Genomic DNA, 57,671 nt, shown 5'->3' with positions numbered 1-57,671 from the left:
TTTGGTGGTGTGTCTGTTAACACTCAGATGTTAGCATTGCGCGGTGGTGCTGATGTCGTGGTCGCAACACCAGGTCGTCTGCTCGATTTAGTTTCGTCTAACGCATTAAAGCTATCTCAAGTGTCAACTTTAGTGCTTGACGAAGCTGACCGTATGTTAAGCCTAGGTTTTACTGAAGAGCTTACTCAGGTGCTTGACTTACTTCCTAAGAAAAAACAGACGCTATTGTTTTCTGCCACTTTCCCTGATGAAGTTCGCCAACTAACGCAAGCGCTGCTAGTCAATCCGCTTGAGATACAATTACAAAGTGCTGAAGCAAGCACCTTAGTTCAGCGTGTCATGACGGTTAATCGTGAAAAAAAGACTGCCTTACTGGCTCATCTGCTTCAACAACATCAATGGCGTCAAGTGCTCATTTTTGTCGGCGCTAAAAATAGTTGTAATCATTTAGCTCAAAAATTAGCTAAACGTGGTATCACTGCTGAAGTCTTTCACGGAGATAAAGCGCAAGGTGCGCGAAGTCGAGTATTGGAAGGTTTTAAAGCCGGCGAGATTCAAGTGCTCATTGCAACAGACATTGCTGCCCGTGGTCTTGATATTGAAAAATTACCAGTGGTAATTAATTTTGACTTACCGCGCAGTCCAGCAGATTATATGCATCGAATTGGTCGAAGTGGACGTGCAGGAGAGGTCGGTTTAGCGTTGACCTTGCTGTCCCATGATGAGTATCATCACTTCAGTGTTATCGAGAAGAAGAATCAGATCCGCCTTGAGCGTGAACAAGTTGTTGGATTTGAGGCTGATGATGTAGTGCCCGAAAACGTGCTGGAACAACCTAAGCCAATGGCTAAGCCTGAAGGCAGTGGTAAAAAGAAACGTAAAAAGTTGTCCTCAGTTAATGTTGATATTTGGGCTAAAAAACCAGATTAGTAGTAGGTAATATGAAACATATTTTTTGGTTAGTTGATGGACAAGTTGCAGGTCGTAGTGGTCCAAACAAAGATGCATGGAACTTAGCTGAGTTACAGCAAGCGGGTTTCGGTGCAATTGCATCATTAAACAATGGTGAAGGTTGCGACACTAAGGCCATGGCAGAGTTAGGTATTCGTCATAAAGTATTTAATTTACCTGACAATATTCCACCTGAGCCTGAGGATTTAGCCATTTGTGCTGAAATACTACCTCAGGTACTCGCATTTATTCGTGAGTGTGAAGCTGATAATTTACCTGTGTTACTTCATTGTCGTTCAGGCATTAATCGTACTGAAGTGGTAATGGCTTATTACATGATGGAAAATGGTGCTGCGCCCTTACATGCCGTTAGTCAAGTGCGTAATGCCAGTGGTTTAGCGTTTGATGCTGATGGTTGGGATCAGTTTGTGTATGACGTGCTCTACGAGCTCCAATCTGCTTCAAACTAATTGAGTTAAATTTAAATATTGCATCAGGGAGACAATAGATGAGATCAATCATTGATTTCATCTATGTCTCCCTTCGTTGTTTTAAAGGGCTTAGATCAGCGTAAATATTTATGCTCATGAGTCATTTGATATATATTTTAGGCAGTTATGTCAGGTAATGCCTATAATGTGAATTGTCACACAGCATTTAGCTATTTGAAGTTTACGTTATTTTTTGAGCTGCCTTTTCCGTTGCATATAGACTAATCGTGGTGACAAGAGTATTGATAGCAATAGTCATTTGCGGCAAGCGGTTAACGTAACTTGATAACTCGGTAATATTTATCAAGAATTAATGACAAAAAATGATGTATTGAAGCGTGATCGCAATCGGCATTATATCAGTGCTGACTATTATTAGGTGAATTGCTAATTTTGTGATTTGTAATGCTATTTGTAGATAAATGACGATAAAAGCTAGTCTACATATTGCCAATAAATGCTATAGTGAAGTTGATTTCAGTCTTCAGATGAAGGGGTAATAATGAGTCCTAAAATAAGCAAAGCGAATCAATCACAGGGGCTGTTGCTTTTTAAGTTGAATCAAACACAATTATTTGCCTTGGGTACTCTAAAAATTCGTGAACTCGTACCGTATACTCCTTTAACTAAAATCCCGCATTCTCACCCTGCTATTCTTGGCGCGGCGACTATTCGTGGTATGACTATACCGGTTATTGATATGGCGGCTTCTATTGGCTATAAACCTGTGAGTGAATCTGAGCGAAAAGATTGCTACATCATCATTACCGATTGTCAGCGAATGGTCATTGGTTTTCTGGTGCGTGGCATTGATAAGATCATTGAGTGTAATTGGCGTAATATTGAGGCGCCTTCTGGCAACTTAGGCAAAAATGCCTTTTTAACTGGTGTCACTCGTTTTAATGATCAATTAGTGCAATTACTTGATGTCGAATTGTTATTATCGAAAATATTCCCTGATGATCCCATTAGTAATCGAGCAATATTAACCGATGTTCAACGTGAAAAATTATCACCATTGCGTATTTTGTTGGTGGACGATTCCAAAGTTGCCCGTAAACAATTATCCGATGCTCTGGACTCCATTAATATAGCGTATCAAGTTACCGCAGATGGCCGTGATGCATTGCAAATGATGCAGCTAGCCGCCGCAGAAAGAAAACCTATCGACTTATTGGTAAGTGATATTGAAATGCCAGGTCTAGATGGTTACGAATTAGCCTTCGAAGTTAAAAATAATCCGGCAATTGAGCATGCATATATTATTCTTCATACCTCATTATCGAGTGAAATAAGTGTTAGCCAAGCCAAGCAAGTTGGCGCAAATGAGGCATTAACGAAATTTGATGCTAAAGAGCTGATTGAAGCAATGCTTAGAGGCGCACAGGCATTACAACCAAGTTAATGGTGATATTTTTTGATATTTATTCATTTTTAACATGGTTAACAATTTTGTAGCAAGTTGTCGGTAAGCTTCAATTTAATGCTTTCTTTATGAGCGAAGCTTAAATTTTTTTACTCATTTTGTATCAATACTAGACTTATCACACACCATCCTGATATATAGCTATGAGGCTTTTACAGTGTTCAGTATATTCGCTGTTCACAAGGTAATGCTTAACTTTAATGAGGGAGTGCTATCCCTGAAAACGGAATGATTGAAGTGTGTTAATTGAGCGTGTTGAATTGATCGTACATCAATGAGTAAAACAGCAGGGTGTTTTCAGTAATAGCATTGATATTATCAATGATGTTGTCAGTATTAAAACGTATGTTTTATATCACCACATGCAGTGGGTGATAACTGTTCAGATATGATTAACATTTTGATGTTTCCCTTTCTAAAGATAAGTAAAACCTTGATCATAAAAAGCTATAAATATAATAATCATAGGTTAAGTAATGAATCAAAAAACATCACTATTCGCTCGTATCGCTCACGGTAGCCTTGTGCTTCAAATTATCAGCGGGATCATTTTGGGTGTGGTCCTGGCAAGTATTTCTACAACTGGTGCCAACAATGTGGCTTTTTTAGGCTCACTCTTTGTGGGAGCTTTAAAGGCGATTGCGCCAATACTGGTTTTTGTTTTGGTGGCATCATCTATTGCTAATCAAAAGAAAAATAGCCAAACCAATATGCGTCCGATTATTGGGCTATATCTTCTGGGAACCTTTGCTGCAGCATTAACCGCAGTGTTATTTAGTTTTGCGTTTCCAACCACTTTACTATTAACCGCCGGAATTGAAGGCTCAAATCCTCCTCAAGGCATTAGTGAAGTTATCAATACCTTATTATTTAAAATTGTCGATAATCCAGTTAATGCATTATTAACCGGTAATTATATTGGCATTTTGGTGTGGGGGGCAGGCTTAGGGATAACTATGCATCATGCCAGTGACAGTACTAAGAGAATGCTTTCTGATGTCAGTGATGCAGTGTCGAATATTGTCCGCTTTGTTATCCGTTTAGCACCTATCGGTATTTTCGGCTTAGTGGCTGCTACCTTTGCCGAAACAGGTTTTGAAGCCATAGCGGGCTATGGTCAATTACTGATGGTGTTAGTGGGATCGATGCTATTTATTGCTTTGGTGGTTAACCCTATTATTGTGTATGTCAAAATTAAACGTAATCCTTATCCATTAGTGTTTAAGTGTTTACGTGAAAGTGGGGTTACGGCATTTTTTACTCGTTCTAGTGCAGCCAATATCCCGGTAAACATGGCTTTATGTGAAGAACTTAAATTGCATAAAGACACCTATTCAGTGTCTATTCCTCTTGGTGCAACCATCAATATGGGCGGTGCAGCGATTACTATTACGGTATTAACTTTAGCTGCTGCAAATACATTGGGAATTCAAGTCGATTTTATGACGGCACTGTTATTGAGTGTTATTGCTTCTGTTTCAGCTTGTGGTGCATCAGGTGTTGCCGGTGGGTCGCTATTGTTGATTCCATTAGCATGTAGCTTATTTGGTATTTCTAATGATGTTGCGATGCAAGTGGTGGCTGTTGGCTTTATCATTGGAGTGATCCAAGACTCTGCTGAAACAGCATTGAATAGCTCTACGGATGTAATATTTACCGCTGCAGCATGTGAAGCCGCTGAAGCGAAAGAAGCTGCTCAAGCTAGTTAATGTTATGACACTAATTAAAAAATGCTGACGTCACCGCGTCAGCATTTTTTTTCGTCTAATCTGGCTTCACTCATATTATTAAAATGGATGTTGACTAAAAAAAGTCATTTCAGCTTGGCTGTAAGGGTGAGTAATTGTGAGTGACTGTGCATGCAAGTTTAAACGTTTACTGGCATTGATCGTTGCTGCATCACCATAAAATTCATCGCCTAAAATAGCATGACCAAGGGATAACATATGCACCCTAAGTTGATGAGTGCGACCCGTATGCGGCTTAAGTTCCATCAAGGTTGAGTGTGGTCTATGTTCAAGTACTTGGAAGTAGGTTAACGCAGCTTTGCCTGTGCTGGTGAGCATTTGAAATGGCGGCGAATCAGGATTTGGGCCGATAGCAAAGTTTACTTTCCCCTGCTGTTCATCGACGTGGCCAGTGACTTCTGCAATATACACTTTTTTGGCTTGGCGATTTTGAAATTGAATTTTTAAATGTGATTCGGCTTTTTTGGTTCGCGCAAAAATCATAATACCCGAGGTGTCGCAATCTAAACGATGGATCAAAATGGCTTCAGGATGGCATAGTTGCAAGCGGGTTATTGCGGTATCAAATGTGTCTGGCGAGCGTCCTGGGTTTGATAATAACCCAGAAGGTTTATTAATCACGATAATATCACGGTCTTTATAGCGAATGTCCAACCAAGGAATAGATGGCGGCTTATATGTAAAGATGTGCATGATAAGGTGTTCTCTTTGATTGAGTCTGATTCAGGTAAGATGTGTGGCACTGATGCTTATGAGTACTCAGCCATGCGCACTTATGGTGCGAATAATAACAAAATTTTGCTAATAACAAAAAATCAATTATCCAATTGATATAGAGATGTTTGGCTAAAGGTTGTTTACCAAGTCGCTAACCACAAGCGCAACGACATGCCCCAACTGCTGGTTACGCCTGAGGTGACAAAGCGAATATTGTTATTCGTATCGATGATATAAATCGCGGGTAGAGCCATTGCGCCCCATTGTTGGCTTAATGATATTGCCTGAGGTTGGTTTTGTTGATTGATCACCTCAAAACGATAATCATGCTGCTGCATAAAGGTTGTTATTTCAGCATCGGTACCTGATGCAACTGCAATAGAAACCACTTGATAATCTTGATCTGAACTGACCGAGTTAACCATAGGCGAGGTGACTTGGCATATCGGGCACCAAGTACCCCAAAAATATACCAACGTAGGTTTATTGCTGATACTCAAAGAGTTGGATTGCTGTTCCATCTCAACATATGTTGAGGTAAACAGTGATATGGGTTTATTGGTTATCGAGTGTGCTTCAATTGGGACAGCAGCACCTTTGCGCATATCTCGTTGCAAATAACTGGCAATAAAAAATAATGCTATTCCAATGAGTGTGATATCACGAAGGCTTGTAAGCCAAAATCGCTTGGATTTGAGGGTAGATTTTAGGTTGATTACCCATGATGGCATTCTTAATTCACTCCTGTTATTACTCTCTATAATGGTAAATATTCAGCAGGCGTTTTACGACTATACAATCTGCTATAGGCCATCAATTGCGGATAAAAGGTTCTAAATGCAATTTCGATGTCAACATAAATTTTATCAATATCTTTAATGGCATGGTCAAACAATTCAGGTTTTGATAATCGCTTACTTACCCCCTTAATCGCCTGGTTTAACCCTAGTCTTGTTTGATAACTACTTAACCAATCCTGCTCAATAATTTGTGGCGCTATTGCTTGTAATGTCGAAGGGAGTTCAAGTGTCGTATTGAGCTGGTGGTAGGCTTTTTGACAAAACTCATCTAGTGGCTGGTGATGGTACTCTTCCCAATAAAAGGCTAAATAATGATCAAATACAAGGTCAATCAATATGGGGGCTACCCGACGTGAGGTTTTAGGGAATAACTTGAGCAAATCGATAATAATTTCATGACTGTCAGTAATTTGGTCTATTTGACGGTGTAGCCATATTCCTTGCTGCAGATGCTTCGGATGTTGACTAATGTTACCTTTGGCGAAATCTCCCGACAAATTAGCTACTAGGTGAGTATTGCTGATGTCGGCTAAATGTAAGTGAGCTAGAAAGTTCATAAATGGTACTTCTAATTTTATTATTTTACAGTATGATACAAGCCGTTTGTAACGAACTGTTACAATTAGGCTAGAGTGTGAACTTAATCATAACGATTTATATAAAAATGTCATTGAGTATTGGACATCATTATTGTTGTGACATGCTCAAATATAACAGCCGTTAAAGGGTATATGATTAATCTTAAGGGTCAAGGATGATGAAGAGTTTGATAAAAAAGTTATTAGGTCGGTCTACAGTACCTAAGAGAAATAAAGTACACATAGATATGCGCTACGAAGAGCATTCATATAAGTCGAATCAACCATTTAATGACGCTAAGCCCAATTCGATTGATATAGATGATATTGCTACAGAGGTTATTAAACAAAAACCGACAAAAAAGTAATCAGTAAACTTGATCTTAACCGGCGCTCGCCATAGACTAGCGGCCGTTTTTACTGTTGAGATTATACCATGCGCGTTGCAGATTTTTCTTTCGAACTTCCAGATGAGCTGATTGCTCGCTATCCGACAGCACAACGCAATGCTTCGCGTTTACTCACGCTAAGTGGCGAAAACGGTCAGCTTGCCGACAAACAATTCACCGATTTACTCAATTTGATCAATCCTGGTGATTTGATGGTGTTTAATAACACTCGAGTTATTCCAGCGCGATTATTCGGGCAAAAATCTACGGGTGGGAAGCTTGAAATTCTCGTAGAACGTATGCTTGACGACAAACGTATTTTGGCCCATGTTCGCAGTTCTAAATCCCCTAAAGTTGATACTCTTATCGACTTAGATGGCGGATATCAAATGAAAATGTTGGCCCGTCATGATGCCTTGTTCGAACTTGAGCTTCTGTCTGATAAAAGTGTTTTAGCAGTGCTTGAAGATGTCGGTCATATGCCTCTGCCTCCTTATATCGACCGTCCAGATGAAGACGCTGACAAAGAGCGTTATCAAACGGTATATAACCAAACGCCAGGTGCTGTGGCTGCGCCAACGGCAGGTTTACACTTTGACGATGCCATGTTGGCTGAATTAAAAGCTAAAGGTGTCAATATTGCTTTTGTGACCTTGCATGTAGGTGCAGGTACGTTTCAACCGGTTCGAGTTGATAATATTCTTGAGCACAAAATGCATTCAGAGTGGGCTAATGTTGGCCAAGATGTCGTTGATCTCATCGCGCAAACCAAAGCCAATGGTCATCGTGTGATTGCCGTCGGAACAACGTCTGTTCGTTCGCTTGAAAGTGCAGCCAGAGCCAGTGGCGATGGCCCATTACAAGCCTTCTGTGGTGATACAGATATTTTTATTTATCCCGGTTTTCAATTTAAAATCGTTGATGCCATGGTGACCAATTTTCATTTGCCTGAGTCGACATTGATCATGCTATTAAGCGCTTTTGCTGGTTTTGATGAAGTGATGAACGCTTATCAACATGCTATTACGCAGAAATATCGCTTTTTTAGCTATGGTGATGCGATGTTTGTGACGAAAAAAGCCCCCTAAGCAACGAATTTGATTTAAAATACTCGCCCACAATAGTGGGCGTTTTTTTGATTTAATGTCTCAGTAACCTTGAAGCATTAAGATTTGCCCTCATTACTATAGAAACTAAACGAGTCAGACTGTTTATCTGGCAAGGTGATTTATGAAATTTGAATTAGATACAACAGATGGTCGTGCACGTCGCGGACGTCTTATTTTTGATCGTGGCACCGTAGAAACGCCAGCATTTATGCCAGTGGGAACATACGGTACCGTAAAAGGGATGACGCCGGAAGAAGTGCGCGCGACGGGTGCCGATATTTTATTGGGTAACACCTTCCATTTATGGCTGCGTCCAGGTGAAGAAATCATGCGCAAGCATGGTGACTTGCACGATTTTATGAATTGGCAGCGTCCAATTCTAACGGACTCAGGCGGATTCCAAGTGTTCAGCTTAGGTGACATCCGTAAAATAACCGAAGAAGGTGTGCATTTTCGTTCACCGATTAACGGTGAAAAGATTTTCTTAGACCCAGAAAAATCAATGCAAATTCAGGATTCTTTGGGTTCTGACGTGGTGATGATTTTTGATGAATGTACTCCATATCCAGCAACTCATGACGAAGCGCGTAAATCGATGCAAATGTCATTGCGTTGGGCAAAACGCTCGCGAGATGAGTTTGACCGCTTAGAAAATCCAAACTCTTTGTTTGGTATTATTCAAGGTGGAGTATTTGAAGACTTACGTGACGAGAGTATAAAGGGTCTTTTAGATATTGGATTTGATGGCTATGCCGTTGGTGGTTTAGCCGTGGGCGAGCCTAAAGCTGACATGCACCGCATTTTAGAGCATGTTTGTCCGCAGATCCCTGCTGACAAACCTCGCTACTTGATGGGCGTAGGTAAACCTGAAGACTTAGTTGAGGGCGTGCGTCGCGGTGTGGATATGTTCGATTGTGTTATGCCAACGCGTAATGCCCGTAATGGTCATTTATTTACCAGTGAAGGTGTGATTAAAATCCGCAATGCGCGTCATCGCGATGATACATCAACATTAGATCCTAAGTGTGATTGTTACACCTGTAAAAACTATTCACGTGCATATTTATACCATTTAGATCGTTGTAATGAAATTTTAGGTGCGCGTTTAAACACCATCCATAATTTACGATATTATCAAATGTTGATGGAAGGTTTGCGTGGCGCAATTGAGACAGGTACATTAGACACCTTTGTTAAGGAGTTCTACACCAGTTTCGGTCGTGAAGTACCTGAATTAACCGTTTAATTTTAGCTAATAAGAAGAGAGAACTATGTTTATTTCAAATGCATATGCAAACCCAATCAGTGGCGCTGCCGGTGGCGAAACCATGCAGTTAATTTTCATGCTAGTCATGTTTGGATTAATTTTTTACTTCATGATTTTCCGTCCGCAGTCAAAGCGTGTTAAAGAACACAAAAACTTAATGGCCTCTATTTCAAAAGGTGATGAAGTATTAACCAGTGGTGGCATTCTAGGCAAAGTAACCAAAATCGGTGAAGAAAGTGATTATGTGTTATTAGCTATTAACGATAACAACCAAATCACGATCAAAAAGGATTATATTGCAGCGGTATTGCCTAAAGGTTCTATCCAGTCGTTATAAAGCCAAGAGGGCTATGGTGTGTTAAATAAATACCCAATGTGGAAAAATATCATGGTGATGCTCATCATCGCCATTGGTAGTTTTTATGCAATACCAAATTTGTTTGGTGAAGATCATGCAGTACAGATCGTCGCAACCCGCGGCGCTGAAGTCACTGCATCGACTCAAACGACTGTGGTTGATTTATTAGAGAGTCAGGGTATTGCGGTAAAGCGTGCCGAGCTTGAAAATGGTCAGTTATTAGTTCGTGTGCAAAATCCTGAGCAGCAGCTGTTGGCAAAAGAGTCTATTGCTGAACTGCTTGGCCAGAAATATACCGTTGCATTGAACTTAGCACCGGCAACCCCAAAATGGCTTGAAGCTGTTGGTGGTTCGCCGATGAAATTAGGTTTAGATTTGCGTGGCGGTGTTCACTTCTTAATGGAAGTGGATATGGGCGAAGCAATCCGTAAAATGGAAGAAGCTAAAATAGCTGATTTCAGAAGCCAACTTCGTGAAGAGAAAATTCGTTACGCAGGTATTCGTAAAACCCCAAAAGGGATTGCGATTAAGTTTCGTGACGCTGCAACTGTTGACCAAGCTGAGACATATTTAAAAACCCGCAGTAAAGACATGACCTATACCGATGCGAGCAGCGGTAATGAGTTTATGCTGCTTGCTACTATGAGTGATGCTTATCTTAAACAGATTAAGGAAGAAGCACTTCAGCAAAACATTACCACTATCCGTAACCGTGTTAACGAGCTTGGTGTTGCTGAGCCAGTAGTTCAACGTCAAGGCGCTGAGCGCATTATTGTTGAATTACCAGGTGTGCAAGATACCGCGCGTGCAAAAGAGATTTTAGGTGCAACAGCATCGATTGAATTTCGTATGGTTGACGACAAAGCTGATGTGAGTGCAGCGGCAAGTGGCCGTGTACCTGCTGGTGCAGAAGTGTACCAACGTCGTGAAGGTGGGATTGCCGTATTGAAGAAAGAAGTGATGTTAACTGGTGATCATATTACTGGTGCGCAACCAACTTTCGATGAATATAGCCGTCCACAGGTTGCGATTAATCTAGACGCTAAAGGCGGCTCGATTTTCTCAAACGTCACCAAAGACAATATCGGTAAACCAATGGCAACATTGTTTATTGAATATAAAGACAGTGGTACACGTAATCCTGATGGCACAGTGAAAATGACTCGTATTGAAGAGGTCATTTCAGTTGCTACCATTCAAGCGCGTTTAGGTCGTAATTTTGTGATTACGGGTCTTGAACACACTGAAGCACAAAGTTTAGCGTTATTGCTTCGTGCTGGTGCCTTAATTGCGCCTGTGACTATCGTAGAAGAAAGAACTATTGGCCCAAGCTTAGGTGCAGAAAACATCCAAAATGGTGTTCAAGCAATGATTTGGGGTATGGTTGTTGTACTTGTATTCATGATGGTTTACTACCGTGCATTTGGCTTTATTGCCAACCTTGCATTATTGGCGAACTTAATCATGGTTGTTGGTGTGATGTCGATGATCCCAGGTGCGGTATTAACCCTACCAGGTATTGCTGGCATGGTATTAACTGTGGGTATGGCGGTAGACGGAAACGTGCTGATTTTTGAGCGTATTCGTGAAGAACTTCTTGGCGGTCGTAGCGTTCAACAAGCCATCCATGAAGGTTATGGTAATGCATTTTCAACCATTGCAGATGCCAACATCACTACCTTTATGACAGCATTAATTTTATTCGCTGTTGGTACCGGAGCGGTGAAAGGCTTTGCTGTTACCTTAATGATAGGTATCGCGACTTCTATGTTTACTGCCATCGTAGGCACACGTTCAATCGTGAATGCGGTTTGGGGTGGTAAGCGCGTTAAGTCATTGTCTATCTAAGGGAGACGTTGAATATGTTACAGATATTTTCAGTAAAGAACACAGTCGACTTTCTTCGTCATGCTAAAATCATCAGTATTATGTCGATGCTTCTGGTTATTGCCTCACTAGGGTCGCTTGCAACTCAAGGCATTAACTGGGGTTTGGACTTCACTGGCGGCACGGTAGTCGAAATGGAGTTTTCAGCTCCTGTCGACTTGAACGCTTTGCGCGGCACTATGACTTCAGCGGAAGCTGAAGGTGCAGTAGTACAGAACTTTGGTTCAAGCCGCGATATATTGGTGCGTTTACCAGTCAGAAATGAGCTAAAAAGTGATGTCCAGGTTGCCGCGGTATTAGCCGCAGCGCAATCAATTGATGCGGGCGTGATTCAAAAGCGAGTTGAGTTTGTTGGTCCTCAGGTAGGTAAAGAGTTAGCAGAGCAAGGTGGCTTAGCGGTTATTGTTGCCCTAATCTGTATTCTTATCTATGTGTCATTTCGTTTTGAGTGGCGTTTAGCAGCAGGTTCTGTTGCGGCGTTAGCCCATGACGTTATTGTTACTTTAGGGGTGTTTTCGGTATTACAGCTTGAATTTGACTTGACCGTATTGGCAGGTTTGTTGACAGTTGTGGGTTACTCACTTAACGATACTATCGTGGTGTATGACCGTATCCGTGAAAACTTCCTCAAAATGCGTAAAGGCACACCTGAAGAGATTGTGAATACCTCAATCACCCAGACCATGAGCCGTACCGTTATTACTACGGGTACCACATTAATTACCGTTATTGCGCTGTTCTTAAAAGGTGGCACGATGATCCATGGCTTTGCAACTGCATTGCTATTAGGTATTTTTGTCGGTACATATTCATCAATTTACGTGGCAAGTTACTTAGCCGTTAAATTGGGTATTAACCGTGAGCACATGTTACCTGTAGAGATTGAAAAAGAAGGTGCTGACCAGCCTTCAATGATGCCTTAATATGCATTGTTAATTATTTAATCGCTAACAATAAACCCCAGCTTGCTGGGGTTTATTGTTTATGGAAGGTGACTCTTTTGAGATGTTAAATGTGTTTTACAGGCCACCAACAAGGTTTTGTACCACAGGGTTTGCGGATCGATTATTAGCGCTTCCCATCCGTCGCTACCGAGGATTTCAACGCCGGTAAAAACCAATCTTGTTTGTATGAGGTTTGCTGATACTCTAAATGTGCCGATATCAGTATCTAAACGAGAAATAGTTATTTTATTCATGTTGTAGAGTGATGATGTAATCAGCTTGACCATTTTCGGTTGAAGTAAATTCGCCGTGACCAATATATAGCAGCAGGTTATCGGTCCCTGAATCAGCGATTACGTTAAATTGGCTCTGTGCCACGCCTTGTGAGAATACGCCATTATGTTGCAGAACTATGCTGCCTGCTATCTCTGGCGTATCAATGGTTAAGTGTTCTATGCCAACAAATACAGCCGAACCTTCTTTTTGATATGACATAATATAGCGGATTTGCGCAGAACCACTGACGTCACCAGAATATGTTTGGCTAATTTCTGCTATGGTTTGTTTGCTGTCGTTGTGGTGTTCTGCATAAGTCGATTCATTCCAGGTGGTGATTTGAAATACACCTTTTAAGACTATTTTTGTCATGTAGAGTCCCGTTTTTGATGTTATAGAGTGCAATGACCCATGTAGCATTAAGATAATCATTGTTTGTTATAAATGTCCAATTTATAAACAATACTCGACAGATTTTGGCTTAGGCAGTAGGATGACATAAATTTGCCAGCAAGAGCAATGACATAGGATCTCGCATGGAACAACGAAAAGTATTATTGGCTGGTGGTAACTTACTGCAGGCTCACACATGGAAAGGGTTACTTGAAACCAGTGGAATAGACGTTGATCTTAAAGGAGAAGCGCTTATCGGTGGTGTTGGCGGTTTGCCTATTGAAATGCAGACTGTTGAGTTATGGGTTGCAGATAGTCAGCTTGTGGCAGCACAGAGTTTATTGGATGCACTTGATATTGAAAAACCTCAATGGCAATGCGTTCAGTGCCATGAAATAAATGAAGGAAGTTTTGAGTTGTGTTGGCAATGTAGTTCGCAAAGAAGTGAAATGCATAACGAATAAACGCTTGTATAAGTTTATTTTTTTCATAAACTACAGACTAAACCACTTTGCGGTTTATGACGTATAAAGAACTCATTTATTACTGATAAGCGACTTACCTAACTTAAGGATACGCTATGCAAGCATCTCCAGCTTTCGCCCGTTTAGTTGATTCAGTTATGCCTCATGTTACCTTGCTAACGATTGAACAATATCAACAACAAGACCAGTGGCAATTAATTGATGTTCGAGAAGATAATGAGTGGCTGCAAGGGCATTTACCCAAAGCAAAACACTTGAGCCGTGGCATTATTGAGCGTGATATAGAGCATCGATTCCCTGACAAAGATACCCCATTACTCCTTTACTGCGGTGCCGGCCAACGTGCAGCATTATCGGCCTATAATTTACAGATTATGGGATACACACAAGTCGCCTCGATGATTGGTGGATACCGCGCTTGGATACAACATCAATTCCCTATCGTTGAAGACTGAGTAGATTAATGCAATATTTCCCATTATTTGTAGATACCCAAGGATTACAGGTCTTATTGGTTGGCGCAGGTGAGGTCGCTACACGTAAACTAGATCTCTTGTCTCGTACTGATGCCAATATTCATGTAATTGCGCCAGACGTCGCCAATGAGATTGAAAGCTATTATTCTCAGGGACGTATTAAACTTTCGCGCCGCGAAGTGTGCAGCGCTGATTTTGCCAATGTCGACATTATTTATTTGGCCACAGCTAATGAACAACTTAATATGGACTTTGCCGAATTAGCCACTGAGCGTGGAATTTGGGTTAATGTGGTCGATAACCCTAAGTTTTGTCGATTTATTACGCCTTCTATTGTTGACCGAGGCCGGTTAGTCGTGGCAATAAGTACTGCTGGAGCAGCCCCAGTGTTTGCGCGAACGATTCGTTCGAGACTCGAAACCATGTTACCACCATCGTTAGCACCATTATTTGATTTTGTTGCTAGCAAGCGAGAAGAAGTCCAACATAAATTATCCGCAGGTAAAGATAGACGTTTATTTTGGGAACAGTTTTTTACCACTAACCAAGATAAGTTTGATGGCTTAACTGAACAGCGTTATCTTGATGCTTTTGATCATTTGAGTGTTAAAGGCGACATTATCTTATTAACTGAGGACACTCCGATGCATTTGTTGCCTATAGCCGCAATGCCTTTGCTACAGACATTAGATGTGGTTTACAGTGATAACCCGCTCGATGGCGAGATTAATGAACTATTAAGGCGCGATGCCAGCAGAGAAAAGGTACCGTTATTAAGTGATATTACTCATCAATATGAGCATGGTAGTCGTATTCTAATTGTGTCTTCATTGGCTAAAGTCAGTCAGCTTAGCGCACATTTCCCGATGGCAAAACATCTTCGTCCAGGCGCAATTTAACCCGATAAGAATGATGTCCTATTATACCGAGTCTACTTTGTAGTAGACTCGGTTTTTTTATATGAGTTGGAACCCTTCATGGCCGCTAAAGCTACCGTCTTTAAAGTCTCTTTGCAGATAGCAGATATGGATCGTCATTATTATGCCGATCATCAATTTACCTTAGCCCAACACCCATCTGAGACCGACACCCGCATGATGGTTCGTTTGCTGGCATTTGCAATTAATGCATCAGAATCATTAGTGTTTAGTAAAGGTTTGTGCGTTGATGATGAAGCGGAACTTTGGGATAAAAACCTCAGTGGCGAAATTGATCTTTGGGTTGAATTTGGTCAAGCAGATGAAAAGTGGCTCAGAAAAGCGTGTGGTCGTTCAAAACGAGTCATTCTTTATACTTATGGCGGCCGAAGTGTACCTATTTGGTGGCAACAAAATCAGCAAGCATTCGCGCGTTACGATAATTTAAGCGTGATTAATTTTCCTGAAGATGCAGTTAAACAAATGGATATATTTGTTAATCGTAACATGGCGTTACAAGTAAGCCTTAGTGAAGGGCAAGTGTGGTTTTCAGATGCAAATAACAGTGTGTTAATCGAACCTGAAGTCTTAAAGTGATGGGAATTACCTAAATTTAGCGCCTAACATACTCCGAATCACAACAGTGTGAATTAAACCTTAATTTTATGAAAATTAATTAAGTTTAATCAAATGTGCCTTGTGCTAATAAAAACACAGGCAGATAATCAAGATATCTAGTAAATACCGAAAAAATATAAATAACTGATAATAATAGTTTTATTTTAACGGTAGCTGTTGATTAAGGATGTTGTTGTGAAAAAATTAGCCCTATACCCAGTAGAAAAAATTGACCAATTAACTTCACCAGAAGCCCATGAAGACATATCAGTACAGTCTTCGGCATTAAACGTGTTTACTGATTTCAAGAAAGTGACGCCTATGGTTATTGAGTCAAGTACATCGGCTGTGAATGTTGAGCACTTAATGCAAAAGTCACATGTCCGCCTTAAATTAGTCATTGACCATCACGATCAGTTTATTGGCTTAATCAGTTTTGAGTCATTACATAATCAAGAGATATTAAAACGAGTGGCCGCAGGACATCAGCGTGAACACCTCAGTGTTGCTGATTTTATGATCCCTAAAGAAGATCTTAAAGCGATCGATTTTGAAGATTTAAATTATGCTCGAATCGGTGATGTAATTGAAACATTGCAATCAGCAGGGCAACAACATTGTTTAGTGATTGATCGCGAACAACATGCTATTCGCGGAGTATTATCAGCCAATGATATTGCAAGGCGATTAAAACTTGCTGTTGATGTGAGCACACCAAACTCATTTGCCTCAATATTCAAGGTTATTGCCAATACTCAGCAGCCAGCAGTATTACAAATACCACAGCCTCACTTTTAGGTTTTCAATCAGTTAATGAGTAAAGCGTAAAAAAATAGCCACATTTCGTGGCTATTTTTGTATTGAACAAGAGGAGATTACTGGAAGCTTAAACTCCAAGTATCGATATACCCAGTATCTTGTTTGGCATTATCAACTGCTTTTAAAGTCCATACACCACTAGACTCTACACCAGCCATATTAGCTGTGTAAGTCTGGGTTAAGTTATCGGTTCCACCACCAGTATTGTTGTGCAGGACAACAGTTTGACCTGTAGGACTCACTAACTGGATTTTTAAATCACCAATATACGTGTGAATGATACCGATAGACACTGATACCGATCCTGAATCGCCAGTACGACTAACCGTGATTGGGCTAGTGATACCAGTGGTATTATTATCTGGAATCGTATAATTACCAGTATTGGTATAGCTTGCTGGACCGCCAGTATTGCCACCACTGCTTGTTGCCGCGGTATAATTAGCCACTAGGTTGACGTTACTAAATGCGCTATAACCTTGCACCATCACATAATAGGTACCCGTTTGTGGTGTGGCAATAGGACAAGATTCTGCATTACCACTCTTCCATGGACGACAGTCGTAACTGCTGTTGGTCGGTGACGCACCATATTGTACATACAGGTCAGCATCGCCAGTACCGCCACTCATGGTAAAGGCTAAGTCTTTTGCGCCTGCAGGGACGTCTAACGAGAAATATAGCTCATCACTTTTAGCGCCAGCTAGACCGGTTTTTGCGACACCTTTTACCAGTACACTGTCACCAGTACCAGGGCCTGTGCCAGGATCGGTTGGACCAGTACATGATTCGTCTAAGTAGGCCTTTGCTGCAACGGCATTAATCATCCCATAACCGGTTTGGTTATCACGTCCCGCAACACTTAAGTCATCAGCTGTTGCATTAAGTGCTGCACGCACTTGGCTTGCACTACATTCAGGGTGGTAACTCCACACTAATGTAGCAACCCCTGACACATGCGGTGTGGCCATAGAGGTACCATTATAATATTCGTAATCTTGGTTACCTTGATTACTCACTGTCGTTGATTGTCCCAACTTAGCTTTAAGTGCAAGCCCTGTTGCTCTATCTACTGACACTGAAGGAACCGTAATATCACTGTTGGCATCAACTAAGAATGGGTTTTGTAGGCCAGGTAGGGCACTATTACTGTACACAATAATACCTTTAGCGCCTGCAGTTTTACATGCTTTAGTTGAGTTGATTTCAGGGTAGCTTGAACCTTGGTTGCCTACGCGCTCAACAAGACAAATCTTATTCGCCATATTGCCACATGAAAAACTGGTTCCATTGACGGTACACTCTGCTAAGGCTCCGGTTGCACTTGCATTGATAGGGGCAGGAGCATAACTGGTTCCTGATGGAGTCAGACGATTGTGCGGTACTACGCCATTGCTAAAATAGGACTGACCACCAATAGTGATATCTGCTAAACGTCCTTCACCAACGGTAACGGTTGACAGAATTGCTTCACCAGGACCTGAAATTTCAACTTGATCCGTGTACTGTGAAAATGCTGCATGATCAAGGTTACTGTCAACGGCGGCCACTGACATCACACTGTCATATGAAGCAGGGTAGCTATAACTGCTGTCACCAGCATTACCAGCAGCTGCAATTAATAATACGCCATTATTGTAGTGAGTATTTAATGCATTACGCTCGGTTGTGGTTGAACCACTGCCACCCAAGCTCATTGTGACGACATTTGCACCACCTGAATTAACACAAGTGTCGATAGCGGCTACTAATGATGATGAGTAGCCCCATCCTGCTTCGTTAAACACTTTTACGATATGAATATTGGCGTTTTGGTTAGGCATAACCCCGACCACACCTTCATTGTTTGCAATGGCAGCAATAGTACCTGCGACATGAGTACCATGAGCATTATTATTACCCGGTTGATACCAGTTGCCCGTTCCGGAATTATTGGTTCCGGTGACGTTGTTTGCATTTAAATCGTTATGACTACGATCGTAACCAGAGTCAATAATACAGATAGTGCGATTACCCGCTTGGCTGTCGCTTAGTACAGTTGCACCAACAAAGGTTTGTCCCCAAGGAGTTGTCTCGGCAAGCAATCTACGTGGTAAATCTTCTTCAACATATTCAACGTCTTGACGTAAACGCAATGCTTTGATTGATGGCGAGTCGAGTTTTACAGAATAACTATTGCTTCGACCAACACGCTTCATTTCTCGCGCTTTTACACTGTTCAAAGCACGAAATTGACTGAATACTTCGTTTGAGCGAGGCTGATAAGACATACTATTTGTTTCAGGTTGTACGCCCACATTTTGCGTTACAGAACTGCTGCTTAACGTTTGTGCCGCATTATCATTCTTAAATTTAACGATATAACGTTTAGGTAACGGAGATTGTTGATCAATTTGTTGGTTAGTAGCAGAAAGCTGTAAAGGGGATGGGGCAGCATTGACTTGAGTTGAAATAGCCAAAGCAAGAGCGGTCATGCTAAGCACGACCGCTGAGTTTTTATTCTTTTTCATATTATCTTCCATGTTAATCAGAGTTAAATAACGTCTTTTATAATTATGTTTACCGATAAGCTTATTTTGCCTATCTATTTAAAAGGTAATCATATTTTCACCAAATGTAAATAACTTGTTAACCTTGACTTTGGTAATACAAGTACTTTTTATGATATTTTCGTGAATTATTATGTAACATTTGTGAATTTAAAATTTATTAAGCAGTATTTTGATAAAAGTTATCTGTATAACTTTTATCAAGTTACCTAGATGTAAGCGCTTAACCGAGAAATGAATAAGTGAAGTTGTTAATGCTAATAAATAATTAACTTAAATACAGTGTAAATGATAGTTTACGATTTTTGGTGTTATTGAAATAATAACAGTGGTTTACTCTGTAGTGCTGGTGATGAGTAGGATGCTATTGAAGCATAATATTAAGCCACAGGATTAGCTCTGTGGCTTAATTTATTGCTGATATTATCGTGCAGATATTAAACTGTTAAAACCACCTGCATTATAGGTGTTGCTGTATCCTTGTTTAACGAGTGATTTTTGTGCCATATCACTGCGATTACCGCTGCGACAATAAAGCACTATTTCAGTGTCTTTAGTGATATTGAGCTTTGCTAACTCGGGTACGATATTATTGAATGGGATATTCATAGCACCGTCAATATGTCCTTCTGCAAACTCTTCAGCAGTACGCACATCAATCAACATGACGCCACGGTCGATCTTCTCCCATGCAACGCTGGGCTCTTGCTCTGCCGCCCAAGTCGGCATGAGTGATGCTGCTAATATCACTAATAGCGCCAATACCGATTGAATAGACAACAGCATAGATTTCTTAAACACGATAAATTCCTTGTTATTTATTTAAGGCTATTTCCGCTGCAGTTTTGATGCCTAATTTTTTCATTACCATCGCCGCAGGACAAAAGCCTGTGAATGCACTCTGAAATAGATTAGCGCCTACAAACACCGTTAGCCAGACAAAGTGTGGACTGACAGTTGCGGTTAACACTATCGATAATAAAACCATGAAGCCTGCAAAGGCCATAATACTTCTTTCTAATGACATGTTTAGATCCTTATTGGGCGTTGCCCAGTTAACGAATAATCTTGTTACTTAGCTGTGATAATGTGTTTATTTTTCATAACCGAATAATACAATACTGGGATTACTACCAAGGTTAAAATGGTCGAGATAAAAATACCAAAAATTAAACTAATAGCTAAACCATTAAAAATAGGGTCGTCAATAATAAATAATGCGCCAATTATTGCCGCTAATGCTGTCAACATAATCGGTTTGGCACGCACAGCTCCAGAATGGATAACGGCTTGTTCTAATGGTATTCCAGCAGCTGTTTGCTGATTAATAAAATCGACCAGCAAGATAGAGTTTCGAACAATAATACCTGCTAGCGCAATCATGCCTATCATCGATGGGGCCGTGAATTGAGCACCCAATAAAGCGTGTCCTGGCATCACGCCAATGATGGTTAATGGTATTGGCGCCATAATGACTAACGGCACCACATATGATTTAAATTGCCCCACAACTAACAAGTAAATTGCAATCATTCCAACAGCATAAGCAATACCCATATCGCGGAAAGTTTCATATGTGATTTTCCATTCACCGTCCCATAAAATAGCCACGTCAGTTAATCCATCAGGTTGATTAACCAGATTTTGTTGAATTGGGTAACTTGAATCACCTTGTTCATTTTGTTGATTAATTTGGCTGACCATGTCAAACATACCGTACAGTGGGCTGCCAGTAGGGCCTGCCATATCAGCAATAACCATGATCATAGGAACCATATTTTTGTGGATAATTGGTGCATTAATAACCTGTTGTTGTACCTTGACTAACTCTGTCAATGGCACGGTTTCACCCGATTGAGTTGGTAAGCGTAATAACAACACTTGCTTGAGATCTACTTTAGATGCCTCATCAAGTTGTAATCTAATTGGCGTGGGCTGAGCTAACTGTGCTTGATACAAATAACTCACATCTTTACCATCAACGGCTGTGCTGATGGTATCAACGATACTGGCGTACGAGACTCCCAATAAGCGAGCTTTATTACGGTCAATAATTACCTGCCATTTTTGTTGCTGTGCTGGCAAATAAATATCCATATCAACAACATGTTCTGTGTCCTTGAATCGTTGTAGTAAGTCATTGGCTGCTCGTTCGCGTAGCTCAGTGTTCGGTGCATAAACCTCTGCCACAATAGGTGACCACACTGGCGGTCCGGGGGGCACTTCAACAATCTTAATATTTGCATGGTAGCGAAGACCAATTTTTTGTAATGGTTCACGTACCGATGAAGCAATGGTGTGGCTGTCGCGGTCGCGATGTTTCTTATCAACCAGATTAACCTGGATTTCACCGAGCTCTTGGCTACTGCGCAAGAAATAATGTCTTACTAAGCCGTTAAAGTTCATCGGTGCATGAGTACCTGCGTACAATTGTAAATGCTCAATTTCTTTAACCGTCGTGAGATATTGACTGAGATCTTGCAATACTCTTTGAGTTTGCTCTACTGGTGTTCCTTCAGGCATGTCGACCATCACCTGAAACTCTGACTTGTTATCAAAAGGCAGCATTTTTAATATTACCGCTTGCATTACTGGCAAGGCGACAGCAAAAGCTATCAATAGAGCTATGCCTAACGCCAAACCTTTACGGGCTTTTGGTGCATGTTCGCCAATTAAAAAAGGGCTCATTATGCGGGTAAACAAGCGTGTTAATCGATTGTCTTCTTCTACCACAATGTCAGTACTTGCAGTTGAATTAGCTGAGTTATGAGATTTTTTGTGAGGCTTTAATAACTTATTGCTCAGCCATGGCGTCATAATAAAGGCGATTAATAACGAAATGATCATTCCCATACTGGCATTTATCGGAATAGGGCTCATGTATGGGCCCATGAGTCCCGATACGAATGCCATTGGCAAAAGGGCGGCAATAACCGTAAAAGTAGCCAGTATGGTAGGTCCGCCGACTTCATCAACGGCGTGTGGGATAAGTTCGCTAATGGGTTTATCACTCATTGCCATATGTCGGTGGATATTTTCGACCACAACAATTGCGTCATCAACCAAGATGCCAATCGAGAAAATAAGCGCAAATAACGAAATACGGTTGAGGGTGAATCCCCAAGCCCAAGATGCAAATAAAGTAATAGCTAGGGTAATAATAATAGCCACACCCACCACGGCAGACTCACGAACTCCCATAGTGAATAAAACTAACAGTACCACTGCCGATGTAGCAAAAATCAATTTAAAGATAAGTGTGTTCGATTTATCCCCAGCTGTTTTACCGTAGTTACGAGAGATCGCAACATCAACATTATTGGGAATTAATACATTATCGACAGCCTTGATTTTCGCTAAAACCGCATCAGCAATATCGACAGCATTGGTGCCTGCTTGTTTGCCTATCGCAATCGTTACAGCAGGATAAGTTCCCTTGTCGGTGACATGCCAAACATGTTGTTTGGGTATATCACTTTTGAGGCTTACATCGGCAATATCAGATAAATAAACGGCATGGGGAGTTGAGCTTCTAGCCGATGTTGCATCTGGTTGATTGACTTTTATCAGTAAATTATTGACATCATCAAGCGTACGTAAAAACTGTCCAGTTTGTAGTTTTATTTCTTGATTAAACTGTGTCAAGGATCCTAGCGTAGACAGCTGGTTATTATCTTGTAAAGTGGCACTAATATCGTTGAACGTGACGCCGAAACTGCTCATTTTGACAGGATCGATACGCACATTTAACACCATTTCGTGGCCACCCTGGCTGTAAATCTCTCGCGTGCCAGGTATCCGCTTTAGTTCGGTTTCCAAGCCAGATGCCACTAAGGTAAGCTGTTCTGCGGTGATGTTTGGGTCTTTAGACCAGAGGGTTAGGCCTACAATAGGCACATCATCAATGCCTCTGGGTTTAATTAATGGCTCACCAATGCCAGCGGCATGATTAAATTTATCTCGGTTAGAGTACAGTTGATTATATAAATTAACCACGGCCTCATCACGTGGAATACCGACATCAAAAATCGCGATAATCAACGCACCATCAGGTTGAGAGAATGAATAAAGAGTATCAATCCCTTTTATTTGAGAAATGATACGTTCAGCAGGCAAGGTGACTTGATTTTCAACTTCCGTCGGCGTGGCGCCAGGATAGGGAATAAACACATCTGCAAAAGTGACATCTATTTGTGGTTCTTCTTCTTTTGGTGTAATAATTACCGCAAAAAGACCCAGTAATAAGCCTAAAATAGCCAATAATGGGGTGATAGCACTTTGTTGAAATGCCTTTGCTATTGAGCCTGAGATGCCGAGTTTATTTGGTTCGTTGGGGGTTGTCATTCGGGCTACTCCTGAGCTTTTGTTGCTGAGGAATTAATTAAATAACGTCCTGCATCAATAACAATTTCATCGCCTTCCATAAGACCTGACAGCACTTCTACAGTATTTGTTTTAGTATCTATTCGGCCAATTCGTACCTGATTTAATACTATTTTATCGTTACTTACACGATACACAGAGGTTAAGTCACTGACTTGATGAATCGCCGATAATGGCACCACCAGACTCTTTCTACTGGGAAAGGCCACGGTTACTTTGATCCATTGCCCCACGATGATATCTTCGATATCAGCGGCATTTAGATTGACTCGCACTTGATGTTGATGAGTGAGTGGATCGGCAAATTGATACACATTAATATCACCGGAAGTGATTTCATTACCATTAGGTAATTGAATCGCAACTTGTGCTTGTTGTTGAAGCTGAGCAATATCTTGTTGTGGGACTTGAAATACCGCTCTGAGGTGTTGAGTATCATAACCAGAGAACAGTGCCTGACCATAAGATATTGTTTCACCTTGCTCAACAAAACGTTGAGTCATTCGGCCACTAAAAGGCGCACTCACGACTGTGTAATTTAAGCTTTCTTTGGCTTGTATTAATTGTGCTTGAGCAGCACTCACAGCTTGTTTGCTTGATTTTGCTTTGGCTGTGGCTTCATCCATGGCGCCTTTTGATATAGCCCCTTTAGGAAATAGGGCTTTATAGCGCGCATATTGTGCTTGTGCCTCAGTGTTTAGTGCTTCTGCTTTAGCCAGTTCAGCTTCCGCTCCCGCGAACCCAGCACCTTGCTCTTTATTAGTGATTTCCAGTAAAGACGCGCCTTGTGGTACTAAATCATTAACATCAAAATGGATATTAATAATCCTTCCTGAGGTTTGGGCTGAAATCGTTGCCGCTTTAATTGCTTCAATTTTTGCATCGTATATTCGCGGTTGATTTTGTTCGGAATATGCTAATTTTAATGTATTAACATCATAGGCTTGCACTGCAAGAGGTAATGCTATTGTGGTGAGGATAACACCGAGGAATAAATAATTTGTTAACCGAGACATATGAAAAGCCTATTTTTGAGTCTATAAGAAAATTCTAATGGACTTTATGCCGTTACGCAACCGATATATTAGAATTATTTTATATATTAGATCTTAATCATATTACGGAGATAAAAAAACCGCCAATTATTGCTAAATGGCGGTTTGGATAAAAAAGGATGATACTTTTTTAGTCCGTGGTGAATGAGCTAAAAAAGGCAGTCAATACTCATGGTTAAAGAGCACTGATTAACAAGTGCTAACTAAAAGCTGTAGTTATATTGTACTGAATAATAAACAGCATTTGATCGCGTTTGTGCTGAAATTTCACTGCTATAACCAGGTATTTGAGCAAGAAGCTTACTGTCTTCTAATACGGTAACATCTTCTCCGCGCACAAAAGCGATGCCTAAATCAACGCTCGATTTTTGGCTTAAGTCGTAACTGACGCCAGCGGTATACCAAGTACGATCAGAATCAGGAATTGATAATGATGAATGCTGATTCACAACACCTTGATCCGATGCTAAACCTGCGCGCAAAGTGAGATCTCGAGTGAGATTATAAGTTGCCCCTAAGCTTAAAAACCATGAATCCTTCCAGTGGTATTCTTTTAAGTCGGCTTGGTCAACACCATTGGCACCATCTTTAACGACGATTTTGTCAAACGAGCTCCAATTGGTCCACTGAGCCGTATAATGTAGCGCGAATTTATCCGTTAGCTGGTGAAAACCGGCAAACTGAGCAATATCTGCGATAGGAATATCAATTTTATTGTATTCAGTGTACTGATAATTTACATCGCCTTTGGCGGTAAGTTTTGGGCTAATGCGGTAGCTTAAACCAAAACGATTATCTGGATTAACTTCATACACCACACCAACAATCCCACCTAAAGCCCAACCATCGGCATCAACATCCACTAAGTTGCCGATCTGTGGATTGTCGCTTTTACGTGTGAGGGTTCCGCTACCATAAACGGCATCAACACCGAAGCCAAAACTGAACTCATCATTGACGCGATAAGACATGCTCGTGTTGAAATTAACGGTAACGACTTCTGTGTTACCTAATAAATCAACTGGAGTTGGAAGTGGCACAGCATTGCCACTTATAGTCGGTGTTTTATTGGCTAAGTTGCCTAAATCAGTGCCGGTGCCATAGTTACTGAATACCGCAACTCCGAAGGCCATTTTGTCGTTAATCGGGTTGATATAATAGAAATTCGGAATAACTTTTGCGTCAGCAGCGCTGTGTTCACTGCCAAAGGCGACATCTTGACCGCCAAAATTGCCTTTTGCATCCGATACCGACACATCGATATCAGCATAAACGACACCTAAAGATAATGCGGTTTCATCAAAGAGAGCCATAGCGGCAGGGTTACGAGATAAAACTGAGGCATTGTCAGCAATAACAGCATCCCCAGCCATTGCACGACCAATACCGGTAGCTGATTGACTATTTAACTGAAAACCGGCGGCTGAGGCTTGTACACTGATTAAGCTTATTGCGGTAGCAATGAGAGTCTTGTGGAATTTATTCATTATTATGTCCATTTATTATTACCGTTTTGTTCAAAGTTTATCCGCTTCAAACATTTGACGGTCAAAATTTAGGGCATCTTAGGTAAATGTGAACTATGTAACAACTCCGACCAGATGTTAGTTATTGTTAATATTAAGTTAATTCTAGTTTTTAGTCGTGAATTAGGTGTTTGATAGCATGGCAGTATATGTGAATTTCAGCTCCATTTTCGGCGATAACGACACCCTGGTCAGCTTAAGTTAAATTTTATTCATCGTGGATGTTAAGCAACTGCTGGATTAAATTCATAGTATTAAGTTGCTCATAAATACTCAATTAGCCGTCATGGTAGGGGTTGTTTTTACAGCTTATTTATTCGTGTTGAGTTGGCAAGGTATGATAAGAAGGTAACTCAACTTCTATTAAGGAAGCTGAGTTACCAAGAAAACTTTTAATGCCATTATTGCGTTTTCAAAGACTCACGAAAAGCACTGAAATCAGCGATAGTTTTATCAGTTGGTGGTGATATTTTACTGACGATTACACCCACTAACATAGCGAAAATAAACCCTGGGACAATTTCATATAGCTCAAAAATACCGCCAGTCATTTGTTTCCAAACCACAACAGTTATAGCACCTACTAAAATCGTTGCAATTGCACCGTTGCGACTATAGCCTTGCCAAAACAGCGATAACAGCACTACTGGACCAAATGCAGCACCAAACCCGGCCCATGCATAACTGACTAGCCCTAAAACACTGCTTTCAGGATTAAGCGCAACAACTCCAGCCACTAATGCGATGGCTATAACGCCAATACGACCGACTAACATTAATTCTTTACTACTGGCTTGTGGACGCAACCATTTAAGATAAAAATCCTCGGTGATCACGCTAGAGCAGACTAACAACTGCGAATCGATAGTACTCATGATGGCAGATAAGATAGCCGCAATAAGCAAACCACCAACCCAAGGGTTAAACGCGGCATGGGCTAAATGAATAAACACGGTTTCTGAGTTTTCAAGTGGTTCGGCGGCAAAATAAAGGCTGCCGGCAATACCTGTTGCTAAGGCACCAAATAGTGACACTATCATCCAAGTCATGGCAATACGCCGAGAAAGGACTAAGTCTTTTGGGCTGCCGATAGCCATAAAACGAGACAAAATATGCGGTTGCCCAAAATAACCTAACCCCCAAGCCAGTAAAGACACAAGGCCAATAACAGTGGTGTTCTCATTAATAAACGACAACATCGCCGGGTCTATCTGTTCAAAACCTGCTTGTGTGTCTGGCTGACTAAAGATGGATACGGGCACAATAATTAAGGCTATTAACATTAAGCAGCCTTGAAAGAAGTGAGTCCAACTAACCGCAAAAAAACCGCCGACAAAGGTATAAGATACAATAATAAATGAGCCTATTAATAAGGCGACGGTATAATCGAGACCAAAGACTTTTTCAAATAATATTGCGCCGCCGACCATACCTGAGGAGGCATAAAAAGTGAAAAAGATCAGAATCGTTAATGCGGAGACTAATTTTAATAGCCCATGAGAGTCATTAAAACGGTTCTCAAAAAAGTCGGGTAAGGTTAGTGAATTATTGGCCACTTGGGTATAAATACGCAGACGCTTAGCGACAAATAGCCAATTAAGCCAAGCGCCAAACACTAATCCAAAACCAATCCATGCTTCACCCAAGCCACTTAGATACACTGCCCCTGGCAAACCCAGTAATAACCAGCCCGACATATCTGATGCACCCACACTAAGAGCGGTGACTGCGGGACCCATTTTTCGTCCGCCAAGAATATAATCATCGACAGTATCGGTTTTGCGGTAGGCCCAGTACCCAATACCCATCATTAAGGCCAAGTATCCTATAAAGGTAATGAGGATCGGTGTTTGAATATCCATATAGTTCCCAAGAGATTATTTTTATGTTCGACATGCTAGCAGAAGTTAGAGATAGTTCACACTTTGAATTATTCAAGTGTAAAAAAAATCCGCTATTCAATGAAGTAGCGGATTTTAGATTGTCACCGACAGTGTTTAAATAAAGGTATTTTCAACTTCTTTTTTGACAAACTCAAGATTAGAAGCTGGTTCTCCCACCAAGACCATATAGGCATCGGCTGTTTGAAAACTTTGACCTTTATATTGGTTATCAGCAAAAGCTTCTTCTAATACAATACGCTTCTCAATGGGCACAATGAACAAGGTGACCTTATTGCCATTCTCGTCAGCCATGACTAAATGCAATGATTTGACACCTTGAAAATCACAATATGAGGTGAAAAAAACACGCCCTGGTTGTTTGATAAACTTTGAGTCACTCAATCCATCGACACTGGCGAGTTTAAAATTAACATCATTAAAGCCAATATCCTGTTCCATGATTAATGCTTTGGTTTCATGGTGTACATGAGCTAGCGAGTTTTCGCTTAAGTTTACTGGCGTAAAACGTAATAAACTAAAACTGACTCCGACGATAAAAGCCACTGATGCAGCCACCGCCATCATGTAGCGAGTATGTTTTTTGCTTTGTTGATGTTGGCTTAATTGCTGTCGCAAAATCAATTTATCAGCTAAATCATCTGGGACACTAATATTGAGTGCTTGCATGAGTTTATGGTCAAATGCTTTTAGATCTTTGATAAATTTTGCATCATCTTCATGTTCAGCTAAATGAGTTAAAAATTCATCTGACTGATTATTGGGGTCACCGTATGCTTGGCGACGAAACTGTAGATCATCCATTTGATTGACCTCTTACCTCTGGTGCTTCGAGAGCGTCTTTTAACTGGTTTCTGGCTCTAAATAAGCGCGTCATTACCGTATTTCGATTAAGTTCAAGTATGGCGGCAATTTCATCGCCACTAAACCCGCCAATCAGCTGCAATAACAAAGGTTCTCGGTATTCAATATCGAGTTTACCAATTTGACGACGCAACCAATACTGTTCAGTGTCTTCTTCATGACTTGTGGATAATACATCCTCAAGTAAATCTTGTTCTACGTCGCTGTAGTTAAATTGTTTACGTTCAAAACGTCTGGCATTTTCACGCCTTAAAATTGTGATCAGCCATGCCTTAGCAGCTTTATCATCGTTTAACGAGTCTAAAGACCGCCACGCTCTTAAGAACGTCTCTTGGGTGATATCCTCAGCAACATGTTTATCACCACATAACCAAAAGGCGTAGCGAAATATGTCGGTATGAAGTGCCCTGACAAGGCTATCGTATCGTCGTTGTTTTGTTAGCATCTCAGATAAGACCGCGGGTTCGGACTTTTTCTTTCGCAGGGAATCGAACATTTTTTAACTTTGTTGAGTTAATAATAACTAACAGCTTAAAAAGCGGGGGGATTAATAGCAAGCTAAATAGCAGAACCTGTCTGCTATTTAGCGTTTAAATATTAGGGATTTAGTTGTTTAATTAATGATTTTTTACCTGCATCAGGTTGCCGATAAGCCAAAATGGCATCCATAAGTGATTTTTTGTCAATTGCTTGTGGATGATTACTGTATTTATCTGCTTGTAATTTATTCAGTGCCGCCGACAGTTGCTCAGATAAGCCACTGATTTGCGTTAGCGTCATAAATTTTCCTAAGCGTTCACTAAAATAGCCTTGTACTGCGGCAATAACAGCACTGCTATCGTTACGGTCACATGCATCGATAATGGCATCGAGGCCTTTTGCGGTGGTTTTAGGCTTTGTGTTTTGACTTTTATTGTCATCATCTGTGTATGGCTGTGCTCGGTTTGCCGATACCGCCTTACGCCATAATACTAAGGTGATAAGCCATAACATACCCAGAACGGCACTCAATAGTGGCCAATATCCGCGACCTTGAACTGCGCTAAAATTATCAACGGGTGGTATGTCTGTGGTTGCCGTTGAGCTGCCGATTACGTTAATTGTTCGTTCTGGTAACGTGGCAAATTGTTGTTTTTTAAGATGTGGATTCCACCAAGGTACACGGATCTCAGGTAGGGTATAGGTTCCTGGTTTTGTTGGCACAATCGCGGTAGTGATACTGTATTGCGACACGACTTGGTTGTCGCGAACAAAAGTTTGTCTTACTGGTTTTTCTGGGTAGGCTTTTAAGCCTTCAGTCAGCGGAATATCAATATCTGGTAAACTGGTGTCATCAGTATTGGATGCGATTAAACTAATTGAACGGGTAATTGGGCTACCGACTTCAAATTCACTAACATCTTCTGGCCAAGTTTCTTTTAATACTGCAATATCGCTGACTAACCATTTTCCTTTATAGCTTGGGGGAATAGGGTTGATTTGAATTACCTGCCTTTCGGCTGCAGTTTGTATTGGTCGACTTTCATTAAAACCAAACATACCTCCACGCCTAGGAGCCTCGACAATAACATCACCCGAAAAGCCGGCGCCATTAATCACCAACTCTCCAGGCAGATCAGCAATAATCCCATAAGTACGTTCAATTACTCTAAAACGGCGGCCATCGACAATTTCGCTTCCGTCTTTATCCTCACCGATTTGCTTGATTTGTGCCCCTTCAATGGCTGGAGCACTGAGCACTCCACGTTGTAATTCTACTGCAAGATACAATTTTACTTTATAGGTGATTAACTGGCCGACATAAGCATCAGAGGCACTCGTCGATATTCTCATGAATACATTTTCAGCTTTGTCGGCTGTTGTGCCTTGTGGGATCACTTTAAGATTAATCGGGTTTGAACTCACGCCTTTGATGTTAAATGCGGGAATAGTGATATTACCTAATGATTTAGGTGATAATAATATCTGCCAACGAGTTTCTTTTGTGGTGTCAAAATTAACCATTTTGGTACTGCGACCTACACTGGTTCTGCCGACAATAAAGTTTTTCAGTAATATCGAAGTGTCCAATTCGTTGGCACTGAGATCGTCGTCAGCAGTTACATCGAGTACGAAGTATTCACCTGCAACCACAGGGTTACGGTCTACAGTTGCTTGTACTTGGCTCATTGCAAATACAGGGGCTGCAATAATCAATAGCAATAAGCTAAAAAAAGTTCTAATTACCACTGTTCATTATCCTCACGTGGTTGACTGTTTTGACGACGTTTTTGATATTCAAGTTGCATTTTATTACGGATTAATACTTGGGGATCTTCATTGATAGCGCGAAGAGCCCTTTCCATGTCCGCTGGAAGTGAATCTTGATTCATCTGCGATGCTGATACCATTTCAGCTGGTTTGTCTTGCGAATTACCTTCGGAGTTTGCAAGGTCAGAAGCCTTAGCTGCGCTCATCTTCTGTTTATCATCAGTAGGCTGATCTTCATTTTTGCTCGCACTGGCTTGCATGCTAGATTCATTACTTTCAGGTGAGTCTTGCGATTGATCATTTTTGGGTGAGCCCTTGTTATCATTAGTATTTGGTGATGATTGTGGCTCTGAGCTATTTTGTTGTGAGTCATTTTTTTGCTCACCTGACGGCTGATCATTTGATGCTGATTGAGATTGTTTTTTATCTTGCTTTTGATCTTTTTCAGCTGACTTATCGCTATCAGAGGAGCTATCATTACTGTCTTTAGATTGAGTTTCAGCGCGCTGATCTTGGTTTTGCTGACTCGATTGGTCTTGCTGATCTTGCTGGTTTTTTTGTTCACCGGGCTGAGACTTATCCGGTTCTGACTGTGGTGATTTGTCTTTATTAGAAGATTGCTCAGAAGATGAGTTTTGATCATCTTTTGAGTCGGATGAGTCTTGTTGTGACTTATCCGACTCTTGTTCTGATGAGTCCTTTTTCTGTTGTTCGAGCAGTTGTTGAGCTAAGGCTAAATTCTGTTCTGCTTCGATAAAAGGTGATTGCGCGGCAATCGCTTTTTGATAACGAGTAATGGCTTCTGGGTAGTCTTTCAACTGCATCAATGCATTACCTTGGTTGAATAACCCTTGGGCAGTATTATTTTGTTCAAACTCTGCCAGTGCCTGTTGATAATTACCCGCTTTGTAATGTGCAGAGGCGCGCCATTGAGTGTCTTTAAATGTGTCAGCAGCTTGAGCAAACTCACCTTGCTGAAAGGCCGATTCGGCTTGTTGATCTTGGGTTTGCCATAAATCTTGCCACACCGACGCTTGTGCTGGTTGACTGTGAGTTAGGCCAAACGCCATTGCTGCAGACAATAGCAAAACAGGATTAAGCATAACCGTTAATAATCCTTGTCTAAAACTCATTAATATTGGGATGACTAATAACATTGCCAGATATGGCCCGAGATCTTGCCAAGTCTCACCAGCGAGTTCTGTTTCACTCGCTTTGCCGTCTGAGGCTAACCATTGTGTAAGAGTTGAAATATCGCTGCCATCTGTTTGCGCTGGCACTAGGATACCCTGATGTTGCTTTACTAGTTTTTGTAATAAACCATAATCGGTTTTAGCGACAACCACTTCATTACTGTTATCTCGCAATAACTGACCATCAGCTAAACGGATCGGGGCGCCTTGTTTACTGCCAAATGCCATAATAGATAAACGATAGCGGTCGTTGACTGCACTGGTTGCTTGATTAAATTGCTGTGCAGAAATACCATCAGTCATCACTATAATGTCGCCACTGACATGGCCACCTTGAGCTAATAGTTTCTCTGCCAGTGATAATGCTGCCGCCAAATTAGAACCTTTGGTTGGCATAATATCAGGTGATAATGTGGGTAATAAATTTAAAATGGTGCTGCTATCACGAGTTAACGGGCTGATAGTGTAAGCGTCACCAGCGTAGGCAATGAGTCCTGTTTCGCCTTCTTTGAGTTCGTTTAGTAAATCGGTAGCTCTAAATTTGGCATAAGATAAGCGATTCGGGCTTAAGTCTGTGGCATACATAGACTGCGACATGTCCATAATGAGCACTCTACCTTGCTCAGTAGCAAATACCGGCAAACTTTGTTTATTCAACGCTGGGCCGGCAAGCGCAATCACTGCAATTATCCAGCAGGCAATCAGTATCCATTTAGGTTGATGAGTTTTCTCCACGGTTTGGGTCACCAGTAACTGACTTAAATGCGGGGAGATATATTGTTTCCATGCTGATTGCTGGCTATGTCTACGCCAAAATAATGCACTTAATATCAATACTGGAATCATGCCCAATAGCCATTCAGGGCGAATGAAATGTATCATTGTTGATCCGCCTCTTTGCTAGACTTGATTTTAGGCCATAACTGATTTGGCCATTGTTGCTGCAGACTAATTAAGAAGCTGATTAGTAATGACATTAATAAAGGCCAATAAAATAATTCACTTTTTGGGCGGTAACTTAATTGATCTCGGCTTACCGGCTCTAACTTGTCTATTTCTTGATAAATGCTGTTTAACTCTTCACTGTTACGAGCTCTAAAATATCGACCTTTAGTGATGCTGGCTAATTTTTTGAGTTGCTCCTCGTCTAAATCCATTGAAGGATTAATTCGCTCTTTACCAAAAATAGTACGCCGTTCTAACATTTCTGCGCCCACGCCAATAGTGTAAATGGTGACATTACGTTTAGCCGCAATTTGGGCTGCGACTTCGGGATCAATATTGCCAGCATTATTAGAACCGTCAGTGAGGAGAATTAGTACACGGTTACTTTCATCGACTTTATCAAAACGTTTTACCGCTAAGGCAATCGCTTCACCAATAGCCGTTTGCTTGCCTACTAGGCCAATTTGCGCATCATCTAAAAACGTGGCTACAGAGCGGCGATCTAGGGTCAACGGTGCTTGTAAATAAGCATGGTCTGCAAATAATATGAGTCCGAGCCGATCTCCTTTTCGACGCTCAATAAAATCACTTAATACATGCTGAATTAACGTAAATCGATTAACCGTTTGCCCGTTTATCACCATATCTTCAATTTGCATACTGCCCGATAAATCAACCGCCATCATTAAATCACGACCTTTGGCGGGTAATTCAATCGGTTCTCCTAACCATTGTGGCCTTGCTATTGCTAATAGAAGAAAAATCCACATTAACCAATACCGTTTACGACTCACTTTTTGATTGACTGCCCTTGAGTGCGTCATCGTAGTAGCGATGCCTGGTAACTGTAAATGTCCACCGGCACTGTCTATATTAATACGCTTAATCAATAACGGCAGTGGCAGTAAGAGTAATAACCATGGCCAGTAAAATGCTAACATTTGGCCTCCTGATGTGGATTGTTGGATATTAAGGTCGCATCACTAAAAGCATGCTTATTGTTGAGCCAAGCTTGTGCTAACTGGAGTAATTGGACTTTTTCGGCTTGATCTAAGCCGCTCGCTTGGTGACGCTTAACGAGTAATTTTCCTATTTGATGTTGTTGATCTGGCGCGAGACGAGTATCTAACCAATCAAACCAAGGTTGACCATTGAGTTTAGCGAGGTGTTCTCGTGGTAGATAAGTTAATGCGGTACGCTTGAGTAAGCTATTGACTTGTGCTGCAAAGCTATCATCTTCGACATTATAACTTTGTAAGAGTGTTAGGGCTATTTTGCGTGGTGCATGATATTGATGTTGTTTATATAAACGCTTGCCCAACCAAACGGCTAAAATAATCAATACGGCTGCGATTATCCAATATCCTGGCGCAATCGGCATGGTGCTGATCGGGGCGGGTAACGCAATATCGTGCAATTGAGCTAAAGCCGATGCGTTGGCATCAATTGGCATTGGTTGTGATGGTATGTTTGGCGTGGTCATTTAACGTAAAATATCCAATTGGGCACTGAGCGGTTTAGCGGCATCAATTAATTTTGGTTGCACTTTAATCAAATTCATTAAAGCAAAAAATTGTTGTTGCTGCGCTTGTTGATTCGCTAACCAAGCCTCGTAACTTTGCCGAGTTAAGGTCAATTGTTGTTGGCCATCTCGAACGGGTAAGGCAAATTGTTTTGGTAACGCCAAGGTTCCTTGTCTTAATGGATCGGTTACCACAAATGCTCCGATATCACAGTGACGTGATAACTCAGTTAATGGTGCTAAGCATTGTTGGTTAAGATGTTGACCGTCGGTAATAATCCAGATTAGAGAACCAGGTTTTGCAATACGTTGTAAACGTTGACAGGCTTTAAACATATGGCCTGGATCAGGTGACAATTGATTAATTTGCTTTAATTGCTGCTGATGAACATCAATTAACCCCGACGTTAATTGCAAAATACCTTGGCGGCGACTTCGCGGTTTAAGTTCTAAGTGATTAGTTTCACTGGCGATTAACGCCCCAAGTCTGTCGCCATTATTGATTGCATTCCAACCTAATGTGGTCGCTAAATGGGCTATCTGGACAGATTGAAGTAATAATTGCGAGCCAAAATATGAGCTGTGGCTCAAATCTATCAACAGCAGGATAGGACGTTCGCGTTCTTCCACAAATAACTTAGTGTGCGCAACTCCGGTTCGCGCAGTTACTCGCCAGTCAATGGTTCGAACATCATCACCATTTTGGTAATGACGAACTTCAGCAAACTCCATACCGCGGCCTTTTATTTGACTGCTTCGATGGCCCGACAAGGCTGCTTTTGCCCGCGATTTATGATCGGGAAGGGCGCGCGACAAGCTTTGGCAAGCAATTAATTCTTGCTCATTTAAGCTCATACCATCACTGTAAAGGGGTAATGAGTAGGTTTGGTTCATCATAATCTAATCATGCTCAATAATAAGTGCACCTATTGCAACATCTACGGTACGGCAACTTGACTCAGAATATGATCAATCACTTGATCTGCCGTAACACCTTCAGCTTGAGCTTGATAGCTGAGTAACAAGCGGTGCCGTAAAACATTGGGCGCAACCGCTTGAATATCTTCTGGCGATACAAAGTCTCGTTCATACAGCCAAGCGCGTGCTCTTGCACAACGTTCTAATGAAATCGTGGCGCGTGGACTGACGCCATACTCGAGCCATTTTGCTAAATCTGCGCCATATCTTGCTGGTTGGCGAGTCGCCATAATAATCTCAACGATGTACTTTTCGAGTGGCTCAGCTAAATAAATATCTAATGCCTGATCTCTTGCAGCAAATACATCTGCTTGCGCAACAGGATCTATCGTTGGTAATTGGTGTGTCTTAGCCTCTTTACGGGACTGGCGTAAGATTTCGCATTCGGTTTCGGCATTGGGGTAATCGAGGTTTAAATGCATTAAAAAACGATCTAACTGTGCCTCCGGTAAGGGGTAGGTACCTTCGTTTTCGAGTGGGTTTTGGGTTGCCATGACTAAAAAAAGTGGCGGCAGAGGATAACTGTGTTTTCCTACAGTAACTTGGCCTTCAGCCATGGCTTCTAATAAAGCAGATTGTACTTTGGCAGGGGCTCGGTTAATTTCATCTGCAAGGATTAAGTTATGGAAAATGGGCCCTGCTTCAAATTCAAATGTACCGGTTTGTTGGCGATAAATATCGGTACCGGTTAAATCGGCAGGCAGCAAATCGGGCGTAAACTGAATACGATGAAACTCACCTTCGACACCGTCGCATAGTGCTTTTACGGCTCGCGTTTTTGCTAAACCTGGTGGACCTTCAACTAATAAATGACCATTTGCGATAAGTGCTATCAGCAAGTTTTCTGTTAATACGGGTTGACCTAAGACAACAGTATCTAAATAGGCGCGGAGTGAGTGAAAACGACTTAACGGCATAGTAGTACTCAATTTATTTAGTTGGCATTGGGTGTATTAAATCCTATGTTATGAATTCTATTGGTTTTTGGCTAGTAGGATTAACACAATTTAACTCTTTATGAAGTAGATAGTTGTAAACGCCTGTTTAAAACCGTTCAATAAAAAGTTAGAATCAGGTCACACTTTGATGGTCTGACCAGATTATCTGGCAACATATAAACTTACCGGCTGAGCCGAGATGAGCTAACAATAATAGAGGGTGACACATGAGTGATAGACAACAAGTAACGAATTCCCGGGGTGAACGCATTGCGATTGTTGCCGGTTTAAGAACACCATTTGCAAAACAAGCAACAGCCTTTCATGGCGTATCTGCGCTAGATATGGGCAAAATGGTGGTAAATGAGTTGCTGTCTCGCTCTGAAATTGATCCTCAATTAATTGAACAACTAGTGTATGGCCAAGTTGTACAAATGCCAGCAGCGCCAAATATAGCCCGTGAAATTGTACTGGGTACCGGAATGAATGTGTCAACTGATGCCTATTCTGTCACTCGAGCTTGTGCAACTAGTTTCCAGTCTGCGGTTAACGTCGCTGAGTCAATTATGACTGGCAACATTGAAATCGGTTTAGCGGGTGGTTCGGATTCTTCTTCTGTGTTACCGATTGGGGTATCAAAAAAGCTGGCACATGCTTTAGTCGACTTAAATAAAGCACGCACTTTTAAGCAGAAATTTGCGATTGCACGCCGTTTAGGCTTGAAAGACTTAATGCCTGTCCCGCCTGCGGTTGCTGAATATTCCACGGGTTTGTCTATGGGGCAAACCGCAGAACAAATGGCTAAGACTTATAGCATCAGTCGTGCCGATCAAGATGCATTAGCGCATCGTTCACATACATTAGCCACTGACACCTGGAATTCTGGCGTGCTTCAACAAGAGGTGATGACAGCTCATATTCCACCTTTTAAACAATTTATCGACCGCGATAATAATATTCGTGAAAACTCTGTATTAGAGTCTTACGCCAAATTGCGTCCCGCATTTGATCGCAAGCACGGTACCGTGACTGCCGCCAACAGTACGCCATTAACTGATGGTGCTTCAGCCATTATTTTAATGAGTGAAGGTCGAGCCAAAGCTCTAGGTTATCAGCCAATTGGCTATATCAAAAGTTATGCATTTACCGCTATTGATGTTTGGCAAGATATGTTAATGGGGCCGTCTTATGCCACGCCATTAGCATTAAAACGCGCAGGAATGGAATTAGAAGATTTAACTCTCATTGAAATGCACGAAGCATTTGCGGCGCAAACATTAGCTAACATGCAAATGTTTGCTTCAAAGAAATTTGCTGCAGAGAAGTTAGGTCGTAGTCGCGCCATTGGCGAAATCGACATGAGTAAGTTTAATGTTTTGGGGGGCTCGTTGGCTTATGGCCATCCTTTTGCGGCAACCGGAACACGTTTGATTACCCAAGTGTGTCGAGAGCTTAAGCGTCGTGGTGGTGGAACTGGATTAGCGACAGCCTGTGCCGCGGGTGGTTTAGGTGTTGCAATGATTTTAGAGGTGGAGTAATGAGCATGGAAAAAACATTTAATTTAGCTCGTCGTGACGATGGTATTGCGATTTTAACAATGGATGTTCCTGGTGAAACCATGAACACCTTAAAAGAACAATTTGGCCCTGAAATTAGTGACATTTTAACCGAAATTAAAGCTGATAATAGCATTAAAGGCTTGGTGGTTATTTCTGGCAAGGCGGATTCATTTGTTGCTGGTGCTGATATCACAATGTTAGCCGCTTGCAAGAGTGAAGCTGATGCCAAAGCATTGTCACAACAAGGTCATGTGGTTTTTTCTGAGCTTGAAGGCTTATCCATTCCGGTTGTTGCCGCTATCAACGGTGCTTGTTTAGGCGGTGGTTTAGAGTTAGCGCTAGCGTGTCATTTACGTGTATGTAGCGATGATAAAAAAACCATGCTAGGTGTGCCTGAAGTACAACTAGGTTTGCTGCCTGGCGGCGGTGGTACACAGCGTTTGCCTCGATTAGTCGGAATTGCAACTGCGTTAGATATGATGCTTACTGGCAAGCAAATTCGTCCTAAACAAGCATTAAAAATGGGTTTAGTGAATGATGTTGTCCCTAACTCTATTTTGCTTGAAACTGCGATTGAGCTAGCAAAAAAAGGCAAACAAGCTGCAAAACCTGTGGTGCAATCTAAAATCAATCAGTTTTTAGAATCATCTTCATTTACTCGCGATATTATGTTTGATCAAGCTCGCAAACAGGTAATGAAGAAAACTCAGGGTAATTATCCTGCACCTGCCAAAATTATTGATTGTGTTCGCCAAGGTATGAATAAAGGCATGGTGAAAGGGCTTGAGGTTGAAGCGACCCATTTTGCTAATTTGGTGATGTCAAAAGAGTCTGCTGCATTACGTAGCTTGTTTTTTGCCACTACGGAAATGAAAAAAGAAACCGGTGCTGAAGGCGCTGTGCCACGTAAAGTTAAAAAAGTAATGGTATTAGGTGGTGGTTTGATGGGCGGTGGTATTGCCTCTGTTACGACTACTAAAGCTAAAATTCCAGCACGTGTAAAAGACATTTCAGAGCAGGGACTCAGTAACGCACTATCATATGCTTACAAGCTTTTAGATAAAGGTGTAAAACGTCGTCACATGACACCCATCGCGCGTGATAATGTCATGGCATTAATGACAACAACCACTGAATATACAGGTATTAAAGATGCAGATATCGTGGTTGAAGCGGTATTTGAAGACTTAGCGCTTAAACATAAAATGGTTCAGGATGTAGAGCGTGAATGCGGTGAAAACACCATTTTTGCATCGAACACTTCATCTTTACCTATTGGTCAGATTGCTGCAGCGGCAAGCCGTCCTGAAAATGTGATCGGTTTACATTATTTCTCTCCGGTAGAAAAAATGCCCTTAGTTGAAGTGATTGCGCATAAAACCACATCACCCGAAACCATTGCTACTACAGTGGCGTTCGCACGCAAGCAAGGAAAGACACCTATCGTAGTTCAAGATGGTGCTGGTTTTTACGTTAACCGTATTCTAGCCCTGTATATGAACGAAGCGGCACAGTTATTACTTGAAGGTCAGCGTGTTGAGCATCTAGATCGCGCGTTAGTCAAGTTTGGTTTCCCTGTGGGGCCAATGACGTTGCTCGATGAAGTGGGCATTGACGTAGGAGCTAAAATTTCGCCAATTTTAGAAAAAGAGCTCGGCGATCGTTTTAAAGCCCCCGCAGCTTTTGACAAGTTATTAGCCGATGACCGTAAAGGTCGTAAAAATGGCAAAGGTTTCTACCAATACGGGCCTAAAGCTAAAAAAGCCAAATTGGTTGATGAATCAGTTTATAAGGTACTCGATATCGCAATAGCTTCAGATAAAGAAGCAAAAGATGTTGCAGAGCGTTGTACCATTCAAATGCTTAATGAAGCCGTTCGTTGTCTGGAAGAGGGGATTATTGCCTCTGCAAGAGATGGTGACATCGGTGCGATATTCGGTATTGGCTTCCCGCCATTCTTAGGTGGCCCGTTCCGTTATATCGACACCTTAGGTGCAAGCAATTTAGTGGCAACTTTACACGGCTATCAATCACTCTACGGTGACCGTTTCGCACCGTGCGACACGTTACTCAAAATGGCCAGTGATGGAAGCCAATTTTATAAAAAGTAATAAGGCTGTTTTTATTTAGCGAATAAAAAGTTATCAAGTTGTAAAAAAGCGGCAATTGTTTGCCGCTTTTTTATTTATTCAAGGCATGCTTTTGCCTGATTTTTAATCAGATAGATGCCTCTTTAGGGTATAATACTCATTGTTGATGATGATAGCGTAAACTATTATGTAGGTGATATTCGCCATTGAGCTGTCATAGCTTGGATCTGATGGCGTTAATATTATGACTTGCGAGTCAAAGGTGGGTCGTAATGATGTGCTGGTAGGGATGAGATTTACTGAGTTATTTAATTTACTGACTTATTTGGAGTTAGCGATAATGCAGTTCAGTTGGTTATTCATGCTTGTTTTATTGAGTATTAGTAGTGGTTTTCTATTTGGTTTTGCAGCTTATAAGCATGGATTAGCAGTAAAGCGGTGGGGATGTGTTGGTTGTATACTAGGGCCACTTACTTACCCATTGTTTAGCACACACAAACGCTTAGCTGATATGAAGGTTTGGCGATATGGCCGTTATAGCATAGAAGGCTAATCTCATTTCAGTTTGTTATATCAAAATTCATATTTCAAATAACAAAAAAGGAGCTTATGCTCCTTTTTTATGGCTGATGGTTAACCATCAGTATCTTAAGAATTACTTCCACCAAGCTCTGGCTTGGATAACTTCAAGGTGATTTAAACCTTCAGGCAATTTTACTTTTTTACGAGCTGGTTTTGCTAAACCAAGTGCTATTTTTAGAGAAGTAAACATAGGGTTCTCCTTAAGCTATTTGAGTGTCTAGGACTTTAAGGCCCGGGATACTGGCTGTTTGCATGTCGAGCACCTTAAGGCCTGGGATACTGGCGGTTTGGGTGTCGAGCACTTTAAGGCCTGGGATACTGGCGGTTTGGGTGTCGAGCACTTTAAGGCCCGAATGCTGGCGGTTTGGGTGTCGAGCACTTTAAGGCCCGGAATGCTGGCGGTTTGGGTGTCGAGCACTTTAAGGCCCGGAATGCTGGCGGTTTGGGTGTCTAGCACTTTAAGGCCTGGGATACTGGCAGTTTGCATGTCCAGCACTTTAAGGCCCGGAATGCTGGCGGTTTGGGTGTCTAGCACTTTAAGGCCTGGGATGCTGGCGGTTTGGGTGTCTAGCACTTTAAGACCTGGGATGCTGGCGGTTTGGGTGTCTAGCACTTTAAGGCCCGGAATGCTGGCGGTTTGGGTGTCTAGCACTTTAAGGCCTGGGATACTGGCAGTTTGCATGTCTAGCACTTTAAGGCCAGGAATGCTGGCAGTTTGACTTTCGAGCTCATTTAGCGCGGTTACGCTAGCAAAAGATAATGCCGATAAAACTGCTACTGTAATCATTCCTTTAATCATTTTAATCTCTCTTATATTTAGTAATTCAGGCTCAGGGTTAAATAACAATATTATTTTGACAACTGAACTTGTATTTGCATTTGTTATGCCAAATATAAGAGAGAGTGATTTATTTTTTTATTTGGATTTCGTTGATGGTATCAAACTTAAGTTTATCGGCAGCAAGCATTAACTCAAAGTCAGCTTCTTTAATAGGTTTGCTATAGATATAACCTTGAATCTCTTCACAATTAAGTGCTTTTAAGATGTTTAATTGAGCCGTTTGTTCTACACCTTCACCTACCACAGTAAGTCCCATATTGTGGGCTATGGTAATAATTGAATCGACCATCTTGAGATCTCGGTCGGATTTATCAATGTCATCAACAAAAGTTTTATCAATTTTTAAGCAGTTAATCGGGAATCTTTTTAGATATGACAAAGAGGAGTAACCGGTACCAAAGTCGTCAAGTGCCAAGCTAACGCCCATTTTAGCTAATTGTTGCATCACCTTAATCGCTTGCTCTGGATTTTTAATCACAGTCCCTTCAGTGATCTCAAGTTCTAAGTGTTTAGCTGGTAATTTTGTGAGTCGTAAAATTGACTCTATTCGTTGTTGCAGATCAGGAAGAGCAAATTGCCTTGACGATAAATTGACAGCGACTCTGCCACTAAACAGGCCTGATTCGAGCCATTTTTGCGCGGCAAAGCAAGCTTTTCTTAGCACCACGTCACCAATTTCAACAATCAAACCATTTTCTTCGGCCAAAGGAATAAATTCATTCGGTCCTATTAAGCCTAATTTAGGATGATTTAATCTTACTAATGCTTCCATACCGGTGAGACGATCTTTCTTCACATCAATTTTAGGTTGGTAATAGACTTCAAATAAATCGTCTTTGAGTGCTTCTCTGATTAAGGTTTCTATTTCAAGTTGACGTAATGCGTTTTGGTTTAATGATTCTGAATAGAACTGATAGCGATTACCACCACCAGATTTTGCGTGATACATGGCGATGTCTGCTTTACGTAATAATGCTTGCTCGTTTTGCTCATCTTCAGGGTAAAGCACAATACCAATACTAATACCGAGTACGAGTGAATCATTATTAAGAATAAAAGCCGGCTTTAAACAATTAATCACTTGTGTGGCAATGGCGGCGCATGCACCTATATCAGGATGTTGATCGACGAGTAAGGCAAATTCATCTCCTCCAAGGCGATATAGGCTGGCATGTTTGGGAATGGCTAATTTAATTCGCTCTGCTACACCAATTAATAAATCATCACCAATCTGATGGCCTAAAGAATCGTTAATACGCTTAAAATTATCTAAATCAAGCACCATTAACGTATGATGAATATCTTTTTTGACTAGGTTACTCAGTGTGACTTGCAAACTAGAGCGATTAGGTAAACCGGTAAGTAAGTCATTGTTAGTCAGCTTTCTGAGTTCTTCTTCCTGTTGTTTACGACGTGTTATATCTGAGAAAACACCGACGTAATGGCTGGTTTCGCCTTGTTCATTGTAGATGGCATCAATGGTTAGCTCCATTAAGAAAAAATTGTCTTTACCTTTACTGGCTTCAATTTCGCCGCTCCAACGACCTTGTTGTTTTAGTAAGTTTCTTATTTGTTCAGAATAGCTCGCTGGATAGCGAGTGAAGTTGAGTATTTCATCGACAAATTTTTCTCTTGTTAATTCACTGAGTTCACAGCAAGCTTCATTCACTTCAACAAATTGATATTTTTCATCAAGAATAAACATCCCCTCAGAGATATTTTCAATAGCTCTTGCGAATAAACGCAATTGCTCTTCTGCTTGTTTTATATTATTGATGTCTTTAATTGTACCAGTCATACGCAAAGGTCGATCTTTTTGATCGCGCTCGACAATTTTTGCTCTATCTAAAATCCATATCCATTGCTGGTTACGTGCTTTGACTCGATATGCTATTTCAAAATGGTCTGTCAGTGCGCTAAAGTGATCATTTAACGCTTTGGTCACCCGTTCTCTATCAAGAGGGTGGATATTACTTTCTTCATCAGGATTACCCGAGCGACGACCGTATTGAGGGAAGTCTAAAGAGCCCCAGATATTCGAACGGTAAATTTTGCCACTTTCAATATCCCAGTCCCACATCTCATCGCCACTTCCCCACAGAGACAGTTTTAACCGCTCTTCGCTTTGGGCTATTTGTTTTTGGATTTGTCTACGGCGGATTGCTGACTTTATAAATAAAGAAATTATAAATAAAGTAACAATCATATATGTAAATAATGCTAATTTTGATAACCACCAAGGTGGAGTTATAGTCACTTTTAACTTTCTTTCTTCAGTTCGTTTCCCTGTTAGATTATTTTCTGCAAATAATCTAAATGTGTAATCCCCTGCCGATAAGTTTGTATACGTGACAGTGTCATTACCATTCGTAGATAACCAGTTTCTTTCTAAATCTTCTAGGTAATAAAAGAATTCATAATCATCATTTCTATCACCTAAAACATTAAACTTAATACTAAACGGGTAATCTGAATATTTTAATACAATCTCAGGAAGACTTTCTAGAGGTGATGGTAATATTTTATCGCCTAATTTTACTTTAGTGTTAAATAAAAATAAATCTTGAAGGTGAATTTTTTTTGTTTTCAAACTTTCTATATGTGAGATACTAGCAATTGGATCAATCAAGCTTATGCCATCATTGCTACCTAATAAAATCTGATTGTCAATGATTAACGACGATTGTGTATTATAATCTTCTAGCGAACCATTTTTAATCTTGAGTGTGTAAGTTTTATTATTTTTTAAATCTAGAATGCTAACTTCTCTATTCGATGTAGCTGTGAGTGTATTGTTAAGTTTAGTAATAGAATAAATTACTTTTTTCCTATCTAATACTTTTTTTATATTTGATTCTGTTTTTGTATTGATGGAGTAAATTGAGTTTCTTGTTCCAAAGTAAACTTCTTCATCATTTTTAATAATATTAAAAACAAAGTCGTCACTATATATTGTTTCTAATTTATTGTTTTTTTAATGTTATTAAACCATTCTGAGATGCGATCCATAATGTATCCTCAATTAACAATGTGTCGTAGATTGGATAGCCAGTTTTTGGAATTATCTGAGATGTTCTAAACTCTGAGTTATTTAATAAGTCTATTGTAAATATATCACCTTCAAATGTTGATATATATAACTTTTCATTAAACTCTTTTATACTGAAAATTGTACCACTGATAACCTTTTTTTCTTTCTCATTTGGTTTTAGTTTGTTTTTAAGAAATAAGCCTGAAGGTGAGCCTATCCATATAATATTATTTTTTACAAATACTGATTTTGGTCCATGAGGTATATCAGTCGCAATGTCTCTAATTAACTTAAGGTTAAGATCATAAACATGTATTGTATCAGTGTTATTTACTAAAAATATATTCTCTGAGTCCTTTGTCATAGACCAAGCCCCAGTACTATTATTGTTGATTTTTTTTATTATATTATTATCTTTAGATATTTTTATAAATCCATCAATATAATTAGAAATATAGATGTTTTTGTTTACTTTCTTTATAAAGGCTTTTTTTAGTTTTTTTGCATCAATGTTTATAGACCCTATGGGAGATGTCATTATTTCCCCATCTAAAAAGTCTATGTTTAGTATGTTATTTTCACGAATGGCTATATTGCCATCCGTGTCATAATCGATACTAGTTAAATTTAAGTTGGATATTTTTTTTAAAACTTTATCATAAAGATATAAACCATCTTCATTTGCCATTATAATTTGGTCGTCAATCAAGGATAAATCATTTGATTGATCCATTATTTCAATAATCAGTCCTGTTTTATTTTGCTTTTCAAAAACACTGCCTTCATAATTTCTTATATAGAAATTGTTTTTGAATTTAATTACTTTTTTTACTTCTTTAATTTTTTCGTTTTTTAATGAAGACATAATATTTAAAGAGGTATTGTCGTAAGATATAAATTCCTTATTTAATCCAATAAAGACTTCTCCATCTTGCTTTGATATAGACCAAATAGCTTGTTCGCCAATAAGTGTTGATATGCTATTTTTAGTAAATGATTCTGATTCTTTATCAAATTGAACAAAGCCTTTATCAGTGCCTACAAGTAAAATGCCGTTATCATCAATCAGTAAATTACGAATAAACGAACTAGGTAGTTCCCCTTTACCGCCATCGGCATAGAATTGCTTAAATTCATTACCGTCAAAACGGTTTAAGCCATTGATCGTTCCAACCCAAACGTAGCCTTCGTTATCTTCAACAATGGCCGTAACGGTGTCTTGGGATAAACCATCTACAACGCCGTAGTTAGTATAATTTAGCAGTAGATCGAAATTTGATTCTGTTTTGTCAGCTTCAATGGCTGTAGCGCCGAAGCTAAAAATAAAATAAACACATATGAAGAGTAAAATTTTAGGCATAATTTTTATACTTATTCTCTTTCGATGCCGCAAAGAAGTCGATGATTTGTCTACTTTTTCAGAAACTAAGGGCTTTGTCAAAAGCATGTTAACAAAAAAGGTCTGATTGATAGAATATTAGTCAATTATTACCATAAAATGCTTAAATAACTATTTTTTAATCAACTAGTTAACTAATACGAAAGTTTTATTTGGTATTTCGTACTATTAATTGTAGCTAAGACGATTTGTTAACATAATGGTAGCCTACTTGGTATATGACGCCTTTTAGCTAAAGACATTTGCTAAAACTGAAATTTATCAGCTTGCTGTTTAAATGTTTTTAAGTCTTCGATCATATTATCTGAACTTAAGCTTGCTTGATTGTGATGTTGATCTCCACTGTTAAATAGGACTAAACGATCACAATCTTTACTGCGCATGTGCGCGACCATAAACTTAATCAAGTCTGCTCTGGTGAGTTTTTCGACTTCCGATACGACCATTTCACGTTGATTAAATTCATAGTCTCGATTACCTAAGCTTACCCAGTAGCGTTGGCTGCGGGTTTTTAGGTTGGTATCGTGTTCCATGATTTGGCTAATCATGCCTTGCTTGGTGCTTTCCCATTGTTCATTCGTTATTTGCATCACTGCATAATTAAAGTCAGCGATGAATTCATCTATAGCTTCAAGAAGTTGCCTTGGCCCCGTAGTAGGGGACTGCACATAAAAAATTATTCCAGGGTGTCTGTTTAACGGTAAATAACCTGTTCCCACCATATAGCCCAATTGCTGTTTGGTGCGCAGTTCATGAAAAAAGGTTGATGACATCGTATGGTTTAATAAACTGAATAATGCAACACGTTCGGGAGTCGCCTTTCGGGACTGATAGTAAACAATAATCGCGCTATCTTGATGAGCAATTGTTTTCTCCCGCAGTAATGAACCTCTTTTATCCAGATTAATCAATTCGCGTGATGCTTCTGCGCTTGGTTTTGTGACTAATGATAATAAATGCTGTAAGCGCTTGCCTAGTTGCAGCGCTTCTTCAACCAGCCAGTCACCGTATACTAGGCCTTCAAGATAAATTTTTTCATAAAATACACTTACATGTTGATGTAAATCATCAAGGCTTAGCAGCGTAAGTTCTTCAGCCATTCTGGCCGGTTCAAAACTTCTTTTTTGCAGTGTCACGGTTAGGCTGGTAAATAACTGTGATATCGGTTTGGCTTGAGCAACGTTATTCCAACTACGTAATATCTGATTTTTAATCATGTTAAAGCGTTGTTCGGTAAAGTTACGCTCGCGGGCTTTATTGATGATTAGAGTGAGCAGTTTTTCTTGGTTACCAGTAAAACCGGTTAAATGCAGAGTAATACCACCTTGGTGGGGATAAATATTATAGTTAAGCCCAGCAACCTCTGCTTGGTATGTTGGTTCTGCTAGGTAATCAATTAGCATTTCAACGTACAGTCTTGTTAATGCTGCTTGTCTTGGTGTTGAGCTAGCTTGCTCTGAGTCTAGCGATAAATATAAATGCCCTTTAGGGACATTAAATTCATCATCTTTTTTATGCCAAATGCGATAACCTTCGCCTTCAGCAACAATGGTTGGTACTTGTGTATTGCTTTTGTTTGCTCGAGCTTGCGGATTGGCGACAATAAACGGATTTTTTTCAGGCAGCTTGAGCTCATCTCTAATGGAGACTAATGACCATTTTGCGATTTGCTGGGGCTGTAATGCTCTAACTTGATAAGAAGTGTTGTACCAATCAGCGTGACTATCTACTAGAGACTCTTTCGCTACTGTGAGCAAACGCATGTTGCTCACCGACATCATACCAAGCAGTTGTGTAGTTTCATCCTCGAGCATTTCATCCATGCGATAGTCACCATAGATAATGTCTTCAATATCGTAATGGTGCATGTTAATACTAAGATGACTCGCTAGATCCAAGGTTTTAATTTGTTCTTGAAACCGAAATGCCGTATCAAGTAAGTTGGCTCGTTCTTGGTAACGCCACGCTTGAATACCTTGCTGTTTAATTAACTCGATGTATTCAAAAACACAGCTAACCACTTCATCAAGTTCTATCAATCCTTTGTCGGTTAATTGTATGCTGATTGAGTAATCTTTAAAGTTGTAGCCATTAACACCACCGCCTGCAGATAAATTATTGGCTAGCCCATGTATTTTTAAATACGAAAGCAAACTTCCCGGACTTTCATTACCGAGTAAGTGGCTGATAAATGTAAGCGGTTTACGTTTATAAAATTGGTCTATCTCTGGCAGGGAAAAACTAATACTGACTCGTTTTTGATCTTTTAACGGTATTATTTGTATGTGCTTTTGTTGTTCAGCCTGTGTTATTAAAGCTTCACAAGGATAGTGTTTACTTACATTTCTATTGAGGATGTTTGAAAAGTATTGCTCAACAATGCTTTCTAGTTTGGCTATAGGGCAGGGGGCTACCACGCACAATGTCATGATATTTGCGCTGTAATGTTGTTGATAAAAAGCCAGCAGCTCATCTCTTATGCCTGCTTGTTTGCCTGCTAAGGTTGTTTGGTTACCTACAGAGAATTTTGAAAACGGATGCTTTGGGTTAACGGTTTCTTTTTGGACTTGATAAACACGGCGAATGTCATCTTTTAATTTCAAACTGAATTCAGATTCGATTGCTTGCCTTTCTCTATCAACCAGCTCTAAATCAAACTTAGGTGCAATGAAAAATTGACTAAATCTGTCTAGTGAACCTTCTAAGGCTTCAGCGTTAATACTGTAGAAAAAATTTGTTTGTTCAGTACCTGTCCATGCATTATTACTGCCGCCATGTTGATTAATGTAAGCATGATACTCGCCTGAGTCTGGATATTTTTCAGTCCCTAAAAACAACATATGTTCAAGAAAATGTGCCATACCAGGACGCTCAACCGGATCGTCAAAATGACCAACACTTACCGCCATAGAAGCAGCGGCTTGATTTGATTGCATATCTTCAACCAGCAGTACTTTGAGTTGGTTATTTAACACTCGATATTGGTACTGGCGATGATCATTTTGGCTTTTATAAACTGCTGGAAATTCAGGCAAGAGGAGGCTCCAGAAAAGATAACTTGTTATATATTGATCTTGTTATTACTTTTTAGCAAATTACCTTGGGCAGTTTTATCCTATTATCGACTAAAGTTTATCTTAATATGCTTAATTCTAGGTTTGTTGTTACGAGGATTAACGCTACAATTGGGTCATAATGAGAATAAAAATATCTTGAGAGAAGTATGCAGCTATTTTTGATGCGCCATGGTGAAGCGAGTTTGAATGCACCGTCAGACAGAGAACGAAAGTTAACTGACAATGGTCGAATTCAGACGGGCGATATGGCTAATTGGTTAGCAAGACAAGTCAGTCATTTTGACTTGGTGATTGTGAGTCCGTATTTACGATCTCAGCAAACATGGCAAAAAGTCAGTAAACACTTACCTGAACCGCGTAAGTTGCTGGTACTTGACGATGTTACTCCTTCCGGTGATGCAATAAGAGCGGTTGATCTTGTCTTGGCTTATGCCGAACAATATAAGGCAGATAATGTCTTGGTTATTGCTCATATGCCTCTTTTAGGCTTTATGGTTAGTGAGCTTGTGGCTGGTATGGAACCGCCTTTGTTTGCTACTTCTGCAGTGGCTCATATTGACAAACATGCTCAAAATGCCAGTTTCGTAGCAATGACAGCACCACATCAAGTTGTTGTGTAATGGTAATTGCGTGTTGAATAAAACCAGTTTGCAAAAAAGGTAAGTGGTTACTTACCTTTTTACTGTCCACGCTTATTTTCTCAAATTAACGTCGGTGAGGATGATCACCAATATCAATCAATACTAACAACGCTGCATCGCCGCCCCATTCTTTTGGTGCTTGGTGAAAGGCTTTTACGTTTGGATGTTGTGCTAGCCACATTGGCGTTTGTTGCTTTAAAATTCCCATTCCATAACCGTGCATTACACTGCAACATATTATGCTTTGCTTAACGCATGCTTGAATCAGCGCCGCTAATTCAAGTTTGGCTTCTGCTTGTCGCATTCCATGTAAATCTAACAATAGGTCGGGTGAATAGTCCCCGCGTCTTAAACGTTTCAATTCATGTTTATCTGTGTTGGAATTAATCCAGCGCATAGGTCCATCGACCGGCATAAGCGGCTGATATATGTCCGAAAAATAACTATCAGCATGAATCTGACGTTCTTTGGTTTCGAACTGTTTTTTGGCTTTGACTGGCTGTTTAAAGTGGTGAGTATCTTGCCGTAGCGGTTTGATATCTGCGATTAATGCACTAAACAGCGATGAGTCTGCATAATTATCGTGTTTCATAAGCGTATTGTATTGAATTCTAGGTCATCTTAATAGACATCAGTTACAATAGCGCAGAACAATTTTTAAGGAGTGTGTTTTGGATAAGATCTTTGTAGATGAAGCTGTCACTGAGTTAAGTACCATCGCTGATATGTTACGTTGGGCTGTTAGCCGTTTTAATGATGCCAATATTTATTATGGCCACGGAACGGATAATGCTTGGGATGAAGCGATTGCATTGGTTTTTCATGCTCTACACTTACCTGAAGAAATCGGCCAGCAAGTTATTTTAAGTAATTTAACCAGTAGCGAAAAACACAAAATCGTTGAGTTGATCATTCGTCGAGTTCGTGAGCGCTTACCTGTACCGTATTTAACCAATAAAGCCAATTTTGCCGGGCTTGAATTTTATGTTGATGAACGCGTGCTTGTACCGCGTTCACCGATTGCTGAAATGATTAATAATCAATTTAGCCCTTGGTTGTACAACAAGCCAGTTAATCGCATTATGGATTTGTGTACTGGCAGTGCTTGTATTGCCATTGCTTGTGCTTATGCATTTGAAGATGCAGAAGTGGACGCATTAGATATTAGTGAAGATGCGCTTGAAGTTGCTCAGATTAATATTGAATCATTGGGCGTGTTAGATCGTGTTTTCCCTATGCAATCTGATTTATTCTCGGCTATTTCTAAAGGCCCACATTACGACTTAATTGTTTCTAACCCGCCATATGTAGATGCCCAAGATATTGGTGACATGCCAGAAGAGTATCATCACGAACCTGCGATTGGATTAGCGTCTGGTAATGACGGCTTAGATTTAACCAAGCGTATCTTAGCTAATGCAGCAGATTATCTTACCGAAACCGGTTTACTGGTCGTTGAAGTAGGTAATTCAATGGTGCATTTGATTGAGCAGTATCCGGATATGCCGTTTACTTGGGTTGATTTTGAATTTGGCGGTGATGGTGTGTTTGTATTGACCCGTGATCAGCTAGTTGAAAATGAATCACTTTTCGCCATCTATAAAGATAGTGAATAATAGGCAGGTACAGCAAACGCATTACTGTAAATTTAAATAGAGGTAGTTAACGCTCATGTCAGGAAATAGTATCGGTCAAAATTTTGTGGTGACAACTTTTGGTGAAAGCCATGGTGTCGCGTTAGGTTGTATTATTGACGGCTGTCCGCCAGGACTTGAGTTAGCAGTTGAAGATATGCAGCATGATTTAGATCGCCGTCGTCCTGGCACGTCTCGCTATACTACTGCTCGTCGGGAAGCTGATGAAGTGAGAATTTTGTCAGGTGTCTTTGAAGGCAAAACCACTGGCACCTCTATTGGTTTATTGATTGAAAATACCGATCAACGCAGCCAAGATTACTCCGATATTAAAGACACCTTTCGTCCCGGTCATGCTGATTATACTTATCAACAAAAGTACGGCATGCGTGATTACCGTGGCGGTGGCCGTTCGTCTGCGCGTGAAACGGCAATGCGTGTTGCCGCGGGTGCCGTAGCTAAAAAATATCTCAAGCAAGTTCATGGCATTGAAATTTATGGCTACCTTGCTCAATTAGGACCTATTTGTGCTGAGACTATCGATTTAGCTCAAATTGAACAAAATGCATTTTTCTTTCCTGATGCCGCTAAGTTAGAAGCATTAGATGAGTATATGCGTGGCTTGCGCAAATCCGGCGACTCAGTTGGTGCCAAAGTTACCGTTGTCGCGACTGGCGTACCAGTGGGCTTAGGCGAGCCAGTATTTGACCGTCTCGATGCCGACATTGCCCATGCATTGATGGGCATTAATGCGGTTAAAGGTGTTGAAATTGGTGATGGCTTCGGGGTTGTTACTCAAAAAGGTTCCGAAGGTCGCGACTTAATGTCTCCACAAGGTTTTGCCTCTAATCATGCTGGTGGCGTTTTGGGTGGAATTTCATCTGGTCAGCCAGTCGTTGCCCATATTGCGTTAAAACCCACCTCAAGCATTAGCGTGCCAGGCCAAAGCATTACAGTGCAGGGCGAGAGTATTGAGATGATCACCAAAGGTCGCCATGATCCTTGTGTGGGCATTCGTGCCGTTCCTATTGCTGAAGCGATGCTAGCCATTGTTTTAATGGATCATTTATTAAGACATCGTGCTCAAAACCATGATGTAACCAGTCAAACGCCAGTTATCGGAATGCGCTAATGTCCTCAGTTAAGCGCGCCGAGCCAGATTTACGCTGGCTCGGCGCTTGTTATTTTTTCTTTTTTTCCATTCTCGGCATTATGGTTCCCTATTTGGGCGTTTTCTTTGATAGTCGAGGATTCAATGCCCAAGAAATTGGTTTTCTCTTGGCAATACTGATGGCGACTCGAATTGTTGCGCCTAATGTGTGGGCTGCTGTGGCTGATCGCACCGGTATGCGCTCAGAACTGATTAAGCTGGGATCCTTTGCCGCTGCGATTACTTACACCAGTTTTTTCTTTGATGGTAGCTTCATATATCTCGCGGTCAGTCTGGCTATTTATACCTTCTTTTGGAATTCGATTCTTGCTCAATTAGAAGTAATTACCTTAGAAACCTTAGGTGATAAAGCAGAGCGTTATGGGGCTATTCGCAGTTGGGGCAGTGTGGGATATATCGTGCTGGTGATCAGTGGTGGCCTGGCAATTGATCACTGGGGGCCAGAAGTATTGCCTTATATGGGGATGATATTATTTTTAGGTTTATTTGCTTGCTCGCTCCCATTACCCGCTAATCGCAGTGTGGTGGTCAATAAATCTGAACGGCCCAAGCTGACATTTGATGCATCATTAGTGTGGTTTATGTTATCGGCAATGTTATTGCAGATGAGTGTAGGGCCATTTTATGGCTTCTTTGTATTGTATTTAAAACAGGTCGGCTACTCTGAAACAATTGCTGGAATACTGGTTGCTTTAGGCGTTTTAGCTGAAATTGTGATCTTTTTCTATTCATCGCGTCTTATCCGCCAATATGGTATTCGAGTGTTACTGGTGGTGAGTCTTTTGCTGACTTCGGTTCGCTGGTTATTGTTAGCGTTTGGCGTTGAACATGTTTCATTATTAATCGTCAGCCAATTATTACATGCATTTACTTTTGGCTTAGTGCATGCAGCATCAATTCATTTTATTCATCGGCATTTTAATGTCAGTCACCGCAGCACTGGGCAGGCATTATATGCCAGTGTTAGTTTTGGGGTGGGCGGTGCACTAGGTACATGGATAAGCGGCATGATTTGGGGCGATGGTAGTCAAACCATGTGGGTGTGGGTATTTGCTGCAAGCTGTGCATTGCTATCAATGTTTGCGGTACTGATGATCCCCAACATCAATGGTGAAGCAGCTACAAATACAACCACTGCTCAAGGTTAATTAAAACAGTATTGTCGTTATAGCAAGGAGTTGATGTGAAACGTTTTCGCTTAGGAATTATCATTAATCCACTCGCTGGTTTAGGCGGGAGTGTCGGCTTAAAAGGCTCTGATGGTGTAGCTAATGAAGCCTTAGCTAAAGGCGCCATACCTAAAGCACAACAACGTATGCAACAGGCTTTGGATGTCATTTTACCGTTTGCTGAACAAATCGATATTATTACCGCATCTGGTGACATGGGCGGGTTGTTATGTCGCCAAATGGGCTTTAGCACTCAAGAGGTGTATCGCGCTATTGAGACTCGCTCTGCTGAAAAAACATCTGCGCTAGATACACAGCAAGCGGTTAAATGCTTACTTGAGCATCAATTAGATTTGCTGTTATTTGCCGGTGGTGATGGTACTGCTCGTGATATTTACGCTGTTGTTGATGATTCTTTCCCTGTACTGGGCGTTCCCGCTGGAGTGAAAATTCATTCTGGAGTGTATGGCATTACTCCGCATGCATCGGGTGTAGTGGTCCGTATGCTATTAAACGGTGAGTTAGTCAGTTTGATGTCAGCCGATGTTATGGATATCGATGAAGTTGCGTTTAGGCAAGGCATTGTAAAAGCGAGACGATTCGGTGAGATGACGGTTCCTGCAGAGCCGCGTTACATACAAGCCGTTAAAATGGGCGGAAAAGAAGTCGATGAATTAGTGCTGGCCGACATTGCCGCTGACATAATTGAATCCATGGACGATGAACTTTATATTATGGGGTCTGGCAGCACAGTTGCCGCCGTAATGGAAGATTTAGGCTTAGCTAATACCTTGCTCGGTGTTGATGTTATTCAACATAAACAGATTGTGGCTCAGGATGTAACGGCGCAGCAACTGCTCACGTTCATTACGGATAAAAAAACGTATCCCAGCGTAAAACTGGTGATCACTTTAATCGGCGGGCAAGGGCATATTTTAGGTCGAGGTAATCAGCAGTTGTCACCTGATCTCATCAGACAAATAGAAAAAGACAATATTTTAATCTTAGCGACAAAAACTAAGTTAAAAGCACTTGAAGGCAGGCCACTTATTGTGGATAGTGGCGACCCTGAATTAGATAAAGCACTCACTGGCTATTACAAAATAGTCACGGGTTACCATGATTACGTGATGTATCAAGTAGCCAACCCAGATTTAGTGGAGAACTAGAACATGTTAGAACAGTACGATGCAGCATTAGAGTCCTGGATTGAAGACAGTGTTAGCCACAGCGACGATGATGCATTGTTTGCTTGTGGTTATTTACAAGGCCATGTCGCCGTTGTGTTAGCCGAATTAGAAATAGAGGCTGAACAAGATTTAGCAGCACTGGATCAAAAATTAGTTAAGTGCCTTGCCTTGGCAAATGAAGAATTAGATGAACATGATTTTTCATTAGTGGAAGCTGCGTGGCAGCAATTACGTCAACGTATTGTTGCTCAAGCAGCATAACTGGAATAGATAAACAGCTTTTATGGTAAATCCTTCTTCGCAAGTGACTATTGGTTTAGTCAATCCTAAGACTCCGGTTAATGTTGGCGGTATTATGCGTGCAGCAGGCTGTTACGGTGTTGGTAATGTTTGCTATACCGGAAAACGCTACGAATTAGCAGCGAAGTCAGGAGATGCTCAATACGATGTTGACACTAAAGATGCAGCTAAACGGATTCCTCTAGTGGGTGTCGAATCACTACTTGATAGCGTGCCAGAAGGGGCGACGATAGTCTGTGTTGATCTGGTAGTAGGTGCTACGCCGCTGCCTATATTTATTCATCCCGACAATGCGTTTTATATATTTGGCCCAGAAGATGGCACTATTCCACAGCAATTAATTGATGCTGCTGAGAATGTTGTCTACGTCCCCACAGTGGGCTGTATGAATTTAGCAGCTTCAGTGAATGTGTTGCTTTATGACCGATTAGCAAAAACAACTCAAGTTAGAGCCGATGATGAATTAATTAAGCAAAGCCGGGACAATAATAATCGCACCAGAGTAAAACATTGGTTGAAGTAAATTTATTTAAATCAATATTTTAGATAATAAAAATGCCGAACGAGAGATCTTTCGGCATTTTTATTATCACTGTAGCACCAGAGTAGAGATATGTTAAATAGTCGCTAGCTCTGGTACTTGAGTATTGCTTAGGTGCTGCTTCATGTTAGATTTAACGTTAGTGATATCCATATAATCTATGTTAATAAAAGCTTGATGAATTGGCTTATGTGGCAGATATGGTCGCCATAGTGATTATTGATAGTGATTTTGATATAAACCTAAAGTCATCATTATTCATTTGATGCCTTGGAACCAATCAATATTTTTCAATCAAGCCTGATTAGGCATAGCATTAGGCAGCAATATTTGGAGTATGTCATGTCGATATTAAACAATCTGGCTCAGTGGCTACCATTTGGAAAAGTACCTGAAATGGACGCCCAAGCGGTGTTTAAGCGACTTCAGAAAAATAGCATTCAAATAGTAGATGTTCGATCAAAAATGGAATGGGACAAGTCGCATATAGAAGGTTCGCTAAACCTGCCCATTACATCGCTTTCCATTAACACGATAAAACAGCTGCAATTATCACAAGAGATAACCACTGTCGTTATATGTCTCTCTGCCCATCGAAGCATTCCTGGAGTTAGAAAGCTTAAACATTATGGGTTTACTGATGTGTATCAACTTGAAGGTGGAATGCTCAGCTGGTGGAAATTAGCGTTGCCAATATCGAAATAACAGCAGAAAAAAGACGTTAACAATGACGTTAATATTTCTGCATGGTTGAGGATGTACCGTGTTGTTTAGGAGTATCAACAGCAGTTTTTTGATAACGCTGTAACACTTCACCTTCCAGAGCCCCCACAAGGTAATAAGTTAACCATTGTGAGCTAACTAGCACAATGGCTGATGAATTACATTGAAGATAGACATCTCAAAATATCTTTAAGCCCTAGGGTTATGTGAAATGATTATTATGCATGTGATAAGTTTTATTTTATAGGGAGCCTTGAAGCAATTACGATTCCGGTTCACATTATTGTCGGTGATAAGGAGCAGATGATGTCTTTGATGTATGATATTTTTTGAATCATAACTTACCTAAAACAGAGTTAACGATTATCGAAGCTCGAACTTACACGACCTTTTCTGACAGCCTGACTTAATCTATAAAACAATTGAGCAGTTTCTAGCAAGCCTCTAAAAAATGACAGTATTGAGTCCGAAGGTGCATTAATTGCTGTGCTTAGCTATGGGAATGGTTGCATTACGATGAGGTATTAGATGAATATAGGAAGTTTACTAATAGAAAATGGTTGCGGGAGTAGGACTTGATAAAAAGCTACCACCTTCGACTCTTTATTTATAAAAAGCTGAGCCCAACAAACAAGTGATTGATTTACGACCTTCGGGTTATGAGCCCGACGAGCTACCAACTGCTCCATCCCGCGTCCGATAAAACGCTATCAATTGTTTTTATTCTATTGATTAAAGAAATGATTGCGGGAGTAGGACTTGATAAAAAACTACGACCTTCGACTCTTTATTTATAAAAATCTGAGCCCGACAAGCTACCAACTGCTCTATCCTGTGTCCGAAAACACTATCAATTATTTTTATTCTATTGATTAAGAAATGGTTGCGGGAGTAGGACTTGAACCTACGACCTTCGGGTTATGAGCCCGACGAGCTACCAACTGCTCCATCCCGCGTCCGATAAAACGCT

At 40.7% G+C, this 57,671-nt stretch carries 47 protein-coding genes, 2 tRNA genes and 1 pseudogene (1 of these 50 running past the window's edge); 25 read left to right on the top strand and 25 right to left on the bottom strand.

What is annotated here, in order from left to right:
* From GW828_RS18705 to sstT, 4 genes are all read left to right on the top strand, one after another.
* Positions 1-930, top strand: the 3' portion of a protein-coding gene (locus GW828_RS18705; protein WP_124016287.1) for a DEAD/DEAH box helicase. It extends 354 nt beyond the left edge of the window; the window shows 930 of its 1,284 coding nt (coding positions 355-1,284); the start codon falls outside the window, past its left edge; its stop codon occupies positions 928-930.
* A gap of 11 nt (positions 931-941) precedes the next feature.
* Complete coding sequence (locus GW828_RS18700) at positions 942-1,421, top strand: dual specificity protein phosphatase family protein (protein ID WP_124016288.1); 480 nt, start codon at positions 942-944, stop codon at positions 1,419-1,421.
* A gap of 523 nt (positions 1,422-1,944) precedes the next feature.
* On the top strand, positions 1,945-2,847 hold the full coding sequence (locus GW828_RS18695; RefSeq protein ID WP_124016289.1) for a chemotaxis protein CheV: 903 nt from the start codon (positions 1,945-1,947) through the stop codon (positions 2,845-2,847).
* Between the two features lie 497 nt (positions 2,848-3,344).
* Positions 3,345-4,577, top strand: coding sequence for a serine/threonine transporter SstT (gene sstT, locus GW828_RS18690; RefSeq protein ID WP_182698087.1), 1,233 nt, complete (start codon positions 3,345-3,347; stop codon positions 4,575-4,577).
* A 78-nt stretch (positions 4,578-4,655) separates the two neighbouring features.
* Here sstT and GW828_RS18685 read toward each other — a convergent pair whose 3' ends face one another.
* From GW828_RS18685 to GW828_RS18675, 3 genes are all read right to left on the bottom strand, one after another.
* Positions 4,656-5,309, bottom strand: a complete 654-nt coding sequence (locus GW828_RS18685) for an RluA family pseudouridine synthase (protein ID WP_182698086.1) — start codon at positions 5,307-5,309, stop codon at positions 4,656-4,658.
* Between the two features lie 164 nt (positions 5,310-5,473).
* Positions 5,474-6,064, bottom strand: coding sequence for a protein disulfide oxidoreductase (locus GW828_RS18680; RefSeq protein WP_273059638.1), 591 nt, complete (start codon positions 6,062-6,064; stop codon positions 5,474-5,476).
* Positions 6,065-6,090: 26 nt separating this feature from the next.
* On the bottom strand, positions 6,091-6,690 hold the full coding sequence (locus GW828_RS18675; protein ID WP_182698084.1) for an acyl carrier protein phosphodiesterase: 600 nt from the start codon (positions 6,688-6,690) through the stop codon (positions 6,091-6,093).
* Between the two features lie 457 nt (positions 6,691-7,147).
* Between GW828_RS18675 and queA the strand changes: the two genes are divergently transcribed.
* From queA to secF, 5 genes are all read left to right on the top strand, one after another.
* On the top strand, positions 7,148-8,188 hold the full coding sequence (gene queA / locus GW828_RS18670) for a tRNA preQ1(34) S-adenosylmethionine ribosyltransferase-isomerase QueA (RefSeq protein ID WP_182698083.1): 1,041 nt from the start codon (positions 7,148-7,150) through the stop codon (positions 8,186-8,188).
* 142 nt (positions 8,189-8,330) lie between these two features.
* Positions 8,331-9,455, top strand: a complete 1,125-nt coding sequence (tgt, locus tag GW828_RS18665) for a tRNA guanosine(34) transglycosylase Tgt (protein ID WP_124016295.1) — start codon at positions 8,331-8,333, stop codon at positions 9,453-9,455.
* 25 nt (positions 9,456-9,480) lie between these two features.
* A complete protein-coding gene (yajC, locus tag GW828_RS18660) occupies positions 9,481-9,813 on the top strand; it encodes a preprotein translocase subunit YajC (protein ID WP_124016296.1) in 333 nt (110 codons plus the stop codon).
* An 18-nt stretch (positions 9,814-9,831) separates the two neighbouring features.
* On the top strand, positions 9,832-11,682 hold the full coding sequence (secD, locus tag GW828_RS18655; protein WP_124016297.1) for a protein translocase subunit SecD: 1,851 nt from the start codon (positions 9,832-9,834) through the stop codon (positions 11,680-11,682).
* Positions 11,683-11,696: 14 nt separating this feature from the next.
* The gene (gene secF, locus GW828_RS18650) at positions 11,697-12,644 is read left to right on the top strand and encodes a protein translocase subunit SecF (protein WP_124016298.1); all 948 of its coding nucleotides are present in this window, start codon (positions 11,697-11,699) and stop codon (positions 12,642-12,644) included.
* A gap of 267 nt (positions 12,645-12,911) precedes the next feature.
* Here secF and GW828_RS18645 read toward each other — a convergent pair whose 3' ends face one another.
* The gene (locus GW828_RS18645; protein ID WP_273059635.1) at positions 12,912-13,313 is read right to left on the bottom strand and encodes a DUF3224 domain-containing protein; all 402 of its coding nucleotides are present in this window, start codon (positions 13,311-13,313) and stop codon (positions 12,912-12,914) included.
* Positions 13,314-13,477: 164 nt separating this feature from the next.
* Here GW828_RS18645 and GW828_RS18640 point away from each other — a divergent pair, with 164 nt between their 5' ends.
* The 5 genes from GW828_RS18640 (at position 13,478) to GW828_RS18620 (ending at position 16,628) form a co-directional block, all read left to right on the top strand.
* Complete coding sequence (locus GW828_RS18640) at positions 13,478-13,798, top strand: putative signal transducing protein (RefSeq protein WP_124016300.1); 321 nt, start codon at positions 13,478-13,480, stop codon at positions 13,796-13,798.
* A 116-nt stretch (positions 13,799-13,914) separates the two neighbouring features.
* Positions 13,915-14,274 carry a rhodanese-like domain-containing protein gene (locus GW828_RS18635; RefSeq protein ID WP_182698082.1) on the top strand — a complete coding sequence of 120 codons (360 nt, stop codon included), beginning with the start codon at positions 13,915-13,917 and terminating at the stop codon, positions 14,272-14,274.
* Positions 14,275-14,282: 8 nt separating this feature from the next.
* Positions 14,283-15,194 carry a precorrin-2 dehydrogenase/sirohydrochlorin ferrochelatase family protein gene (locus tag GW828_RS18630; protein ID WP_273059631.1) on the top strand — a complete coding sequence of 304 codons (912 nt, stop codon included), beginning with the start codon at positions 14,283-14,285 and terminating at the stop codon, positions 15,192-15,194.
* A 78-nt stretch (positions 15,195-15,272) separates the two neighbouring features.
* A complete protein-coding gene (locus tag GW828_RS18625) occupies positions 15,273-15,809 on the top strand; it encodes a YaeQ family protein (protein ID WP_124016303.1) in 537 nt (178 codons plus the stop codon).
* 216 nt (positions 15,810-16,025) lie between these two features.
* Entirely contained in the window at positions 16,026-16,628 is a 603-nt protein-coding gene (locus GW828_RS18620) for a CBS domain-containing protein (RefSeq protein WP_165870087.1), read from the top strand.
* A 77-nt stretch (positions 16,629-16,705) separates the two neighbouring features.
* On the opposite strand, the gene GW828_RS18615 is transcribed toward GW828_RS18620, so the two are convergent.
* The 15 genes from GW828_RS18615 to GW828_RS18545 all read right to left on the bottom strand — a co-directional run bounded on the left by GW828_RS18615 (position 16,706) and on the right by GW828_RS18545 (position 36,732).
* Positions 16,706-19,159 (bottom strand): S8 family serine peptidase, encoded by a 2,454-nt coding sequence (locus GW828_RS18615; protein ID WP_182723287.1) that lies wholly within the window; start codon positions 19,157-19,159, stop codon positions 16,706-16,708.
* 462 nt (positions 19,160-19,621) lie between these two features.
* Positions 19,622-19,984, bottom strand: coding sequence for a rhodanese-like domain-containing protein (locus GW828_RS18610; RefSeq protein WP_165870093.1), 363 nt, complete (start codon positions 19,982-19,984; stop codon positions 19,622-19,624).
* 28 nt (positions 19,985-20,012) lie between these two features.
* Positions 20,013-20,225 (bottom strand): YgaP family membrane protein, encoded by a 213-nt coding sequence (locus tag GW828_RS18605; protein ID WP_124016307.1) that lies wholly within the window; start codon positions 20,223-20,225, stop codon positions 20,013-20,015.
* A 44-nt stretch (positions 20,226-20,269) separates the two neighbouring features.
* Positions 20,270-23,542 carry an efflux RND transporter permease subunit gene (locus GW828_RS18600; protein ID WP_182723288.1) on the bottom strand — a complete coding sequence of 1,091 codons (3,273 nt, stop codon included), beginning with the start codon at positions 23,540-23,542 and terminating at the stop codon, positions 20,270-20,272.
* 5 nt (positions 23,543-23,547) lie between these two features.
* A complete protein-coding gene (locus GW828_RS18595; RefSeq protein ID WP_182723289.1) occupies positions 23,548-24,597 on the bottom strand; it encodes an efflux RND transporter periplasmic adaptor subunit in 1,050 nt (349 codons plus the stop codon).
* 242 nt (positions 24,598-24,839) lie between these two features.
* A complete protein-coding gene (locus GW828_RS18590; protein WP_182723290.1) occupies positions 24,840-26,123 on the bottom strand; it encodes an OmpP1/FadL family transporter in 1,284 nt (427 codons plus the stop codon).
* 440 nt (positions 26,124-26,563) lie between these two features.
* Positions 26,564-28,024, bottom strand: a complete 1,461-nt coding sequence (gene putP, locus GW828_RS18585; RefSeq protein WP_273059626.1) for a sodium/proline symporter PutP — start codon at positions 28,022-28,024, stop codon at positions 26,564-26,566.
* A 135-nt stretch (positions 28,025-28,159) separates the two neighbouring features.
* Entirely contained in the window at positions 28,160-28,867 is a 708-nt protein-coding gene (locus GW828_RS18580) for a DUF3379 domain-containing protein (protein WP_182742607.1), read from the bottom strand.
* Complete coding sequence (locus GW828_RS18575) at positions 28,860-29,423, bottom strand: sigma-70 family RNA polymerase sigma factor (RefSeq protein WP_124016313.1); 564 nt, start codon at positions 29,421-29,423, stop codon at positions 28,860-28,862. The genes GW828_RS18580 and GW828_RS18575 overlap by 8 nt, the downstream gene beginning before the upstream one ends.
* 101 nt (positions 29,424-29,524) lie before the next feature.
* The gene (locus GW828_RS18570; protein WP_273059623.1) at positions 29,525-31,156 is read right to left on the bottom strand and encodes a BatD family protein; all 1,632 of its coding nucleotides are present in this window, start codon (positions 31,154-31,156) and stop codon (positions 29,525-29,527) included.
* A complete protein-coding gene (locus tag GW828_RS18565; protein ID WP_273059622.1) occupies positions 31,150-33,252 on the bottom strand; it encodes a VWA domain-containing protein in 2,103 nt (700 codons plus the stop codon). The genes GW828_RS18570 and GW828_RS18565 overlap by 7 nt, the downstream gene beginning before the upstream one ends.
* Positions 33,249-34,256, bottom strand: coding sequence for a vWA domain-containing protein (locus GW828_RS18560; protein WP_273059620.1), 1,008 nt, complete (start codon positions 34,254-34,256; stop codon positions 33,249-33,251). The genes GW828_RS18565 and GW828_RS18560 overlap by 4 nt, the downstream gene beginning before the upstream one ends.
* On the bottom strand, positions 34,250-34,798 hold the full coding sequence (locus GW828_RS18555) for a DUF4381 domain-containing protein (protein ID WP_273059618.1): 549 nt from the start codon (positions 34,796-34,798) through the stop codon (positions 34,250-34,252). The genes GW828_RS18560 and GW828_RS18555 overlap by 7 nt, the downstream gene beginning before the upstream one ends.
* Positions 34,799-35,734 (bottom strand): DUF58 domain-containing protein, encoded by a 936-nt coding sequence (locus GW828_RS18550; protein WP_273059617.1) that lies wholly within the window; start codon positions 35,732-35,734, stop codon positions 34,799-34,801. It lies immediately after the preceding gene.
* A 41-nt stretch (positions 35,735-35,775) separates the two neighbouring features.
* Positions 35,776-36,732 (bottom strand): AAA family ATPase, encoded by a 957-nt coding sequence (locus GW828_RS18545; RefSeq protein ID WP_182723297.1) that lies wholly within the window; start codon positions 36,730-36,732, stop codon positions 35,776-35,778.
* Between the two features lie 248 nt (positions 36,733-36,980).
* Between GW828_RS18545 and fadI the strand changes: the two genes are divergently transcribed.
* From fadI to GW828_RS18530, 3 genes are all read left to right on the top strand, one after another.
* Complete coding sequence (gene fadI / locus GW828_RS18540; protein WP_182698072.1) at positions 36,981-38,291, top strand: acetyl-CoA C-acyltransferase FadI; 1,311 nt, start codon at positions 36,981-36,983, stop codon at positions 38,289-38,291.
* Positions 38,292-38,296: 5 nt separating this feature from the next.
* Entirely contained in the window at positions 38,297-40,423 is a 2,127-nt protein-coding gene (fadJ, locus tag GW828_RS18535) for a fatty acid oxidation complex subunit alpha FadJ (protein WP_273059614.1), read from the top strand.
* A 223-nt stretch (positions 40,424-40,646) separates the two neighbouring features.
* The gene (locus GW828_RS18530) at positions 40,647-40,955 is read left to right on the top strand and encodes a hypothetical protein (protein WP_273059612.1); all 309 of its coding nucleotides are present in this window, start codon (positions 40,647-40,649) and stop codon (positions 40,953-40,955) included.
* A gap of 246 nt (positions 40,956-41,201) precedes the next feature.
* Here the strand turns inward: GW828_RS18530 and GW828_RS18525 are convergent, their stop codons facing one another.
* The 3 genes and pseudogenes from GW828_RS18525 to GW828_RS18510 all read right to left on the bottom strand — a co-directional run bounded on the left by GW828_RS18525 (position 41,202) and on the right by GW828_RS18510 (position 49,290).
* On the bottom strand, positions 41,202-41,783 hold the full coding sequence (locus GW828_RS18525) for a hypothetical protein (protein ID WP_273693544.1): 582 nt from the start codon (positions 41,781-41,783) through the stop codon (positions 41,202-41,204).
* Positions 41,784-41,892: 109 nt separating this feature from the next.
* Positions 41,893-46,303 (bottom strand): annotated as a pseudogene (locus GW828_RS19305) (EAL domain-containing protein).
* A gap of 197 nt (positions 46,304-46,500) precedes the next feature.
* Positions 46,501-49,290: an insulinase family protein gene (locus tag GW828_RS18510; protein WP_273059605.1), complete on the bottom strand. Its 2,790-nt coding sequence runs from the start codon at positions 49,288-49,290 to the stop codon at positions 46,501-46,503.
* A gap of 188 nt (positions 49,291-49,478) precedes the next feature.
* Between GW828_RS18510 and sixA the strand changes: the two genes are divergently transcribed.
* The gene (gene sixA / locus GW828_RS18505) at positions 49,479-49,952 is read left to right on the top strand and encodes a phosphohistidine phosphatase SixA (RefSeq protein WP_182697072.1); all 474 of its coding nucleotides are present in this window, start codon (positions 49,479-49,481) and stop codon (positions 49,950-49,952) included.
* Between the two features lie 85 nt (positions 49,953-50,037).
* Here sixA and smrB read toward each other — a convergent pair whose 3' ends face one another.
* Positions 50,038-50,565: an endonuclease SmrB gene (gene smrB / locus GW828_RS18500; protein ID WP_273059603.1), complete on the bottom strand. Its 528-nt coding sequence runs from the start codon at positions 50,563-50,565 to the stop codon at positions 50,038-50,040.
* Positions 50,566-50,644: 79 nt separating this feature from the next.
* Between smrB and prmB the strand changes: the two genes are divergently transcribed.
* The 7 genes from prmB (at position 50,645) to GW828_RS18465 (ending at position 56,683) form a co-directional block, all read left to right on the top strand.
* Positions 50,645-51,589: a 50S ribosomal protein L3 N(5)-glutamine methyltransferase gene (gene prmB, locus GW828_RS18495; RefSeq protein ID WP_124016324.1), complete on the top strand. Its 945-nt coding sequence runs from the start codon at positions 50,645-50,647 to the stop codon at positions 51,587-51,589.
* A 55-nt stretch (positions 51,590-51,644) separates the two neighbouring features.
* Positions 51,645-52,739 carry a chorismate synthase gene (gene aroC / locus GW828_RS18490; RefSeq protein WP_273059601.1) on the top strand — a complete coding sequence of 365 codons (1,095 nt, stop codon included), beginning with the start codon at positions 51,645-51,647 and terminating at the stop codon, positions 52,737-52,739.
* Positions 52,739-53,926, top strand: coding sequence for an MFS transporter (locus GW828_RS18485; RefSeq protein ID WP_124016326.1), 1,188 nt, complete (start codon positions 52,739-52,741; stop codon positions 53,924-53,926). Before aroC ends, GW828_RS18485 begins: the two co-directional genes overlap by 1 nt.
* A gap of 35 nt (positions 53,927-53,961) precedes the next feature.
* The gene (locus GW828_RS18480; RefSeq protein ID WP_182697071.1) at positions 53,962-55,116 is read left to right on the top strand and encodes an ATP-NAD kinase family protein; all 1,155 of its coding nucleotides are present in this window, start codon (positions 53,962-53,964) and stop codon (positions 55,114-55,116) included.
* A gap of 3 nt (positions 55,117-55,119) precedes the next feature.
* Positions 55,120-55,398, top strand: a complete 279-nt coding sequence (locus GW828_RS18475) for a YfcL family protein (RefSeq protein ID WP_124016328.1) — start codon at positions 55,120-55,122, stop codon at positions 55,396-55,398.
* A 22-nt stretch (positions 55,399-55,420) separates the two neighbouring features.
* The gene (locus GW828_RS18470; RefSeq protein WP_273059597.1) at positions 55,421-55,960 is read left to right on the top strand and encodes an RNA methyltransferase; all 540 of its coding nucleotides are present in this window, start codon (positions 55,421-55,423) and stop codon (positions 55,958-55,960) included.
* A 360-nt stretch (positions 55,961-56,320) separates the two neighbouring features.
* On the top strand, positions 56,321-56,683 hold the full coding sequence (locus tag GW828_RS18465; RefSeq protein ID WP_273059595.1) for a rhodanese-like domain-containing protein: 363 nt from the start codon (positions 56,321-56,323) through the stop codon (positions 56,681-56,683).
* 575 nt (positions 56,684-57,258) lie between these two features.
* Here the strand turns inward: GW828_RS18465 and GW828_RS18460 are convergent.
* A tRNA-Met gene (locus tag GW828_RS18460) sits at positions 57,259-57,396 on the bottom strand.
* A gap of 185 nt (positions 57,397-57,581) precedes the next feature.
* Positions 57,582-57,657, bottom strand: a tRNA-Met gene (locus GW828_RS18455).
* Between the last annotated feature and the right edge of the window lie 14 nt (positions 57,658-57,671).

The sequence above is a fragment of the Shewanella vesiculosa genome (assembly GCF_009994065.1).
GTDB lineage: Bacteria > Pseudomonadota > Gammaproteobacteria > Enterobacterales > Shewanellaceae > Shewanella > Shewanella vesiculosa.
The sequence above is the reverse complement of the archived record's forward strand: the minus strand, read 5'-3'. Positions and strand labels throughout refer to the sequence as shown.

Excerpts from the sequence above, each read along its gene's own strand:
- GW828_RS18600 (WP_182723288.1), bottom strand. The coding sequence starts at position 23,542 with ATGACAACCCCCAACGAACCAAATAAACTCGGCATCTCAGGCTCAATA.
- GW828_RS18565 (WP_273059622.1), bottom strand. The coding sequence starts at position 33,252 with ATGATACATTTCATTCGCCCTGAATGGCTATTGGGCATGATTCCAGTA.
- GW828_RS18575 (WP_124016313.1), bottom strand. The coding sequence starts at position 29,423 with ATGTTCGATTCCCTGCGAAAGAAAAAGTCCGAACCCGCGGTCTTATCT.
- GW828_RS18675 (WP_182698084.1), bottom strand. The coding sequence starts at position 6,690 with ATGAACTTTCTAGCTCACTTACATTTAGCCGACATCAGCAATACTCAC.
- GW828_RS18610 (WP_165870093.1), bottom strand. The coding sequence starts at position 19,984 with ATGCTGTTGTCTATTCAATCGGTATTGGCGCTATTAGTGATATTAGCA.
- GW828_RS18530 (WP_273059612.1), top strand. The coding sequence starts at position 40,647 with ATGACTTGCGAGTCAAAGGTGGGTCGTAATGATGTGCTGGTAGGGATG.
- GW828_RS18485 (WP_124016326.1), top strand. The coding sequence starts at position 52,739 with ATGTCCTCAGTTAAGCGCGCCGAGCCAGATTTACGCTGGCTCGGCGCT.
- GW828_RS18560 (WP_273059620.1), bottom strand. The coding sequence starts at position 34,256 with ATGTTAGCATTTTACTGGCCATGGTTATTACTCTTACTGCCACTGCCG.
- GW828_RS18615 (WP_182723287.1), bottom strand. The coding sequence starts at position 19,159 with ATGAAAAAGAATAAAAACTCAGCGGTCGTGCTTAGCATGACCGCTCTT.
- smrB (WP_273059603.1), bottom strand. The coding sequence starts at position 50,565 with ATGAAACACGATAATTATGCAGACTCATCGCTGTTTAGTGCATTAATC.
- GW828_RS18685 (WP_182698086.1), bottom strand. The coding sequence starts at position 5,309 with ATGCACATCTTTACATATAAGCCGCCATCTATTCCTTGGTTGGACATT.
- GW828_RS18550 (WP_273059617.1), bottom strand. The coding sequence starts at position 35,734 with ATGATGAACCAAACCTACTCATTACCCCTTTACAGTGATGGTATGAGC.
- yajC (WP_124016296.1), top strand. The coding sequence starts at position 9,481 with ATGTTTATTTCAAATGCATATGCAAACCCAATCAGTGGCGCTGCCGGT.
- GW828_RS18645 (WP_273059635.1), bottom strand. The coding sequence starts at position 13,313 with ATGACAAAAATAGTCTTAAAAGGTGTATTTCAAATCACCACCTGGAAT.
- GW828_RS18605 (WP_124016307.1), bottom strand. The coding sequence starts at position 20,225 with ATGTCATTAGAAAGAAGTATTATGGCCTTTGCAGGCTTCATGGTTTTA.
- tgt (WP_124016295.1), top strand. The coding sequence starts at position 8,331 with ATGAAATTTGAATTAGATACAACAGATGGTCGTGCACGTCGCGGACGT.
- sstT (WP_182698087.1), top strand. The coding sequence starts at position 3,345 with ATGAATCAAAAAACATCACTATTCGCTCGTATCGCTCACGGTAGCCTT.
- queA (WP_182698083.1), top strand. The coding sequence starts at position 7,148 with ATGCGCGTTGCAGATTTTTCTTTCGAACTTCCAGATGAGCTGATTGCT.
- GW828_RS18630 (WP_273059631.1), top strand. The coding sequence starts at position 14,283 with ATGCAATATTTCCCATTATTTGTAGATACCCAAGGATTACAGGTCTTA.
- secF (WP_124016298.1), top strand. The coding sequence starts at position 11,697 with ATGTTACAGATATTTTCAGTAAAGAACACAGTCGACTTTCTTCGTCAT.
- GW828_RS18555 (WP_273059618.1), bottom strand. The coding sequence starts at position 34,798 with ATGACCACGCCAAACATACCATCACAACCAATGCCAATTGATGCCAAC.
- GW828_RS18635 (WP_182698082.1), top strand. The coding sequence starts at position 13,915 with ATGCAAGCATCTCCAGCTTTCGCCCGTTTAGTTGATTCAGTTATGCCT.
- putP (WP_273059626.1), bottom strand. The coding sequence starts at position 28,024 with ATGGATATTCAAACACCGATCCTCATTACCTTTATAGGATACTTGGCC.
- aroC (WP_273059601.1), top strand. The coding sequence starts at position 51,645 with ATGTCAGGAAATAGTATCGGTCAAAATTTTGTGGTGACAACTTTTGGT.
- GW828_RS18625 (WP_124016303.1), top strand. The coding sequence starts at position 15,273 with ATGGCCGCTAAAGCTACCGTCTTTAAAGTCTCTTTGCAGATAGCAGAT.
- GW828_RS18545 (WP_182723297.1), bottom strand. The coding sequence starts at position 36,732 with ATGCCGTTAAGTCGTTTTCACTCACTCCGCGCCTATTTAGATACTGTT.
- GW828_RS18470 (WP_273059597.1), top strand. The coding sequence starts at position 55,421 with ATGGTAAATCCTTCTTCGCAAGTGACTATTGGTTTAGTCAATCCTAAG.
- GW828_RS18595 (WP_182723289.1), bottom strand. The coding sequence starts at position 24,597 with ATGTCTCGGTTAACAAATTATTTATTCCTCGGTGTTATCCTCACCACA.
- GW828_RS18700 (WP_124016288.1), top strand. The coding sequence starts at position 942 with ATGAAACATATTTTTTGGTTAGTTGATGGACAAGTTGCAGGTCGTAGT.
- GW828_RS18475 (WP_124016328.1), top strand. The coding sequence starts at position 55,120 with ATGTTAGAACAGTACGATGCAGCATTAGAGTCCTGGATTGAAGACAGT.
- fadJ (WP_273059614.1), top strand. The coding sequence starts at position 38,297 with ATGGAAAAAACATTTAATTTAGCTCGTCGTGACGATGGTATTGCGATT.
- fadI (WP_182698072.1), top strand. The coding sequence starts at position 36,981 with ATGAGTGATAGACAACAAGTAACGAATTCCCGGGGTGAACGCATTGCG.
- GW828_RS18525 (WP_273693544.1), bottom strand. The coding sequence starts at position 41,783 with ATGATTAAAGGAATGATTACAGTAGCAGTTTTATCGGCATTATCTTTT.
- GW828_RS18590 (WP_182723290.1), bottom strand. The coding sequence starts at position 26,123 with ATGAATAAATTCCACAAGACTCTCATTGCTACCGCAATAAGCTTAATC.
- GW828_RS18695 (WP_124016289.1), top strand. The coding sequence starts at position 1,945 with ATGAGTCCTAAAATAAGCAAAGCGAATCAATCACAGGGGCTGTTGCTT.
- GW828_RS18465 (WP_273059595.1), top strand. The coding sequence starts at position 56,321 with ATGTCGATATTAAACAATCTGGCTCAGTGGCTACCATTTGGAAAAGTA.
- GW828_RS18580 (WP_182742607.1), bottom strand. The coding sequence starts at position 28,867 with ATGGATGATCTACAGTTTCGTCGCCAAGCATACGGTGACCCCAATAAT.
- GW828_RS18640 (WP_124016300.1), top strand. The coding sequence starts at position 13,478 with ATGGAACAACGAAAAGTATTATTGGCTGGTGGTAACTTACTGCAGGCT.
- sixA (WP_182697072.1), top strand. The coding sequence starts at position 49,479 with ATGCAGCTATTTTTGATGCGCCATGGTGAAGCGAGTTTGAATGCACCG.
- GW828_RS18680 (WP_273059638.1), bottom strand. The coding sequence starts at position 6,064 with ATGCCATCATGGGTAATCAACCTAAAATCTACCCTCAAATCCAAGCGA.